Source organism: Mesorhizobium sp. M0761 (assembly GCF_040320205.1).
Classification (GTDB): Bacteria; Pseudomonadota; Alphaproteobacteria; order Rhizobiales; family Rhizobiaceae; genus Mesorhizobium.
Map to the genome: position 1 here is coordinate 1 of NZ_JAMYPF010000029.1, position 56,096 is coordinate 56,096.

Genomic DNA, 56,096 nt, shown 5'->3' on the forward strand with positions numbered 1-56,096 from the left:
GCCCCACCCCCCCCGCGTGTTGGGGTGGGTGTGGGGGGGTGGGGCGCGCGGGTCGCGCGGCGCGCCCGCCCCCCCCCCCCCCCCCCCCCCCCCCGACCATCCAGCCAATTTCGGTAGGCTCTGCTCGAAGGGTTCCGCGCTTGCCGAGACCATCGACCTCGACGGCAGGCTGCTCTACCCCGAAATCCACGGCCGCCATGCCGGCTGGGACGAGGCGCTCGATCTCGTCGCTTCGACCCTCTCGCAAACCATCGCCGAGCATGGTCCGGACTCCGTCGCCTTCTATGTCTCGGGCCAGTTGCTGACCGAAGACTATTATGTCGCCAACAAGCTGATGAAGGGCTTCATCGGCTCGGCCAACATCGACACCAATTCCCGCCTGTGCATGGCCTCGTCGGTTGCCGGCCACCGCCGCGCCTTCGGCTCCGACACCGTGCCGGGCACTTACGAGGATCTCGAGCTCGCCGACCTGATCGTGCTGGTCGGCTCCAATCTCGCCTGGTGCCATCCCGTGCTCTTCCAGCGCATCGCGACGGCCCGGGAAAAACGACCGGAGATGAAGGTCGTGCTGGTCGATCCTCGCCGCACCATGACCGCTGATATCGCCGACATGCACCTGGCGATCGCACCGGATGGCGACGTTGCTTTGTTCACCGGACTGCTCGCCTGGCTCGGCCGGCACAACGCGCTCGACCGCGGCTATGTGACCGCACACACGACCGGCTTCGGCCAAGCTCTCTTCGCCGCATCGGCGCTCGACCTTGCCGGCATTGCCGCCGCCACCGGCCTGAGCGAGGACGAGCTCACCCGCTTCTACAACCTGTTCGCCGCGACTGCGAAAACCGTCACTGTCTACAGCCAGGGAGTGAACCAGTCGTCTTCGGGCACCGACAAGGTCAACGCCATCATCAACTGCCACCTCGCCACCGGCCGCATCGGCAAACCTGGGGCAGGGCCGTTTTCGGTGACCGGCCAGCCCAACGCCATGGGCGGCCGCGAGGTCGGCGGCATGGCCAACATGCTGGCTGCCCATATGGAGATCGATAACCCCGAGCACCGCGACCGCGTGCAGCGTTTCTGGAATGCGCCGGCCGTCGCCCAAAAGCCCGGTCTGAAGGCGGTCGAGATGTTTCAGGCGATCGCCGCCGGCCGCATCAAGGCACTGTGGATCATGGCCACCAACCCGGTCGATTCGATGCCGGATGCCGATGCCGTCGAGGCAGCGATCAAGGCCTGCCCGTTTGTCGTGGTTTCGGATGTGCTGGCGAGCACGGACACCGTGCGTCACGCCCATGTGCGGCTACCCGCCGCCGCCTGGGGCGAGAAGGACGGCACCGTGACCAATTCAGAGCGCCGCATCTCGCGCCAGCGCAGCTTTCTTGCGGTGCCCGGCGAGGCGCGGCCGGATTGGCAGATCATTGCCGAGGTGGGCAAGCGGATGGGGTTTGGCGAGGCGTTTGCGCATGTGACGCCGGCGGAGGTTTTCGCCGAACACGCCGCGCTGTCGGGTTTCGAGAATGACGGCGCGCGGGATTTCGATATCGGCGCTTATGGTGCGATCGATGCCGACGCCTATGAAGAATTGGCTCCGTTCCAATGGCCGGCGCCGAGCCCAGCCATCCCCCTCTGGCCTGCCGGCCATCTCCCCCGCAAGGGGGGAGATCAGCCGTCGCCTCGGCCTTCGCCAATTACCAACGATGCAGAAGATATGCCGGCGTCAAAGCTGCCAATCTCCCCCCTTGCGGGGGAGATGTCCGGCAGGACAGAGGGGGGTGTTCAAGCGGGACTTGACCCTTCCAACACCCGCTTCTTCGCCAACGGCAATTTCTACAATCCCGACCGCAAGGCCCGCTTCATCGCCATTCGTCCCAACGTCGAGACACGCACCAGCCCGGACTATCCGCTGATCCTCAACACCGGCCGCGTTCGCGACCATTGGCACACAATGACCCGCACCGGCAAAAGCCCACGTCTCTCCCAGCACATGGCCGAGCCCTTCGTCGAGATCCACCCGGCGGATGCCACGCATCATGGCATTGGCGACGCCGACATCGTGCGCGTCTCCAGCCCGCGCGGCGATGTGCTGGTGCGCGCGCTGGTGACGGCACGCCAGCGCCAGGGGAGCGTGTTTGCGCCGATGCACTGGACTGACCAGTTTTCGGCAAAAGGCCGGCTCGACACGCTGACCGCGCCTCTGACCGATCCGGTTTCCGGTCAGCCTGCGCTGAAACATGTCGGCGCCCGCATCGAGAAGTTCGCCGCGAGAGCCTTCGGCTTCGCCGTGGTGCGCCGCAAGCCGGTGGCGGTCGCAGCAGATTACTGGGCCGTGGCCAAATGCAAGGGCGGCTGGCGGGTGGAGCTTGCCTTTGCTGACGACGACATCGACTGGGCTGGTTTTGCTGGTTCGCTTTTCGATGTTCCCGTAGCCGATACGCTCGCTTATCACGACCGCGATACCGGCCAGCATCGTATTGCTGCCTTCGACGACCAGCACCTCGCCGGGGCTTTGTTTATCGCGTCGGGACCGGTGGCGGTTTCGCGGGGTTGGGCGGCACAGCAACTCCAGGAGGTTCACACCAGCCAGCGCGAACGCTTCAGGATCGTCGCCGGTCGCGCCGGCGCCGATCGGCCCGATGCGGGCGCGACCGTCTGCTCCTGTTTCAGCGTCGGGGTCAACCAGATCGCGGCGGCAGTGGCAGCCGGGTGCGCGACAGTCGAAGCCATAGGCGGCGCCCTGAAGGCCGGCACCAATTGCGGCTCCTGCCGGTCCGAGATCCGGGCGGTCATCCAGGCCAATCGGGTTCAGGCTGCGGAGTAGATGCGGCTGGATGGGGAGGGGATCTGACTATATCCTCTTGGGCCACCACGGTCATCGATTGCGGAAGGTGTGGCGGTCCTTTTCGGGTCGCTGTGAGTGCGCCGGCAGGAGGATCACCTGGCTTGGCTGTCTAATCCAGCCGGTCGCGCAGGATGCTCCAGGGGAGCAGCATATTCGGTGCATAGCGCACGAGGTTGTGCAGCGGGATCGGCGCTGGCGGTGCGAAGGGGAGCGGCAGATATCGGGCGTCCGTTCCGCTCGCCCAGTCCGCCAGCACTTTGCCCATTACCGTGGTCATGGCGATGCCGCGGCCGTTGCAGGCGAAGCCGGCGATCAGGCCCGGGCCGAGGTCGATGAGGCGCGGCAGGAAATCCGGCACCACCGCCGCCACGCCTGTCCAGCTGTAGGCAAGCGGCGGCAGGTCAGGCAAATCGAGATGCCTGGCGAGCCGTCGCCAGATCGTTTGCGGCATGCGCGTCTCAGCGCCGGCTCCGACGACATGCATGCCGCCGCTGATCAGCCGGTTCTGGCCATCGAAGCGGCACGTGAACAGGTTGCGCCTGGTGTCGCCGACGCCCTGGCCGCCGGGCAGCAGGCGCGCGCGTATGGCCCGCGACAGCGGCGCAGTGGCGATCTGGAAGACTTTCAGCGGGATATAGGTCCGCGCCAGTGTCCGGTTCAGTGCCCCGCCATAGGCGTTGGTGGCGATCACCACCTTGCCCGCACGCACGGCGCCGGATGCGGTCGTCAAGGTCCAGCCATCCGCAGCGCGGTCGATGGAAGCGACGCGCGTCTGCTCGAAGATCCGCGCGCCGGCTTTTTCGGCGGCATCGGCCAAGCCGCGCGCATACTCGACCGGATTGAGGACGCCGCCCGAGTTATCCATCCAACCGCCGGCGTAGCCGCCGATACCGGTGAGCGTCGTGACCGCCTTGGCATCGAGCGTTACGGTCGGCCTGCCCCGCGCCGCCCATTGCTCGGCGCGCGATCGCGTCTTTTCCAGCGCGGCGGACGAATGCGCCGGCTGGATCCAACCATTCTGCACAGCGTCGCATTCGATGCCATGCCGCTTGATCAGGCCGAAGACGAGGTCAGCGCTTCCCGCGGCGAAATCGATCAGCCTCCCGCCGCGCTCGGGTCCGAGTTCGGTGATGATGTCGTCTGGATCCCGCTTGGCAAAGTTCGGAACGACGAAGCCGGCATTCCGGCCGGTCGCACCCCAGGCAATGAATTCGGCTTCGAGGACCGCGACCGAAAGCCCCTTCTCGGCGGCATGCAATGCCGTCGACAGGCCGGAAAAGCCGCCGCCAACGATTGCGAGATCGACGTCGAGCCCGCCTTGCAGCGTGCCCCGGTCGCAGCGGTTGCGGCTGACGGCATGCCAGAGTGAAACGCCATGCACGTCTTGCCGGATCATGGCATTCATGGTCCGGCCTCGTTCTCCCTGGCCGCCGCCTTTTTCTGTTTGCCGGGCTTCGGCCGGCGCGGCCGATCGCCGAACAATCCGTTCGGCCGGATCAGCAGGATGACGCACAGCATGACGCCGATGGCGACGATCTGCAGCGAGGCCGCGCGTGCTTGCTGCTCGGGCACAAACAGCACGCTGGTCAGCGTGCCCGACCCCGCCCATATCGCCCAGACCAGGATGCTGCCGGCAATGGCGCCGGCATTGCTGCCCGAGCCGCCGACGATCAGCATCACCCAGACCTGGAAGGTCAGGATCGGCAGATAGTTATCGGGCGCGATGAAGCCGGTGAAATGCGCCTGCAAAGCGCCGGCCAGCGCCATGATGGCGCCGCCGACGGCAAAGGCCTGAACGCGGTAGAAGCGCGCGCTCTTGCCCAGCGAAATCGCCGCTCGCTCGTCCTCGCGCAGCGCCTTGAGCACGCGGCCCCAGGGGCTGCGCGACAGGTGCTCCAGAGCGAGATAGGCGATCAGCGTCACAGCCGAAACGACGGCGAGGTTCGACAGGTTGAACAACAGCGGCGTTTCGGCAAGGCCGCCGAACGGGCGCGGGATGAAACCGATGCCGAACGGGCCGCCCGTGAGTTTTTGCGCGTTGAGCGCGACCAGCTGCACGACGACGGCGACGCCGAAGGTGGTGATCGCCAGGTAGTCTGATCGCAGACGCAGCGTGGCCATGCCGGTAATTGCTGCGGCGATACCGCCGACGATCATGGCGCCCGCCCAGCCGGCCAGGATCGGCAGACCGAAGCCGCCGAAGCGCGCGGCATCGTCCGGGGTCGTGAGCAGCGCCGATGTATAGGCGCCGATGGCGACGAATCCGGCAAGGCCGACATTGAAAAGGCCAGTCAGCCCCCACTGCAGATTGAGCCCCAGTGTGACCAGCGAAAAGATCAGTGCGGTGGTCAGGAAGAAGGCGCCGTAGCCGAGCAGGTCCATCAGCGTTCCCTCACACCAAACAGGCCGATCGGCCGCACGAACAGCACCGCCATCAGGATGATGAAGGAGATTGCGGCGCGCCATTCGGCGCCGATCAGCTGCACCGCACCGGCTTCGGCAAGGCCAATGATCAGGCCGCCGAGCACGGCGCCCGGTATGCTGCCGATGCCGCCCAGGATGGCGGCTGCGAACATCGGTAGCAGCATGTCGAAGCCCATGAACGGGCGGATCTGCACCAGAATGCCGATCATCACGCCGGCCACGCAGGCCAGCGCCCCGCCGATGATCCAGGTGACGCGCACCACGGAGGCAACATCGATGCCGACGATGAGGGCCAGGGCCGCATTTTGGCTCAGCGCCTGCATGGAGCGGCCGGTCTGCGTGCGTGTCATCAACAGATGCACGCCGAGCACCAGCACTGCGGTCAGCAGCAGCAGCGCGATCTGATCGGGCGTGATGCGGATGCCGAAGCCGACCGGCATGGCGATCTGGATCGCCCGGCTGAAATAGGTCGGGCGTGAGCTGAAGGTGAATTCGAGCAGGCTGCGCAGCGCCATCGAGGCGCCGAAGCTCGCCATCACCACGATGATGGCTTGCCCCTGCGAGCGCAGCCGCGAAAACAGCACCTTGTCGAGCAACAGCGCCAGCAGGGCGGTGAAAGTCATGCCGACAACCAGCGCAACCAGCAGCGGCCAGCCGAAAGACAGCGGTCCAATGGGGGCCACCTTGCCGAACATCGCGCCGATGGCGCTGACGACGGCGAGCGTCGCATAGGTGCCCCAGGCCATGAAGTCGCCATGGGCGAAGTTCGAGAAGCGCAGGATCGAGTAGGTCAGCGTCACGCCGATGGCGCCAAGGCCGATCATCGAGCCGGTCAGCAGCCCATCGACGACAAATTGCAGGCTCATGCCGCGCCTCCCTTGCCGACGGGGGACGGGCGTTGGCCGAGATAGAGTTCGGCGACGACAGGATCGTTCCACAGTTCGGAAGCAACGCCCTCGTGCCGGTCCTTGCCGTCGACCAGCACATAGGCGCGGTCGCCGATGGCAAGCGCTGCCTTGGCGTTCTGTTCGACCAGCAGGATGGTGACGCCGGACTTGCGGATGCCGGCCAGCATCTCGAACACCGTCGATACGAATTTCGGCGACAGGCCGGCCGACGGCTCGTCGAGCACCAGCACCTTGGGATGGACGATTAGGGCGCGTGCGACGGCAAGCATCTGCCGTTGTCCGCCCGACAGATTGCCGGCGGCGGTGCGGCGCTGGCGGACGAGGTCGGGGAAGGCCGCATACATTTCCTCGATGCGGGCAGGGATTTCGCGTCGCTCGAGGATGCCGCAGGCGACTTTCAGATTGTCCTCGACCGACATCAGCGGAAAGATGTTCTCCGTCTGCGGTACGAAGGCGAGGCCGAGCCGGACCATGGTGTGGGCCGGCGCGGCGGTTATGTCCTTGCCGTCCAGGAACACCGCGCCGCCGGTGATCGGGACAAGGCCGGCGATCGCCTTGATGAAGCTCGACTTGCCGGCGCCGTTGGGACCGAGCACGACGACGATCTCGCCCTTGCCGACGGTGATCGAGGCGCCGCGCACGATCGGCACGCCGGGCTCGTAGCCGGCTTCGAGGTTGCGCACGTCGAGGACCGTCTCACTCATGCTGGGCTTCCGAGATAGGCCTCGATGACGCGCGGGTCGCGGGCGACCTCTTCCGCCGTGCCTTCGCTGAGCAGTTGACCGCTCGCCATGACGAGGACGCGATGGCAGAGCCGCGTCACCATGTCGATATTGTGCTCGATCAGCAGAAAGGTGATGCCGTGCGCGTTGATGTCGCGGATGCGGTCGATGATGATCTCGAGCAGCGTCGCGTTGACGCCGGCGGCCGGTTCGTCGAGCAGGATGATCGCCGGATCGGCCATCATGACGCGGGCGAGTTCGAGCAGCTTGCGTTGACCGCCGGAAAGCACGCGCGCCGGTTCGTGCGCCAGCCGAGCGAGCGAGACGAGCTCGAGCAGCTCGAGTGCCTTTGCCCTGGCTGCTCTTTCCTGTGCCGCCACTCGCCACGGCGTGACGAAGTTGGCGAGCAATTTTTCGCCGGCTTGGCCCTGCGCCGCCAGCATGATGTTTTCGATCAGCGTCAGATTGGGCAGGGGGCGCGGGATCTGGAAGGTGCGGCCAAGACCACGGCCGATACGCAGATGAGCGGCTTCGCCGGAGACGCGCGTGCCATTGAGCAGGATATCGCCGCTGGTTGGCAATATGCTGCCCGCCAACAGATCGAACATCGTCGTCTTGCCGGCTCCATTGGGTCCGATCAGGCCGAGGATTTCGCCCGCTTTGACATCAAACGAGACATCGTTGACGGCGACAAGGCCGCCAAAACGCCTGACGACGTTTCGTGCCGTCAGAACCGGCGCACGGGTCTCCTGCCGTTGGCGCTCCGCTGCATCGCTCATCAAACCCTCTGGCCGAAGACGATCGTTGTCGCCTCCTGATTTTTGATTTGTGATCACACTTGCCTTGATCACGCTATTCGGCTTTAATTTCATTCGCAAGCCGAAAACGGGGCAAATGCGGGTAATGCAGAAGGCTGCCATCGAAAAGAACAACGAGACGATCGCAGCCCAGCTTACGCCGGTCGGCCGCGAGACGGTGCAGGATCGCGTCTATTCCGAGTTGCGCCGTGCTCTGATCGGTGGCCTTTTCGAGCCGAACCAGGTGCTGACTATCCGCGGTCTCGCCGATGCGCTGGTCACCTCGACCATGCCGGTACGCGAAGCGCTTGGACGGCTGATCACGGAAAAGGCGCTGGAGGCGCTGCCCAACCGCTCGGTGCGCGTGCCACCGATCACGCTGGAGCGCATCGACGACCTCCTGCGCGCCCGCTCACTCATCGAAGGCGAAGCGATCGCGCTTGCCGCCACGCGTATGAGCCCGCGCCAGATCGCTTCGATCGAAGCCATGCTGGGCGAGTGGGACGAGATGCGGGCCCTGAAGCACAAGAAGGATATCGACCGCGAAGCGACGCTCAACCAGAGCTTCCATTTTGAGATCTACCGCTGCTGCGGCTCGGCTGTGCTGATCCCGATGATCGAAAGCCTCTGGCTTCAATCGGGACCCTGCATCCGCGTCGCCATCTATGCCTTCTCCGAGGCCGGCGAGGTCGATACCGCGCACTATCATCGTCGAATTGTCGCGGCACTTGCCAAACAGGATGCGCAAGCGGCGCGCGAGGCGCTGGTAGCCGACATCAGCCGCCCCTTCGCCTTCCTGCGCGACAAACTTCAATCGGCGAAGGACTGACATGACCAAGCCCGCCATCGGCATCACAGAACCACGCTCGAAGCTTTCCGTGACGGCGCTGCTATTGCCCGAAAAGGCGCCGGAGAATGCCGCCTTCCTGCTGGCGTATCTGGCGCAGCCACGCATCATCCCAGGCATCCATGCGATGTGGACAGGACCGGAAATCTCGTGCCCGGTTCCGTCAGCCGATCTCCACGGCCAGGCCTATGCCCAGTCTTTGCCACCGGAGAATGCAACGCTGACGCCGCAGCCCGGCGATATCGTGCTGTCCTATGTGCCGCCACGCGTGTGGGGCGGCAATCCCAATGCCATCTTCGATATCGGCCTGTACTACGGGCAGGGGGCGCGGCTGCTGTTCCCGATCGGCTGGCTGGCCGGCAGCGTGGTCGCGCAAGTGCTTGCCGGAGAGCGCGATCAGTTTGCCGCCGCCTGCGGCGTCATCCGCCGCAACGGCGCCTGTGACATCACCTTCAGCCTGGTGGAGGCCTGAATGGCCGACGACAGTTTCGAACTCTTCGATCTGCGCGTCGAAGCGGTCATCCCCGAGGGCAAGCCGGTCTATTGCGGCGCCAGGGCCGGCGACTATTTCGAACTCAAGGGCGAAATGCTGTCGCTGCCGGCGGGGCAGGGTTTTTCGATTTACTCGATCTCCGCCGTGTTGCCGCTCCTGGCGGCAAAGCAGCGCCCGACGCATGCAAATGACTGGATGACCTCGGATGCCGAGATCGCCTGTCCCGATCCCAATTGCGCCAGCCGGCTGCGGATCGTCAGGCTGGCCAAGCGGCGGTTCAGCCATGCCCAAACCACGGCTGTGCCGCTGCCGAAGGAGACCGACAAAAGATGAGCGCCAGGACCGTCGAACTCAGCCCCGGCTATACGATCTCGCGCGTCATCCGCGGCGGCTGGCAGCTGGCCGGCGGCCATGGCGCTATCGACCGCAGGCAGGCCGTGACCGACCTCATCGCCACCTTCGATGCCGGCATCTGGACCTATGATTGCGCCGACATCTACACCGGCGTCGAGGAACTGATCGGCGCCGCGCGCCTGCGGCTGGCCGGCGAGCGCGGTCTCGATGTTGCGGCCAGGATGAAGGTGCACACCAAGCTGGTGCCGGACCTCGAACGACTGGCAAGCATCAGCCGCGACTACATCAGGGGCATCGTCAATCAGTCGCTTCGCAGGCTGAAGACGGAGCGGATCGATCTTGTGCAGTTTCACTGGTGGGATTATGACCAGCCTCGTTACGTCGAGGCGATGGGTTGGCTCGACGAGCTTCGGCTGGAAGGCAAGGTGCGCAATCTCGGCACCACCAATTTCGATACGCCGAGGCTAGCCGAAATCCTCTCCGCGGGCATCCCGCTGGTCAGCCAGCAACTGCAATATTCAGTGCTCGACCAGCGGCCGGCAAACAGCCTTGCGGACCTTGCCGCTAAGAACGGTGTCCGCTTCCTCTGCTACGGCTCGGTGGCGGGCGGCTTCCTCAGCGACAAATGGCTTGGCGTGGCCGAACCCTCCACGCCGCTCGAAAACCGCTCGCTGGTCAAATACAAGCTGATCATCGACGACTTCGGCGGCTGGGAGCTGTTCCAGTCCCTGCTCAAGGCGCTGAAAGCGGTCGGCGATCGCCACGGCGTCGACATCGCCACCATCGCCTCGGCATGGGTGCTCGAGCAGCCGCAGGTCACGGCCGTCATTGTGGGTGCGCGCAACCAGGCACATGCGCTGGCCAATACGAAAATCATGGACGTCGCGCTCGACGCCGACGATCGCGCGCGGATTGCTGCCGCCATCGCACAAGGCACCGGCCTCGCGGGCGATGTCTACGCGCTGGAGCGCGACCGTCATGGCCGCCACGGCTCGATCATGCATTACAACCTCAATGCGGGGAAGAAATGAGCGGAGAGCCTTCCCTTTTTTCGCGTGCCAGCGCTGAAATCATCGACCTGCATCGCTTCTTCGTCGACTGGTTTGTCGCCGCGCGAGCCGACGCTGTGGAGTTCGGCCGCTTCGAGGCTGTCATGGGCGAAAGCCTCACCATGGTGGCGCCGAATGGCCAGATCCTCGATCGCGACGCGGTCGTAGATCATGTCCGGACAAGCCGCGCCACTTGCGACGACGGTTTTGCCATATCGATCGAGGACATCAGGCCGGGTTGGCAGGACGCGGACACGATCGTCATCTTCTACATCGAGGCGCAACTGCGCGCCGGCAAACACAGTCGCCGGCAGTCCAGTGCGGTCTTCACCACCAGTTCATCGGCACCAAACGGCGTCGAATGGCGGCATCTGCATGAGACCTGGCTGCAGGCGCCGGAAGGCTGAACAGGCAAAAGTTCAAACAAGAAAAGGGGAACGGCAATGAAGAAGACGATACTTCAAATCACCACAGCACTGGCTCTCGTGACGATGGCCGGCGCCGCACACGCAGCGGACTGCAAGATCACCGTCGGCCTGGTCATGGAGCTCACCGGTCCGGCCGGCGAATACGGCCAGGCCGGCGCGAAGTCCGTCGAAATGGCCTTCCGCGACATCAATGAAGCCGGTGGCGTACGCGGCTGCGATCTCGCAACCGACACGCGCGACAGCCAGAGCCAGGGCAATATCGCGGTCGATGCCGCGACCCAGCTGGTACAGGTCAAGAAGGTGCCGGTGATCATCGGCGGCATCATCTCCTCGGTGTCGATCCCGATCCTGACCTCGGTCACCGGGCCGGCCAAGATCGTGCAGGTGTCGCCGGCTTCGTCCTCGCCGACGCTGACCGCCCTTGGCCGCGACGGCAAGACCAACGGCATCTTCTTCCGCACCATCACGTCGGATGCGCTGCAAGGCGTGGCCGCCGCCAAATACGCCATCGACAAGGGCTTCAAGAAACTGTCGATCATCCATGTCAACAACGACTTCGGCGTCAACATGGTGGCCGAATTCTCGCGTGCCTACAAAGCGCTCGGCGGCACCATCGTCTCCGACACGCCCTATAATGAAAAGCAGTCGAGCTATGCCTCGGAAGTGACGGCGGCGATGGGAGGCGAGCCGGACGGACTCTACCTCGTCAGCACGCCGGTCGACGGCGCAACGGTCGCCCGCACCTGGATATCGCAGGGCGGCGTGCAGAAATTCCTGCTCAATGACGGCATGAACAGCCCGGACTTCATCGAATCCGTCGGCGCCGATTATCTGAAGGATGCCTATGGTACCTCTTCCGGCACCAGCCCGACGGCATCCACCGACTATTTCCTGAAAAACTACAAGGAGTTTTCGGGCATCGAACCGTCGAACCCGGCAGCCGACCGTTCCTATGATGCCGGCGCCATTGTCGGTCTCGCCATTGCCATTGCCGGCTCCGAGGATCCAGCCAAGATCAAGGATGCCATGTACAAGGCGGTCGATCCTGCCGGCACACCGATCTATGCCGGCAAGGACGAGTTCGCCAAGGCGCTCGGCCTGATCAAGGACGGCAAGCCGATCCGCTATGAAGGCGTCATCGGTCCGGTCAGCTTCGACAAATATGGCGACATCACCGGTCCGTTCCGGCTGTGGAAGATCGTCGACGGCAAGGTGACGACCGACGGTGAAATGACAACCGACGACGTCAACGCGCTGCAGGCGAAATTGCAGTAGGCGCCGGTACATTGTCCGGCGCGATCTCCGTTCGATCTCTGGGAGATCGACGCCGGACAAGCAGTCCAACATCGGCGCTAGTTACGCGGTCAAGCGCGAAATCAGCCGGGTCAATATAACGACAGGCGGCTGGCCGGGCATGAAGACCTGCGGATTGGAGAGGGCGCCAACGATATGACCCACATAGTCTGATTTGTCGTAGCCGATTGACGATATCGGGTAGGCGTCGAAATTGGTCAGGGACACATTGTCGAAGCCATAGAGGCGGAAGCGGCTGGGCCGGTTGTCGGGGAAATCCGCCCGGCAGACATCCAGAACACCCATGGCCATCGCGTCGGACGTACAAAAGACCGCATCTGGACAGCCGCGTCCCGTCAGGCCGGCGGCTGCCGCATAGCCCGACTCGTAGGAATAGTCTCCCTGGACCGTCTGCAGCAGTTCAATTCCATGATGCCGGAACGCTCCGAGGTAGTGGCCGATGCGCAGCTGTTCGACTCGCGAGGACGAACGGCCGGTCAGCAGGCTGGCCGTGCGCGCGCGCTTGGCCGCCGCATCCGCCACGGCCTCGGCGATGCCGACGCCTTCATCGGGAATGACGGTGGGTGACTGATCGTCATGCAGTCCGTTCAGCATGATGACCAGGTCCGAGCGAAACATGCGCCGCACCGTCGCTGCATCGGCAAAGTCGGAGAACACCACGGCGGCATCGACATGATAGGCAACGCCGTTGCGCAGAAAATCCTCGACCCCTTCCGCCGAGCCGATGCGGATGAGGATGACCTGCTTGCCGATCGACTGGATCGCGTCGAGCAGCCGGTCGAACAGGTCGAGATCTGAAAGGTCGTGAATGTGGTTGACCACGACGGCAACCAGATTGACGGTCTTGGTGGTCAGGCTTTGCGCCAGGAGATTGGGTTTGTAGCCGAGCTGCGCGGCGGCCTGCACGACACGTTCGCGTTTGTCCGCCGAGACCGGTCGCGGTCCGCTCGACAGCGCACGGCTGGCCGCGGCACGCGACACGCCTGCCAGCCGCGCGACATCGGCGATCGTTGCGACGGCGCCTCGAGTGTGCGCCGATCGGTTACCGGTAGTGGGTGTCACCACAGCGGGTTGAGCGCCGGCGGGTTGGAGTCCGGCCCCCACCACTTCTTGTAGGTCGTCTCATAGGTGCCCGACTGGATGAAGTCGGACACGAACATGTCGAGCCAGCGGACGAATTCGGGATCGCCCTTGGCGACCGCGATGCCGATCGGATCGTTGGAATAGAGGCCAGGCAGCGTCACCAGGCTCGGTGTCTTGGTCGCGAGGTAATCGAGCAGCGAGGAATCCTCGATCGCCGCGTCGACGCGCTTCTGTTGCAGCTGCAGAACCCCGTCGGGCGCGAACTGGTCGACATAGACGAGCTCTGCTTCCGGCACGGCCGCCTTGAGGAAGGTTTCGCCCGTGGTGCCGCGGCCGACGACAACCTTCTTGCCGGCGAGCCCCTTGAGGTCGGTTATCCCGGCATCCTTCTGGACGATGACGCGCAGCCCGGCCCGGTTGTAGGGGATGGTGAAGTTGACGGTCTTGGCCCGCTCGAGCGTTGCCGAGGTGTTTGCGACCGCGACATCGATCTGTCCCGACACCAGCATGGAAATACGCGCATCGCCCGAGACGTCGACGAACTCGACCGGCACGCCGAGCTTTTGCGCCAGCAGCGTCGCGACATCGACATCGTAGCCGACAGGGTTGTTTTGTGCATCGCGAAAGCCGATCGGCTCGCCGCCGAGCGATACGCCGATGCGAATGGTGCCGCGTGAGCGGATGTCGTCAATCATGCCGGCAAGGGCTGGAAATGCCGAACCGGCCACGATGGCCAGCGCGGCGAAGGCACGCAGTACGGTTTTCATGGTTCCTCTCCTTATTTTCAAGTGACGCGTCTTGCCGCCCGCAATTCGGGTGCGGACATGGAATCCTTCCAGAGCCAGTAGCGGACCTCGCCCTCGCATCTGAAATTCACCACCTCGTGGTTCTGCTCGGCGTCGACGGCGTGGATGACCACTCCGGCCAGGAAGCCGGTGTCGAGTTCAGCCAGTTCCTCGACCGCCAGCGCGACCGCATCCGACAAGGATCGGCCAAGCTTCATGGCCAGCACGACGGTCCGTGCGGTGGCGCAGCGCATCGTCATCTCGCCGGTATGGGTGCACGCCGCCGCGCCATAGCGGCTGTCGGCGTAAAAGCCTGCGCCGGGAATGGGAGAATCGCCGAGCCGGCCCGGATATTTCCACGCCCAGCCCGAGGTCGAAGTCGCGGCATGGATGCCGCGCCGCGCATCCGCCGACAGGAAGACGGTGGTGTCGCGGACGCGCTCGGGATCGGTTATAGTACGGCTGAGCGGCGCCAGATCGATATTGGGGAATTTCGCCAGCTGTTGCGGTGTGAGTTCCTGTTGCAGCCGCTCCCACCAGACGCGCCTGGAGTCCTCGAACAAGACTTTGTCTTCGGCAAAGCCGATTTCGCTGGCAAAGCGCTGCGCCCCTTCGCCGGTCAGTATCACATGCGGCAGGCGCTTCATCACCTGGTGCGCCAGGGCAGCGACCGCCAAGGTCCTTGGCACAGCGCCGACTGAACCGACCTCTCTTGTATTGCCATCCATGACGCCGGCGTCGAACTCCATCTCGCCCAGCATGTTCGGCCAGCCGCCATAGCCGACGCTTCGAACCTTGACCTCTTTCTCCACCATGCCGATGCCGGCAACCATCGCGTCCAGGCTGACGGCGCCATCGCGCAGCATTTGCACCGAGGTTTCGAATCCCGGCCATGCTTCGTTGTTGGCTAACAGCAGCATTCCTAGTCCTTGCGCATCTTGGAGAGAAACTGCGCAACCCGCGGCTGCGCCCGGCCGCCGTCCGCGGCGAAGAAACGATCCGTTGGCAGATCGACCACCAGCCTGCCCTTGTCGAGGAAGACGATGCGGTTGGAAATCTCGCGCGCGAATTCGATCTCGTGGGTGACGAACAGCATCGTCGTGCCTTGCGCGGCGAGCTTTGCCAGGATGGCCAGCACCTCGGAAGTCATTTCCGGGTCGAGCGCGCTGGTCACTTCATCGAGCAGCAGATAGCGCGGCTGCATGGCGAGCGCCCGGCAGATGCCGACACGCTGGCGCTGCCCGCCCGACAACTGCGCGGGGTAGGCGTTGGCCCGATCGGCGAGGCCGACGGACTCGAGCAGCTTGCGCGCCAGCGCCTCGGCCTCAGGGCGCGGCATCTTCAGCACCTCGATCGGGGCGAGCGTAATGTTCTGAAGCGCGCTCATATGCGGATAGAGGTTGAACAGCTGGAAGACGGTGCCTGAGCGCTTGCGCGCCTCGGCCAGCTCCTTCGGCTTGCTGACATCGAAATCGTCGACCGTGATGCGGCCCGACTTCAGCTTTTCGAGGCCGTTGATGCAACGGATCAGTGTCGACTTGCCGGACCCCGACGACCCGAGGATCGAGACCACTTCGCCGGGCGCGATCGTCAGGTCGACGCCGTCCAGCACAGTGACCTCGCCGAACGCTTTGTGCACGTTTTCGATCTTGAGCATGTTAAAGCCCCCGCCAGGCGCTGTGCGCCCGCAGGCGGTTTTCAAGACGCTCGCCAAGCAGGGCGACCAGCTTTGCCGCGCCATAGTAGAGCAGCCCGACGACGGTCCAGACCACGAACGGCTTCAAGGTTCGCATGTTGAGGATGTGGCCAATCTTGGTCAGGTCGACGACGCCGATGACAGAAATCAGCGACGTCACCTGAAGCTGGTTGACCAGCAGCGCGACGAGCGGGCCGACCGCGAAGGCGGCAGCCTGGGGTGAAACGATATGGCGCAGGACCTGCCACCGGGTCAGGCCGAAGACACGCGCGGCCTCGACCTGCTCGCGTTCGATCGACTCGATCGCCGAGACCGCGATGACATAGACGAATGCCGCGGTGTTCGCCGACAGAGTGATGGTCGCTGCGGTGACCGGCGTCACCCTTATATGCAACAGCGCCGGCAGGCCGAAGAACACCAGGAACAGCTGCACCAACACCGGCGAGTTCTTCAACAGCTCCGACAGGAAGGTGACGATCTGGGCCAGAACCGGCACACGGTAGAACCGCACCAGCGCCCAGCTCAGGCCAATCAGCAGTCCGACCAGAGAGGTGACGAGAAACAGCGCGATATTGGTGCCGAGACCTTGCGCCAGCAGGATCAGGTCGTAGGAGGTGAAGTCGCTGAACCGCATCAGCCGACCGCCTCCATCATGTCCCGATTGAGATGGCGGTGGAGCAGGGTGACGCCCAGCGAAACCAGATAAGTCAGGGCCGCATAGGCACAGAGCAGCACCACATAGACCTCGAAGGGCCGATAGGTCTGCGAGACCACGATCTGGGCTGAGCCGGTGAGCTCGTTGAGCGTGATGGTCGAGAGGATCGAGGACGTAAGGATCATGTTGATGAGCACGGATCCGAGCGGTCGCACGGAGGTGCGCAGCGCAATCGGCAGCACGATGCGGGTAAAGATCTTGCGCCTGGACAGGCCGCTCACTTCAGCGGCGTCGATGATGCCCTGGTCGATGGCGAGGATGCCGGCTCGAATGATGTCGGAGGCATAGGCGCCGCCGGCAATGGAAAGCGCCACGACGCCGGTGGTGAAGGCGTCGATGTAAATGCCGAGCTCGGGCAGGCCGTAATAGAAGAAGAACAGCTGGACGATGAACGGCACATTGCGGAAGAGATCGACGTAGACGAAGGCGATCCGTCGAAGCAGTGCCGAGGCGGAGGTGCGTGCGATCGCCACCAACGCGCCCATGACGACGCTTCCCACCAGCGACAGCGCGCAAGCCGCCGCCGTAAGTTCGGCGCCGCGCGCCAGAAAACCCAGATGCGGGAGCAGAATGGACAGATCGAAATGCACCGGCGGTCCCCAGTGAAACCGGTTTCACTCTTTTGGCTTTCGCCTCGTCTGTCAAGATGCAGGGTCTGGTTGCTGGCCTGTGGCTTGCATTCGTTGCGATGATTCCGGTTCGCCTCATGCGCGCTATGTCTCAAGCGCCGGCAATTCGCCGCCGGCTTTCAGCTCGAGGACGCCGCCTATGCCAGCCGCGCGTCGCCGCAATCCCTCGGCCATGGCGGCTGGGGGCGGCGCCCTCGATTTTGCCGATCCCGGCGCCGGTGTCGGATTCGGCTACGTCACCAACCGCATGCTGGGTTTCGACGACGTCGATCCACGCCGCAAGGTGTTGATTGATGCCGTTTACGACGCGCTCTGACGTTGGGAGCCGTTATGCGCGGATGTTCCACATGGCGTCCGGCACAACCACCAGCTTGCCGACGAAATCCTTGGCGATGAAGTCGGCCTGCGCCTTGTGGAAATCGGACAGTTTGTAGACACCGCCGACCAGCGGCCGGATTTTCTTCGCTTCGATGTATCCAACGATGCGGCGGAAGTCGGCGCGCGTCCCCTGGCTCGATCCGTGCAGTTGCAGCTGCTTGAGATACATGGTCCTGAGATCGAGCTGCACGACCGGACCGGCAATCGCGCCGGCGGTGGTGTAGCGGCCTTCGGGCCTCAGGATGCGCAAGAGGTCGTTGAAGATCGCGCCGCCGACGAGATCGGCGACCACATCGATCGGCTGGCCGCCAGTGGCTTCATTCACGGCGGCGGGAAGATCGGCAACCCCACGGGTAATAACCGCTTCGGCGCCGATGTCGCGCACCGCCTGCTCCTTGCCCTTGCCGACGACGGCGTAGGGAATGGCGCCGCGCGCCCGCGCCAGCTGCACGATGCCGGAACCGACGCCGCCCGAGGCGCCGGTGACCAGCACGCGTTCGCCGGCTTTCAGCCCGGCGCGCTCCAGCATCTGTTCGCCGGTGAGGTAGGCGCAGCAGAAGGTGGCGAGTTCGACGTCGCTCATGTCAGTATCGACGAAATGCGCATTCTCGCCCGGCACCGTCTGGTACTCGGCGTACCCGCCGTCGCGACCGTGGCCCATATAGTCAATGTCGGCGAGGGAATCGTCGTCGCGGTTGTAGATCGAAAAATCGACCATTACCCGTTCGCCGACACGGCCCGGGGAAACGCCTTCGCCGACGGCAGCGATGGTGCCGACCGTGTCGGTGCCCTGGATGCGCGGGAAGGTAAGCGTGTTGCCTTGCCGCCGCCACGTCGACACGGCGGCAGCGTCCTCCTCCGTGCCATAGGCGCCCTGGCGTACCCAGACATCGGTGTTGTTCATACCGCAAGCGCTGACCCTGACCAGCACCTCGCCGGCGGCAGGCACAGGCACTTTCACATCGGTGCGATAGACGAGCTTTTCCGGTCCGCCATGCCCGGTGAGCAGCACGGCGGCCATGGTGGCGGGGAGGGTCTTGGTCATGGCATTCATCGTCGATCTCAGAGGTTGGCAAACACGCTGTTGACGGCATCGGCGGTTTTCGAAACGACGATGTCGGCTTCCTCACGCGTCAGGCAGAGCGGCGGCGCGAAGCCAAGGATGTCGCCCTGCGGCATGGCGCGGCCGATGACACCGCTGGCGGCAAGTGCTGTCGCCACCTGCGGCCCGATCTTGAGCGAAGCATCGAAGAACACCCGGTCGTCCTTGTCGGCGACGAACTCGACCGCCGCCAGCATGCCGTCGCCGCGCACGTCGCCGACGTGTCTGTGGCCGCCAACAGCCTTGGTCAGTTCGGCGCGGAAATAAGCGCCGGTCTCACCGGCGTTTGTCACCAGGTCCATCTCGTCGACCAGTTCGAGATTGGCGACGCCGGCGGCGACGCAGATCGGATGCGCCGCATAGGTCCAGCCATGGCCGAGCGAACCGAGCTTGTCGGAGCCCTGCACCAGCACCTGCCACATCTTGTCGGCGACGATAACGCCCGACAGCGGCGCATAGGCCGAGGTCAAACCTTTGGCGATGGTGATCAGGTCCGGCTTGATGCCATAGTGGTCGGAGCCGAACATGGTGCCAAGACGGCCAAAGCCCGTCACCACCTCGTCGGCGACCAGCAGCACGTCATACTTCTTCAGCACCGCCTGGATCTTCTCCCAGTAGCCGGCCGGCGGCGGCACGATGCCGCCAGTACCGAGGATCGGCTCGCCGATGAAGGCGGCGACGGTTTCGGGACCTTCGGCCAGGATCATCTCTTCAAGCTTGTCGGCGCAATGCTGCGAGAACTGCTCCTCGCTCATCGAGCGGTCGGCGCGGCGGAAATAGTAGGGCGCTTCGGTGTGCAGGACCGGCGCGCGCGGCAGGTCGAAAGCGTTGTGGAACAGGTCGAGCCCGGTCAGTGATCCCGTCATCACGCCCGAGCCGTGATAGCCGCGCCAGCGCGAGATGATCTTCTTCTTCTCCGGCCGTCCCAGCACATTGTTGTAGTACCAGATCAGCTTGATGTTGGTCTCGTTGGCATCCGAACCCGAGAGGCCGAAATAGACCCTCGACATGCCCTTCGGCGCGCGGTCGATGATCATCTTGGCCAGCGTGATCGAGGCCTCGGTCCCGTGGCCGACATAGGCGTGGTAGTAGGCGAGGTTCTTCGCCTGGGTGGCGATCGCGTCGGCGATCTTCTGGCGGCCATAGCCGACATTGACGCAATAGAGACCGGCAAAGGCATCGATGCTCTTCCTGCCATTGTTGTCCCAGACGGTGACGCCTTCGCCGCCGGCCATGATGCGGGTCGGCGATTCACCCCGCGCATGCGTGCCCATATGGGTCGAAGGATGGAAGAAGTGGTCGCGATCCCAGGCATTGAGTTCGTTGGATTGGTCGAGCATTTTTTGACTCCTTGAGAGATGGCCGGACGGACTTATGCGACGTCCAGGCAGAGGTACTTCAGATCGGCGAAAGCTTCGAGCCCATGGCGCGAGCCTTCGCGGCCGATGCCGGATTGCTTGACGCCGCCGAATGGGATCGGCGCGCCGGTGATCTTGACGCGGTTGATAGCGACCATGCCGTAGTCGAGCGCGCGGCCCAGGCGCTGCTGGCGGGCGCCGTTCTCGGTAACGATATAGGCGACCAGGCCATATTCTGTGGCGTTGGCACGGGCGATCACTTCGTCCTCACTGTCGAACGGCGTGACGGCGGCGACCGGCCCAAAGGTCTCCTCGCGCATGATCAGCGCTTCGTCGCTGACATCGGCCAGCAGCGTCGGCTGGTAGAACAGCGGCCCGGCCTGATGCCGCTTGCCGCCGGTGAGACAGCGCGCGCCACGAGCGATGGCATCGGCGACCTGCTCTTCGACCTTTGCGACGGCACGCTCATGCATCAGCGGCCCGATGTCGATCTTGTCGGTAAGGCCGTTGCCGGTGCGCAGCGCCTCGATACGCCTGGCAAAAGCGGCGCAGAAGCGATCGTAGATCGGGCGCTGGACGTAGATGCGGTTGGCGGCGAGGCAGTCCTGGCCGGAGGTGGCGAATTTGGCATCGATGGCGATGCTCACCGCCTTGTCCAGATCGGTATCGGCAAAGACGATCAGCGGCGCGTGGCCCCCAAGCTCCATCACCAGCCGCTTCATCGTCGGCGCGCTTTGCGCCGCGATCAGCCGGCCGATCTCGGTCGAGCCGGTGAAGCTTATGGCGCGAACGCGCGGGTCCTCGCACATGCGACCGACAATGGCAGCAGCCTTGCCGGTGATGACATTGAAGACGCCGGCGGGCAGGCCGGCGCGCTCGCCGAGTTCAGCCAGCGCCAGCGCCGACAGCGGCGTCTCCGAGGATGGGTGTGCGACGATGGTGCAGCCGGCGGCGAGTGCGGCGGCCGCCTTGCGGGTCAGCATCGCCGCCGGAAAATTCCAGGGCGTGACGACGCCGACAACGCCGAGCGGCTCGCGCCGCACCATCATTTCGGCATCAGGCAGATGACTGGTGACGCTCTCGGCGTTGAGGCGCTTTGCCTCTTCGGCATACCATTCGACGAAGGAGGCGGCGTAGTCGATTTCGCCAAACGATTCCTGCAGCGGCTTGCCCTGTTCCAGTGTCATCAGCAGGGCCAGATCATCCTTGGCTGCAATGATCAGCTCGAACCATTTTCGCAGAATTTTGGACCGCTCCTGCGGCAGCAACGAACGCCAAGCCGGAAAGGCACGTGCGGCGGCGTCGATTGCTTTGGTCGTCTGCCCGGCATCGAGCGCCGCGACAAATGCGACAGTGGTGCCGGTCGCCGGATCGGTAACCTCGAAACTCTTCGCCGCTCCGCTTGCCGTCCAGTGACCGTCGACATAGGCGAGCTCGCGCAGCAGCCGGCGGTCGGAGAGGCGGTCGAGCGCCTCATGGCGATGCGAGCGGGCAAAATGCGCGGACATGGTCGAGGCCTCCCGGTTCGGACGATGCGGGAAGACTATCCGTCACATACAGACAGAGAGACTGTTTCGACGCCCTGAAGGAGAGAGACTTTCTCTATTGTGCCGTCCCGACAGACATTCTCTCCGGGCTTATGCCGACGCCGGCAACAGGTCGGATATCGGTAGCACGATTTCGTCCTTCACCGTCTTGGTGACGATGTAGGTGAAGTAGCGGTCGATGCCGATCTCGCGCTCCAGCAGGTCGTCGACCAGCCGCTGATAGGCGTCGATGTCGCGCGTCATCACCTTGACCACATAGTCGACGCCGCCGCCCACCGACCAGCAGGCGACGATTTCGGGGATGTCGCGGATGACGCGTTCGAAGCGGTCGAAATCGGCCTGGCGATGGCTGGCCAGCGTCACCTCCATCAACACGGTGGCGACCGGCGCCACCACGCGCATGGCGATCCTGGCGTGGTAGCCCGAGACGATGCCTGCCTTCTCCAGCTTGCGCAGCCGCATCCAGCACGGCGTCGGCGACAGCCCGACCTGTTCGGCCAGCGCCAGCTTGGTGATGCGCCCGTCGCGCTGGATGGCGTCGAGTATCCTGAGGTCGACCGCGTCGAGTTTCGATGTCATCGGCGTCCGCTTTTTTATCGGCATCACCATGACGGCGCATTATTTCGATTGTCAATTGCACTGATTTCGATCTCTATTAAGTCATGACATTATGGCAACCCGACCCTGCGCTCCTCCGCCGGCCAGCCTATCAATCGCTGGCCGACCAGTTCGCCCGCGCCATTCATGACGGGCGGCTGGCCAATGGCGCGCGGCTGCCAACGCATCGCCGGCTGGCAGACGATTTAAAACTGTCGGTGCAGACGGTCAGCCGCGCTTACGAAGAACTGATCCGGCGCGGCCTGATTTCGGGCGAGATCGGCCGTGGCAGCTTTGTCCAGACGCAGCGCCGCGAACCGGAGCCGCCCTATCTGCCGGAGCGCCTCGGCGAGGTCATCGACCTATCGATCCTGAAGCCGGTCTGCGAGCCGATGCATCTAGAGCGGCTGAAGCAGGCGCTGGGCTGGCTGGCCGAAAACCTGCCATCGAGTTCGGCGCTGTCGTTTCGGCCCAACATGGTGTTTCCGCGCCACCGCGCGGTGGCGGTCGAATGGCTGAAACTGTGCGGGCTTGACGTCTCCGCGCAGAACATCAGCCTGACCAACGGCGCCACTGCTGGGATGACCGTAGCGCTGATGAGCGTGGCGCCGCCGGGCTCGACCGTCGCCACCGAGGCCATCGGCCACCACACGCTGGTGCCGCTGGCGCGCTATCTCGGCTTCAACCTCGAAGGGCTGCCGATCGACGGCAATGGCTTGATCCCCGAGGCGCTGGACGAGGCCTGCCGGCTCACCGACATTCGCGCGGTATTCGTGCAGCCCTCGGTGATCAACCCGACGGCGACGCTGATGGACGCCAGACGGCGCGAAGAGATCGCCGCGGTCGCGCGCAAGCACGACATCGCCATCATCGAGAACGATGTGCTGGGTCCCTTGGTGGAGGACCGGCCGCCGCCTGTCGCGGCCTTTGCACCGGAGCGCACGCTCTACGTCACGTCCTTCACCAAGATCACCGTACCTGGCCTGCGCATCGGCTATCTCGCGGCGCCCGACCGCTATGTCGCCGCCGTTGCCAACCGGCATCTGGTGTCGAACTGGATGGCGACGCCGCTGGTGGCCGAGATCGCCACCAAATGGGTGACCGACGGCACGGCGATGGAACTCGTTCGCTGGCAGCGCGCGGCATTGCGCCGCCGCCAGGACATCGCAGCCGAGGTGCTGGGCGGGGTTGGTTATCGCGCCAGGCGCGACGGGCTGCATGTCTGGTTGCAACTGCCCGCGGACCGTGCCGAGGAAAGCTTCGTCGCCCAGGCCCGCCTGCAAGGCGTGGCGATCGCGCCCGGCACCTCCTTCCGCATCTCGGATGCGCCCTGGCATCCGGCGGTGCGCATCTCGCTCGGCTCGACCACCGAGGGGGAACTGCGCGCCGGCCTCGGCGTTGTCACCAAGTTGCTGCTTGGCGATCCGGAGCATCTGCTGCTCGCAATCTAAGCGGGAATTGCTCTGGAATCATGCAGTGCCGGAAATATTGTCATGATTTTATTTTCCCAATTGACATGATTTGGCGCGTTCCGCATCGTTAAGGCACAGGCTTCTCCAGCAGGGGAAATTCATTTGTCCTCACCCATCATCAAGGTCGACGCCATTTCGAAGAGCTTCGGCTCGTTCAAGGTACTGGACGGCCTGTCGATGCAGGTCATGCCCGGCGAGAAGCTGGCGCTGATCGGCCCGTCCGGCTCGGGCAAGACGACGATCCTGCGCATCCTGATGACGCTGGAGAAGATCGACGGCGGCCATATCCAGATCGATGGCGAGCAGCTCTACCACATGGAGCGCAACGGCCAGCTGCTGCCCGCCGACGAGCGGCACCTGACCAAGATGCGGCAGAAGATCGGCATGGTCTTCCAGCTGTTCAATCTGTTTCCGCACAAATGCGTCATGGATAACGTCACGCTGGCGCCGATGCTGACCAAGGGCACGCCTGGCGCCGCCGCTGAAAAGCGGGCCATGGAACTGCTCGACATGGTCGGCATGGCTGACAAGGCGAAGTCGATGCCGGCGCAGCTGTCCGGCGGCCAGAAGCAGCGCGTGGCGATTGCCCGTGCGCTGGCATTGTCGCCGAAGATCATGCTGTTCGACGAGGTGACGTCGGCCCTCGATCCGGAGCTGGTCGAGGAGGTGATGAATGTCATGCGCAAGCTCGCCGCAGAGACCGACATGACCATGCTGCTGGTCACCCACGAGATGGGCTTTGCCCACGACTTCGCCGACCGCGTGCTGTTCTTCGACCGCGGCAAGATCGTCGAAGAGGGCAAACCAGACGAGATTTTCCGCCATCCAAAGCAGGAGCGCACGCAAGGCTTCCTGAAGAAGATCATCGCGGCCGGACATCGTGTCTGACCGCTTTGCGGGGCGGAAGACCGCCCCAGACAAAACCAAGAAGACAACAAAGGAGTTGGGAACAATGAAGAAACTTGGCATTCTGGCCGGCGTCGCCGGTCTCGCACTGACGGCGGTGCTCGCCGCGTCGAGCACCGGTTCGGCCGATGACAGCAAGCTCGAGCAATTGAAGGCGCAGGGCTTTGCCCGCGTCGCGATCGCCAACGAGCCGCCCTATACGGCGGTCGCCGCCGACGGCAAAGTTTCGGGTGCGGCGCCCGACGTGGCGCGCGAGGTCTTCAAGCGTCTCGGTGTTGCCGACATCGTCGCTTCGATCTCCGAATATGGCGCGATGATCCCCGGCCTGCAGGCCGGCCGCTTCGACGTCGTCACCGCCGGCCTGTTCATGAAGCCGGAGCGTTGCGCGGCGGTCGTCTATTCCGAGCCGGTGCTGTGCGACGCCGAGGCGATGCTGGTGAAGAAGGGCAATCCGAAGGGCTTCAAGAGCTACGAGGACGTCGCCAAGGACACGTCAGCCACCATCGGCGCGCCCGGTGGCGGCACCGAGGAGAAGCTGGCGCTCAACGCCGGCGTGCCGCGCGAGCGCGTCATCGTCGTGCCGGACGGCCAGAGCGGCCTGAAGATGCTGCAGGACGGCCGCATCGACGCCTATTCGCTGCCCGTCCTGTCGATAAACGACCTCGTCAAGAAAGCCAACGATCCGAACCTCGAAGTCATCGCCCCGGTGGTCGGCGCGCCGGTCTATTGCGACGGCGCCGCCTTCAAGAAAGGCGATGAGGCCCTGCGCGACGCCTTCGATGTCGAGCTCGCCAAGCTGAAGAAATCCGGCGAGTTCGCCAAGATCATCGAGCCCTACGGCTTCTCGGCCGCAGCCGCGATGTCGACCACGCGGGACAAGCTCTGCGCGGCGAAATAGCGCCGTTTTGCCTTCTCCCTGTTCACGGGGAGAAGGTGGCCCGAAGGGCCGGATGAGGGGCGGCGCCAGGTTCTGAGAATTTAGCGCTGCCCCTCATCTGCCTGCCCGTCCTCCGCAGCAGCTGCGCTGCAGCTTCGGAGGGTGGACTGGCATCTTCTCTCCGTGAACGGGGAGAAGGAAGCTAACCGCCAACGTTGGAACCCGAATGACCCAGTGGTCCGGCTACCTCGGCCTGATATTGCAGGGAGCGCTTGTCACCATCGAGCTGACGCTGATGGGGTCGGTGCTCGCCCTGATCATGGCCTTCCTCGCCGGCATGGGCCGCGTGTCGCGCTTCTTCGCGCTGCGTTGGCTTGCAACCGCCTATATAGAATTCTTCCGCGGCACCTCGATCTTCGTGCAGCTGTTCTTTGCCTATTTCGTGTTGCCGTTGATCGGCCTCGAACTGACCCCGCTGCAGGCGGGTGTGCTGGCGCTGGGCCTCAATGTCGGCGCCTATGCGGCCGAGGTGGTACGCGGCGCCATCCAGTCGGTCGGCCGCGAACAATATGAAGCCTGCATCGCGCTCAACCTCGGCCGCTGGCAAGGTATGCGCCATGTCATCCTGCCGCAGGCGCTGCTGGTCATGCTGCCGACCTTCGGCAACAACGCCATCGAGCTGCTCAAGGCGACCTCCGTGGTGTCGCTGATCTCGCTCGCCGATCTCACCTTTCAGGCGCAGGTCGTGCGCTCGCAGACCGGCAACACGCTGGCGCCGTTCACCACCATCCTGATCATCTATTTCGCCCTGGCGCTGATCATCTCCTGGGGCGTGCGTTCATTGGAACGCCGCATGGCGCGCGGCCTCGACGGGGTGCGCGTCTGATGGATTGGGACTGGAACTTCGTCTGGGAGATCCTGCCGACGCTGATCCAGGGCGTGAAGATCACCATCCTGGCAACGCTGCTCGGCTCCGTGCTGGCCGCTATCGTGGGTCTGGGCATCGCGCTGGCGCGACGCTCGCCCAACAAGGTCCTGTCGCGCACCGTCGGCTGGGCGGCCGAATTCATCCGCGGCACGCCACTTCTGGTGCAACTTTATTTCATCTTCTATGTCCTGCCGGATTTCGGCATCCTGTTGCCGCCGCTGGTCGCCGGCGTCATCGGGCTCGGCCTGCACTACGGCACCTACACGGCGGAAGTCTATCGCGCCGGCATCGACAACGTGCCGCGCGGCCAGTGGGAGGCGGCCAAGGCCTGCAATCTGAGCGCCACGCAGACCTGGACCAACATCATCATTCCGCAAGCGATCCCACCGATGATCCCGGCGCTGGCCAATTATTTCATCGCCATGTTCAAGGAGACACCGCTGCTATCGGCAATCACCGTGCTGGAGCTGATGAACCAGGCAAAGAGCGTCGCCAACACCTACTATCGCTACATTGAGCCGATCACGCTGGTCGGCGCTTTCTTCCTCGTCATCAGCCTCTTCTCGGTCGTGCTGCTGCGCTGGCTGGAACATCGCTACGGCAAGATCGAAAGGTAATTCTGAGATGAAACCGCTGCCCGAGATCAGGCTGATGCCGACAAGGCCGGCGCTCGATGCGCGCCCGCTGGAAAAGCGCGTCGGCCTGATCATCCTTGCCACCGACCACACCAGCGAACCGGATTTCCGCCGCATGGTGGCGAGCGAGCGGGTCGGCGTCTATGTCGCGCGCATTCCCTACAAGAATCCGACCACACCCGAGAATCTCCGCAAGATGCAGCCCGAGCTGGCGGCGGGTGCTGCCCTCATCCTGCCCGATGAGCCGCTCGACGCGATCTGCTACTCCTGCACCTCGGCCTCGGTGGTGATTGGCGACGCTGAAATCGAGGCCGCGATCCAGTCTGCCAAGCCGGGTGTTCCCGTCGTCACGCCGCCGATGGCCGGCGTGCGCGGGCTGCAGGCGCTGGGCGCGAAAAAGATCAGCATCCTCACCCCTTACACCGTCGAAACCTCCAGGCCGATGGCGACGTATTTCGGCGAGCGCGGCTTTGAGATCGTCAGCTTCACCTGCCTCGGCTTCGAGGACGATCGCGAGATGGCGCGCATTGCGCCGGCAGCGATCGTCGACCTAGCTCGTGAGGCGACGCATGCGCAGGCCGATGCACTGTTCGTGTCCTGCACCGCATTGCGCGGAGCGCTCGCGGTTCCCGGCATGGAACAGGCGATCGACCGCCCGGTCGTCACCAGCAATCAGGCCAGCGCCTGGAATTGTTTGCGGTTGTGTGGCGACGGGACGTCGCATCCCGAATTTGGCCGTCTGATGACGCTGCCTTTGCCGCGCGATTGACGATCATGACGACAGTCACCCTTAACGATATTCGTGCCGCCCGGGAGCGAATTGCCGGCAAAATCGAACGCACGCCGACAGGGTTATCTCACAGCCTTTCCGAACGACTGGGCATCCCCGTCCACCTCAAGCTTGAACACCGCCAGACCACCGGCAGCTTCAAGCTGCGCGGCGCCTCGAATGCCGTTGCTTCGCTGAGCGCCGAGGAGAAGGCGCGCGGCGTGGTCGCGGCGTCGACCGGCAATCATGGCCGTGCGCTGGCCCATGCCGCGAAGCTCGAAGGCATGCGTGCGGTGATCTGCATGTCGCGACTGGTGCCGGGCAACAAGCTCGACGAAATCCGTCGGCTTGGCGCGGATGTCCGCATCATCGGCAACAGTCAGGACGAGGCGCAGCAGGAGGTCGAACGGCTGGTGGCGCAGGAGGGACTGGTGATGCTGCCGCCCTTCGACCACCCGGCCATCATCGCCGGGCAAGGCACGCTCGGACTGGAGATGATCGAGCAGGTCCCGGATGCCGCTCTCGTCCTGGTGCAACTCTCCGGTGGTGGACTCGCCTCGGGCATCGCCGCCGCCGTCAAGGGCGTCAGCCCCGGGACAAAAATCATCGGCGTTTCGATGGCGCGTGGTGCTGCGATGAAGGCGAGCCTGGATGCCGGTCGCCCGGTCAAGGTGGAAGAACTGCCGACGCTGGCGGATTCGCTCGGCGGCGGCATCGGTCTCGACAACCGGCTGACCTTCGCCATGTGCCGCGATCTGCTCGACGACGTCATCCTGCTCCGCGAGGACGAGATCGCCGCCGGCATCCGCCATGCCTATGAACAGGAGCGCGAGATCGTCGAAGGCGCCGGCGCGGTCGGCATCGCCGCGCTGCTTGCCGGGAAGGTCAAGGCGACCGGGCCGGTGGTCGTTCTTCTCTCGGGCCGCAATATCGACATGAACACGCATCGCAAGATCGTCTGCGGTGACGCAATCGCGGAGCGCGCGGCATGAAAACTCTCCCACGCCGAATTCCCGCCCACCCCCCTCTGTCCTGCCGGACATCTCCCCCGCAAGGGGGGAGATCGGCAGCTTCGATGCGGTCGCTGTTCTTGCTGCGCTGGAGATTGGCGAAGGCAGGAGTGCAGTCCAATCTCCCCCCTTGCGGGGGAGATGGCCGGCAGGCCAGAGGGGGGTGTGACGGACCACTATCCTTCGCAGTGCGCGCCTTCGCGGAGCACATCGCATGAGCCGGATGACGATCCTCACCGAGAAGGAACTGCGCACAATCGTGACGCTCGATCTCGACGCGGTCGCCTGCGTCGAAAACGCTTTCCGCGCGCTCGCCACATTGCCGGTGGCGATGCCGCCGATCCTGCGGTTGGACATTCACGAGCAGCGCGGCGAGGTGGATGTGAAGTCCGCCTATGTGCCAGGAATAGACGGTTTCGCCGTTAAGATAAGCTCGGGCTTCTTCGACAATCCGAAGCTCGGTCTGCCCAGCGGGGGCGGCATGATGGTGTTGCTCTCGGCAAGAACCGGTGTGGTCGAGGCGCTGCTGCTCGACAATGGCTATCTCACAGATGTCCGCACCGCTGCTGCCGGCGCCGTCGCGGCGAAGCATCTGTCGCGGCCGGATTCGTCCGTCGCCGCAATCTTCGGCGCCGGCGTGCAAGCCGGGCTGCAACTCGAAGCGCTCATGTTGGTGCGGCCGATCGCCGAGGCACGTATCTGGGCGCGCGATGCGGTCAAGGCGGAGACGGCCGCAGGCGCGCTGCGCGAAAAGCTCGGCATTCTCGTGCGCGCCGAGCCGGATGCAGCCAAAGCAACCATCGGCGCCGACATCATCGTCACCACCACGCCGTCGACCGAGCCGCTGATCAAGGCCGGCTTTGTCGTTGCCGGGCAGCACATCACCGCCATGGGCTCGGATGCCGAACACAAGAACGAGATCGCGCCGGCGATCCTGCGCATGGCCGATCTCTATGTCGCCGACAGCGCCAAGCAGACACGGCGTCTGGGAGAACTGCATCACGCCATCGCATCGGGCGTGATGGGAGCCGATGCCGCGGTCACCGAACTCGGCCAGATCATCGCCGGCGAACGGCACGGAAGGCGCTCACCCAGCGACATCACCATCGCCGACCTCACCGGCACCGGCGTGCAGGATACGGCGATCGCCACGCTCGCTCGCAACCGGGCGCGGGCGGCCAATGCCGGAACCATTTTTGAAAGCTGATGCTGGCCAAAGCGTGATCCGGAAGTGGAACCCGGTTTTTCCCAGAGATCACGTTCAAACAAGAACGACGAGCCTGTTTCCAACAAAGTTGAAACAGGCTCCAGGCCCAACAAACGAGGACCAAGAACAATGCAGCCGAACCTAAAATTCTCGCGTGGCGAATTTGCGGATCGCCTCGCCAAGACGCGAAAAGCCATGGAGGGGAAAGGCGTCGATCTGCTTGTTATCAGCGACCCATCCAACATGGCCTGGCTGACCGGCTATGATGGCTGGTCGTTCTATGTGCATCAGGCGGTGATCGTGCCACCATCGGGCGAGCCGGTCTGGTACGGTCGCGGCCAGGATGCCAATGGCGCCAAGCGCACCGCCTATCTCGCGCATGACAACATCGTCGGCTATGCCGACCACTACGTGCAGTCGACCGAGCGCCACCCGATGGATTTTTTGGCAAGCGTGCTTAGTGATCGCGGCTGGGGCAAGCTGACCGTCGGCGTCGAGATGGACAATTACTGGTTCTCGGCTGCCGCCTTCGCCGCGTTGCAGAAGCACCTGCCCAACGCCCGCTTCGTCGACGCGACAGCGCTGGTCAACTGGCAGCGCGCCGTGAAGAGTTCAACCGAGATCGACTATATGCGCAAGGCGGCTCGGATCGTCGAAGCCATGCACCAGCGCATCGTCGACAAGATCCAGGTCGGCATGCGCAAATGCGATCTGGTCGCCGAGATCTACGATGCCGGCACGCGCGGTGTCGATGGCGTCGGCGGCGACTATCCGGCGATCGTGCCGCTGCTGCCGTCGGGCGCCGACGCCTCGGCGCCGCATCTCACCTGGGACGACCAGCCGATGAAGTCGGGCGAGGGCACCTTCTTCGAGATCGCCGGCTGCTACAACCGCTACCATTGCCCGCTGTCGCGCACCGTCTTTCTCGGCAAGCCGACACAGGAATTCCTCGATGCCGAGAAGGCGACACTGGAAGGCATGGAGGCGGGGCTGGCGGCGGCAAAGCCCGGCAATGCCTGTGAGGACATCGCCAACGCCTTTTTCGCCGTGTTGAAGAAATATGGCATCGTCAAGGACAACCGCACCGGCTACTCCATCGGCCTGTCCTATCCGCCGGACTGGGGCGAACGCACCATGAGCCTGCGCCCCGGCGACCGCACCGAACTCAAGCCCGGCATGACCTTCCATTTCATGACCGGCCTGTGGCTGGAGACCATGGGACTGGAAATCACCGAATCCATCCTGATCACCGAAACCGGTGTAGAGTGCCTCGCCAATGTACCGCGCAAACTGGTGGTGAAGAATTGAGCCCGATGCCTAGCCTCCGCCCATCCCCGATCGCGCCGACCGTCGATTTCGACAAGGACGGCGTGCAACATGGTTTCCTGCGCCTGCCCTACAGCCGCGACGACTCGGCCTGGGGCTCGGTGATGATCCCGATCTGCGTCATCCGCAACGGCAAGGGGCCGACTGCCCTGCTCACCGGCGGCAACCATGGCGACGAGTATGAGGGGCCGCTGGCGCTCTACGATCTCGCCCGCACGCTCGATCCCAAACAGGTCAGCGGCACGGTGATCATCGTGCCGGCGATGAACTATCCGGCCTTCCGCGCCGGCACGCGGACGTCGCCGATCGACAAGGGCAATATGAACCGCAGCTTTCCCGGCCGTCCCGACGGCACGGTGACGGAAAAGATCGCCGACTATTTCCAGCGCGAATTGCTGCCCCGCGCCGACCTCGTCTTCGACTTCCACTCCGGTGGCAAGACACTGGATTTCGTGCCCTTCTGTGCCGCCCACACGGTGCCCGACAAGGCGCTGGAGCAGAAAGCCTTCGATGCGGTCGCGGCGTTCTCTGCCCCGTTCTCGATGCGCATGATCGAGATCGACTCCGTCGGCATGTACGACACGGCGGCGGAGGAAATGGGCAAGGTCTTCGTCAGCACCGAGCTTGGCGGCGGCGGCACCTCGCGCGCACAGACTGTGCGGATCGCGCGGCGCGGCATCAGCAATGTGCTGCGCCATGCCGGCATTGTTGATGGTGCGGTCGAGAAGGGCAGAACTCAGTGGCTCGACATGCCGTCAGGCGATTGTTTCTCCTTCGCCGAGGAGGACGGCATGATCGAAACCATGGTCGATCTCGGCGAGCCTGTGAAAGAAGGCTCGGTGCTGGCGCGCATCCATTCCACCGGCCGCACCGGCATCGCTCCGCAGGAAATCCGGGCAAAAATGTCCGGCATTCTGGCGGCGCGGCATTTCCCCGGCCTGGTCAAAGCCGGTGACTGCGCCGCCGTCCTGGCCCTTGTGGTTTCATCGTGATTTCGCAGAGTACGCCGCGCGAATATCAGTCGGTCTGGATCCAGACCGACTTGGTCTCCAGATACTCGTGCAGATGCTCGATGCCGCCCTCGCGGCCATAACCCGACATCTTCATGCCGCCGAACGGCACCGCCGGGTCGATGGCATGGTACATGTTGACCCAGACCGAGCCGGCCTTGACCCGGCGCGCAAGCTTGTGCGCGGTGCCCAGATGCGTGGTGAAGATGCCGGCGGCCAGGCCATAGGGCGTCGCATTGGCACGCGCCACCGCTTCGTCGAGCGTGTCGAAGGGCATCGCCGAAATGACCGGGCCGAAAATCTCCTCGCGCGCGATGGTCATCTGGTCCGACACGGCGCCGAAGACCGTCGGCGCAATGAAGTTGCCGCCATCGTAGAGCTCGCCGGTCAGCCGCGAGCCACCGGCGACCAGTTCGGCGCCTTCGTCGCTGCCGGCCCTGATATAGCCCTCCACCTTGCCTGCCTGCCTGGCATTGATGAGCGGTCCGATTTCCGTCTCTGCCTCGATGCCATGGCCGATCCGCAGTCTGCCCGCGAAATCGGCGAGCCGGCGGACGAACTCGTCATGGATTTCGCGCGCCACGAACAGCCGCGAGCCGGCAATGCAGATCTGGCCCGAATGCACGAACACCGCCATCGCCGCGATCGGAACAGCCTTGTCGATGTCGGCGTCGCGGCAGACGATTATCGGCGACTTGCCGCCGAGCTCCAGTGAAACGCGTTTGAGGTTGGCCACGGCTGCCCGCGCGATGGCCTGGCCGGTCAGCGTCGAACCGGTGAAAACGATCTTGTTGACGTCTGGATGTTCGGCGAGCCGCGCACCGGCTTCCGCCCCGGTGCCGGTGACGACGTTGACGACGCCGTCAGGCACGCCGGCTTCCTGCATCAGTTGCGCGATCAGCAGCGGCGTCAGCGACGCATCCTCGGACGGTTTCAGCACGATGGTGCAGCCTGTCGCCAGCGCCGGCGCGATCTTCCAGATCGAGGCGGCGGTCGGCGCGTTCCAGGGAATGATCGCACCAACGACGCCCACCGGCTCGCGCCGGGTGAAGGTGACGATCTCGCCGGGAATCGAATTGTCGATCGTCTCGCCATGCAGCGCCGTCGCCATGCCGGCATAGAAGCGCAGCATGCCGATGACGCGGCGCCGGTTGGCGAGCGTGCGCGTGATCGGCAGTCCCATATCGAGCGTGTCGGAAACGCTGAGCTCTTCCCAATGCGTCTCGAACAGATCGGCGATCCTGAGCAGCACGCACTGCCGCTCGTAGGGTGAGAATTTGGACCATGGGCCTTCGAAGGCCGCGCGCGCGGCGGCCACCGCCACGTCGATATCGGCAGCCCCGCCCCGCGGCACTGTCGCGAGCACCTCGCCTGTTGCCGGATTGAGTGCCTGCATCTCCTGGCCGGACTGCGCCGCGACCCACTTGCCGCCAATGAACATCGGTCGGAATTCGCCATGGTACAACGCCGTGGCCTTCGCCTTCGGGTCGAAGTTCAGCGTCATCTTTTCCTCCTCGCAATTCCGTGGCGACTATTACTCCCGCTGCCGACCTCAAACAAGGAAAGCCGAAGGGCGCTCGGACAATCAGATTGCGCGGACTTCTCGATCACGCCAGCCGCGAGAGCATGATCCCGAAAAGTGGGAACCGGTTTTCGGAAAAGATCGTGCTTCGATAAACAGCATCTAGAAAAATCATCCGGCATCTAGAAAAATCATCGCGAGTTGTCGGAGCGCGTCGCTGAAAGCTCAACGAGGCAAGCCGATCATTGCCCACGGCTACCGCGATGCCGGCATTGCAGACGAGAGCGCAACAGGCAGTCGCCAGCCGCCGCCCAGCGCTCACCCGTGGCCGGATCGATCGTGGCCGTTCCAGCCGGCTTCACCGTGACAGAGGTTTCGCGCGCCGCTTCGCTGCATCGCTGTTGGATGACTGCACGCGGAAGCAAGATCGGTCGAGCGGCCTCGCGACTTGCAAACATTGGCAGGATTGATCCGCAACCGACGGTGCCTGGCATCGATCGAGCACGCCGGTCCGTCACTCCGGAAGGCCGGCCTTTCGGAAGCCATCGACGAAATGGTCGAGCGTGGCAGTGTCGCGGAACGGCTCCGTCTCGACCCAGTGGCGGGTGGTGAAATGTGGGTTCGCGACAAGGAACAGGTCGACCTCGGCGCGCGCCTCGTCGATCCGGCCGAGTTGCGCAAGGCTTGCCGCAAGGAAACGGCGCGAGCTTGTCCGATACGTCTCGTCCCGGCGCGTCGTCTCGACGGCGGCTTCATAGTCGCGCGCCGCATATTGCGCCTGGCCGAGCGTCAGGTAGTACCAGCTTGCCGGAAACGGGTTCAGCCGGAACGCCTTGCCGATATAGTCGAGGCCGTCGTCGACGCGCCCGGCCAGGACCGCGATGTCGGACAATGTCGCCCAGGCATCGGCCTCGTTCGGGTCGAGTTCGAACGCCTTGGCAAATCCCACATCCGCTTCGTCGAATCTGCGCTCATAGGCAAGCAGGTTAGCAAGCACCCAGTGGCAGCCGGCATCGTTGGGATCGATCGCCACAGCCTTGCGCGCCAGTTCCAGGGCAAGGCCGCGGGCAGGCTCAATGGGCTCTCCCCAATGCACCCATCCCATCCAGTGGTTCATGGCAAGCCAGCGATAGGCTTCGGCATAGTCAGGATCGAGCGCAAGCGCGCGCGTCAGCAACAGATGCGCTTCGCGCGCCGTCTCCGGCGAGACGTCGATCAGGTTGCGGGCTCGCACGCACAGATCGTAGGCCTCGAGATTTCGGGGCCGGTTGCGCGGCAGCGGCGCGCGCAGCCGGCCAAGCAGCGCCTCGACGATCTTGGCCGTCACCTCGTCCTGAACGGCAAAAATATCTTCCAGGCCGCGATCGAAGCGGTCTGCCCACAAATGCTCGCCGCTCAGCGCGTCGACCAGCTGGGCGTTGATGCGCACGCGCCCGGCGGCGCGTCTGGCGCTGCCCTCCAAGAGATAGCGCACGCCAAGTTCTCTGGCGACCTCGCGCACATCCACCGCCTTGCCCTTGTAGGCAAAGGTCGAGTTGCGCGCGATGACGAACAGGCCGCCGATCCTCGACAGGTCGGTGATCAGGTCTTCGGTCAACCCGTCGGCGAAGGCTTCCTGCTCGGGGTCGTTGCTGAAATTGGCAAAGGGCAGCACGGCTATCGACGGTTTGGCGGGCAGCGGCAAAGCCTGTCGCTTCTCGTCGCCGAGCTGTTCGATGGCGCCGGCGAAGCGATAGCCGACGCGCGGAACGGTCGATATCCATTCTCCGCCGTTCGTGGCCGGACCCAGCAGCTTGCGCAATTGCGCAATCTGGACGGTGAGGTTGCCTTCCTCAACGGCGGTGCCTGGCCATGCCGCATCCATCAACTCGGCCTTGGCCACAATCTCGCCGGGCCGGGCGACGAGCGCCGCCAGCAGCTGCAGTCCGCGGTGGCCGGCGGCGACGGGAACTTGGTCCCGAAGGAGTGTTCCCGCACCCGGATCAAGCACGAACGGACCAAAGGCAAAGCGCGATCCCTGCATAACGCGCATCTATAGAGCAATTCCAGGGAAGGTGTGAAGGCGGTTTTCCCACGGGAAAGCGCGGCGGAGCGCTTCACGGACGTATGGCGTGAAAACAAAGAGTTGAGCACCTCGCCGTTTCCATGAAACGGCGAGGTGCTCTAGCCAGTTTGGAACTTTTGAGAACTATTTGGCCGGGCTTAATTACGGCGCCGTCCGCATGCGGCAGAGTTCAACCTCTTGCAAGCCGAGGGCTGTCGCCCGTTAAACCGAATGGAGGTTGCCATGAACGATACCCTTGCTTCTGCTCGTGCAGCCTGGCCGGAAAAGGCGGTGTCGCCTCGCCCGCATCTGACGAGCCCGCGGGGCATGATCGCGGCCTGGCGCGAGCGGATACGCTTTCGCTGGGACCTCAAGCAGATGGCGGAGGCCAATCCGCACCTGATCGACGATATCGGTCTGACCAGACGCCAGGTCGAGGCCGAAATCGTAAAACGCTTCTGGCAAGTGTGAGTTGATGTCGCGGATAAGACCCGACCGCCTGTTTGGGCGTGCCGCGGCACTTTGCCGGCATTTGCCCTTGCCGGAACGTGCCGATCCTGCTTCGAAGTCGGCATGAGCGCCGAAGACGCGACGTCACCGCCGGAGAACCACATCGCATGGGCCGCGATGGCCGGCATCATCGCGACAGTTACGGTGTTCGCCATAGCACAGGGGCTGACGTATCCGCTGCTCAGCTTCATCCTGGAACGGCAAGGGACGACACCGGGCCTTATCGGCCTCTCGGCCGCGATGACGCCTCTGGGTTTCATTATATCGTCGCTCTTCACGCCGGCGCTGGTCCGGCGGGTGGGCGCGGCGCGCTTTGCGGTTGTGTGTTCGATCCTGGCAGCAACCGTCCTGATCGCGATTGCCTGGACGCAGGATGTATGGGCCTGGATGCCGTTGCGCTTCCTGCTCGGCTTCTTTGCCAATCCGCTTTACGTGATCAGTGAAACCTGGCTGGTCTCGATCACACCCGCCGCACGCCGAGGCCGCATCATGGGCCTATACTCCTCCATCGTTTCCGCCGGCTTTGGCCTCGGCCCGCTGTCGCTAGGCTTGGTCGGCACGCAAGGATGGCCACCCTTCATCATCGGCAGCGCGGCCTTCCTTGTCTGCGGTCTGATCGTGCTTGCCGTCGCGCCGCGCCTGCCCGACATGCCGCGTGAGGGCGAAGCGGTGTCGGTCGGCGGCTTCTTCGCGCTGGCGCCGCTGCTCTTGTTCGCAGTCCTCACGGCTGCCGCCTTCGAGCAAGTCCTGCTTTCGCTGTTCGCGGTCTATGGTGCCGCGCTCGGCAGCACTGAGCAGCGCATCGCTTCGCTCATCACCTGTTTCATCGCCGGCAATGCCGTGCTGCAGGTCGTGCTTGGGCGCGCCGCCGAACGGTTTGGCTCGAAGCCGATGATGCTGTTCTGTGTCCTGGCTTGCCTGGCCGGTTGCCTGCTGTTGCCATTGCTCTTCGCTACATGGCTTATCTGGCCGCTCTTCTTCGTTTGGGGCGGTGTCTCGTTCGGGATCTACACGCTGTCGCTGATCCAGCTCGGCGAGCGTTTCACCGGTCAAGCCTTGATCGCCGGCAATGCCGCCTTTGCGTTCGTATGGGGCGTAGGCGGCATCGTCGGCTCCCCGGTGGCCGGGCTGGCGATGCAACTGACCGGACATCAGGGACTGCCATCGTCGCTTGGCATCCTGTGCTGCGTGCTGGTGCTGTTTCTGCTGGCGGAACTACGGCGGGTTGACCGCGTTCAGGCGTAAGGCGTGCCTGCCATTGCCGCCTTCGGGCCGATGCTGCCCTTGTCGACAAGAGCGAGAAAGGCCGACCTCGCCTGGTCGCCGTGCTGCGTTTCTCGAAAAGTCCGACGCCTGGATGAACGACACGGCCGCCAGGTGGGTGTCAGGGTCTGCAGCATTGCGCCCGGCGCCTTCGGATAGTGCACCATTAGGACATCCCAGCTCGTCGCGTTTGCTCTCGCTCGCGCCGAGGCCGGGCCAGTGTTTCCGGACCAGCAATGTCTTCAGCTGCCATGTCTTCAAACCTCGAGGTCAGGCGAAAACGCGGCCGCCGTAGAAACTCGGCGGCCGCCAATGGCGACGCTATATTCGCCCGAGAACAACCAGAATGATCACGATGATCAGCACCAGCCCGAGGCCACCGCCGCCATAGTAACCAGTGCCGTAGAACGGGCCGCCGCCGAGGCCGCTGAAGCCGCCGAGCAACGCGATGATCAGGATGATAATAAGAATGGTACCCAGGCCCATATGCCGTCTCCTTCGCTGCCGCGCCGTTCACGGCGCGGCTCGGAGAACTAAACTCCCAGCAAGCCTTCCTGTTCCCCGGCGATTTTCATCCGACGGCTAAGGAACGAAAGCCATCATGACGGCGTTTGCTGAGGTTCAGGCGCAAGCTGCGCGTGCATCGCGCGCCAGGCGGCGCGTAGAATTCAGAATTTACGCGGGATTGCCCTTTAGGCGGCCGGCCGCTCCTCCACCTGAACGCGCGGCAGGCGTGACGCCGGGCTTACGCTGGAAGGCGAGCTGAAAGGTGTCGTCATCTGAAGCCGAATTGGTCGACGACGAGTTTTGGCCCCGCACCATTTCCAGTCGAGCTGAACCGGCAGCAGCTCACGTCGCCTTGCCGGCCGGCGCGCCTATGTCTTCCTCGGCAATATCGTCGAACGATGCGTAGTTCATGTTGTAGAGCCTGGCATAGAGGCCCTTGGCCGCCATCAGCTGCTCGTGATTTCCGCTCTCGACGATCTCGCCGTTCTGTAAGACGATGATGCGGTCGGCGCCGCGTATGGTCGCCAGCCGGTGCGCGATGACCAGCCCGGTGCGGCCTTCCAGCAGCGTGACCAGTGCCTTCTGGATCAGCATCTCGGTGTAGGAATCGATGCTCGCCGTCGCCTCGTCCAGCACCAGGATTTTCGCATCCGCCACCAGTGCGCGTGCAAAGCTGATCAGCTGGCGCTGGCCGAGGGACAGATTGCCGCCGCGCTGTTCGAGCTCGGTGTCGTAGCCGTCAGGCAAATGCTCGATGAAGTCGTGCGCGCCAACGGCTTGCGCGGCGCGCACAACCTCTTCGCGGGTAGCCGATGTCTTGTGGTAGCGGATGTTCTCCAGCACCGTGCCGGAAAACAGGAATGGCTCCTGCAACACCATCGCCACCTGGTCGCCGAGCGAATCCTGCGTCACGTCGCGCACGTCGTGGCCGCCGACCCGCACCTCGCCCGACCAGACATCATAGAAGCGGTGCACCAGCGCCATGCAGCTCGACTTGCCCGAACCGGTCGGGCCGACAAGCGCAACCGTCTCGCCCGGATTGACGCGGAAGGAGATGTTTTTCAGCACCGGCTGGTTCTGCCGGTAGCCGAAGGTGACGTTCCTGAACTCGACCGAACCGTCCATGTCGCGCGTCAGCGCCACCGCGCCTTGTCTGTCGCTGACATCCACCGGCACGTCGAGCACTTCGGAAATTCGCTGGCCCGACGCCATGGCACGCTGCATGACCGAGTACTGCATGGTGAGCGAGCGGATCGGGTCGAAGAAGCGCTGGATGTAGAACAGGAACGCCACCATGACGCCGATGTCGAGGCTGTGCGACAGCACCATCGAACCGCCGACGACGATGACCGTCGCCATCGCAATGCCGGTCAGCGTGTCGACGATCGGCACCATCACCTGCGCATATTTGGCCGAGGTCAGGTGAGCCCTGAGATTGGCCAGCACCTTCTCGTCATAGAGGTCGAAATTGACGTGCTGGCGTTCGAGACTCTGCACAGTGCGCACGCCATGGATGCCTTCCGCCAGCGCGCCATTGGCGATCGAGTTGGTCTCATGCGCGGCCATGAAGGCGACCTTGGCGCGCGGCAGCCAGAACAGGCGCACGATGAACAACGCCGGCATGGTCGATAGCGTCAGCAGACCGAGCCGGAAATCGAGCCACAAAAGCACGCTGACGATGCCGAACAGAAGCACGATGTCGCCCACCGACATCACCGACGTCTCAAGGAATTCCTGCATCGAATTGACGTCGCCCTGCAGGCGCGACATCAGCCGTCCCACCTCGGTCTTGTCCATGAAGCTCAGCGACACACGCTGCAGATGGCTGAACATGGCGCGGCGCAAATCCGACAGCACATTCTCGGCCACCTTGCCGACGACGCTTTCCTGGATATAGCTGGCGGCATAGTTGATCAGGATGATCAGGGCGAAGGCACCGATCGCCCAGTTCATGACGGAGCTGTCGGCCTTGCCCGCCGCCATGCCGTGGTCGATGGCGTAACGGATGACCAGCGGGATCGCCAATTGCGTCAGAGTGAACACCAAAACGGCGGCGACCGAGATGAAGATCCGGCCCTGATACGGTCTCACGAAGCTCTTGATGCGGCGCACGATGCGCGGATCGTAGACCTTGCCGAAGACCTCTTCCTCGTCGCGGTGCGAACCGACGACGGCCCTGGTGGGCCGCCCGCTGGTGTCTTCTTTTTCGTCGTGATCCGGTGTCGACATTATGCGGCTCCTACCGCCACCGGCAAATCGTCGTCCGGCCGCAGCTGCAGGTCGTAAAGCGCGCGGTAGCGTCCGCCCAGCGCCAGCAATTCCTGGTGCGTGCCGCGCTCGGCGATGCGGCCGTTCTCGACGAACAGGATCTGGTCGGCGTGCATCAGCGAGCTCAGCCGGTGCGAGATGATCAGCGTCACGCGGTCCTTGGCGAAGCGCTTCATCGCGGTGCGGATCCGCTGCTCGGTGCCGGCGTCGACAGCCGCGGTGGAATCGTCGAAGACCAGCACCGAAGGCCGCAGCATCAGGGTGCGGGCGATGGTCAGGCGCTGCCGCTGGCCGCCGGAAAGCGATGAGCCGCGCTCGCCCACGACCGTGGTGTAGCCGGCCGGAAGCCCGATGATGTAATTGTGCAACTGGGCGTATTCAGCCGCCTGCCCGATGCGGGTCTCGCGCGCCCACGGATTGCCATAGGCGATGTTGTTTTCGATCGAGGTGGTGAACAGGAAGGCGTCCTGCTGCACGACGCCGACCGCCTTGCGCAACGATTGCAGCGTGACCTCGCGTATATCCTGCCCGTCGATGGTGATCGCGCCTGACCTCACATCGTAGAAGCGCGGGATCAGATGCGCGATGGTCGACTTGCCGCTGCCCGGCGGGCCGACAATGCCGACGGTCTCGCCGGACCTGGCCTCGAAGGAAATGCCCGACAGCGCCGGCCGGCCGCCGGCGCCCGCGTAGCGGAAGCCGACATTGTCGAAGCGCAGCAAGCCTTCGGTGACCACGAGATCCTTGGCATCAGGCGCATCCTCGATGTCAAGTTCGGCGTCAAGCAGTTCGAACAGCCTTGTGCCGCAGGTCGAGGCGCGGGCGAACGAGTTGACCATCAGCCCGAGCTGGCGCACCGGCATCTGCAGGATGGTCATGAAGGTGAGGAACTGCGCCAGCGTGCCGACGCTGATCTGGCCCGCGATCACCTTCTGGCCACCGAACCACAGCACCAGGCCCATGGCCGCCAGGAAGGAAAAATTCATGGCGCTGGTGTTAGAGACGCGGATGTCGACGCGCTGGTCGGCAAGCTCCAGCGCCGACTTCTTGGCGCGGTCGAATTTTTCCAGCTCATGCCGCTGCGCCGCAAAGGCGCGCACGACGCGGATTCCGCCGAGGTTCTCGTCCATCACCCGGCTCAGCACTGACAGCCGCTCCTGCAGCGTCAGCCAGGTGCTGCGCAGCCTGAGCTGTGTGACCGAGGAGCGCCAGGCGACGAACGGCACGAAACTCAGACTGAGCAGCCCGAGCTCGAGATCGGTGCTGATCAGGAGATAGGAGCCGACGCCGATCAGCACGCCGAGCAGCACCACGCGCAATATGCCGGTGGAAAAGAACATGCGCACGCCGTCGAGGTCGAGCAGGCCAAGCGTAATCAGGTCGCCGGTATGCACCCGGTCATGGAAGGAGAAGCTCAGCCGCTGGATCTTCTCGTAGAAGGCCAGGCGCAGCTCATAGCCGGTGCGGTGGCCAACGGCCTCGCCATAATAATTCTGCGCCATGGTGAAGAGGCCGCGCAGAATGCTGACGACGAGCAAGGTGATCGCCGTCGTCCACAGCGCCTGCTCAGCCGCCGCGCCGCCGCCTCCAGCCATCACGCCTTGCGCCTGGTCGATGGCGTGGCCGAGCAGGCGCGGGATGAACAGCTGCAGCGTCGCGGCAATGAAGGTCGAGGCGATGGTGATCGCAACTTGCCAAGGATGGCGCAGCGTCATGCGCACGATGCGCAGCAGCGTGCTGAGGCCCTTGCCCCAGGACGCCTCCGCCACATGGGCAAACGATTTGCCGCGCTTCGCCGCGCCGCTGGTTGCGTCCCTTGCCAAGGAATATCCAATCCGGTCCGGACATTAGCCCAGACGAATGAAGAAGACTCAGTTTCAGATGCCGCGATGGTACGCCTCCATTTTGACCGTTCAAGGGCCAATGGCGGCATCGCACTGTGCCTGAAAGGGGCTGATCGTCCGCGACCGCTTAAGCCCGTGTCGGCGTTAGAGGCGGCAGGCTCGTCACTTTAGGCCGATTGAAAAGATGCGAGCATGTGGGTTGCGCCAACCGCCATCATGCGTGACCTCGGCCAATATGATCGGCTGCGGGACCGAGCGCAGTGAGCAGCGCCTTGCCGCTTTCCAGCGTCGCATTCTCGTGCGGCGCGCGCAGGTTGAGCCAGCGTTTGTCGCCGGAGCGCACCGCCAGCACGGCCTTCATTGCCGGGATCAGGCCTGCATCCTGGATCACCTTGCGGAACGCCCTGATCGCGGCGTCCGCTTCCGTGACGTCTTGGCCAGCGATCGTCGCGTCGTAGAGGGCGCGGATGGCCGCAGCGTTGAGATTGACGGTCCCGGAGATACAGCCCGCAGCACCACTGGCGAGCCCCTTGGTCAGTTGCGCCTCCGAGCTGGGGAACACCGCGACGTCGGGTGCGGCGGCAATCACCGCCGCCGTGTTGTTCCAGTCGCCGGCGCTATCCTTGTAGGCGACGACCGTCTCTGGAAACGCCGCGCTCAACCGGGCGGTCAGGGCAGGGCTTACCGGCACGCCGGAGTTCTGCGGGATGTGGTAGAGAATCATCTTCAGCGCCGGGTTGGCCACCCGTTCGATCAGCTCGCTGTAGTAGCGCGCCTGGCCTTCATCCCCGGCGGCCGTGTAGAAGAATGATGGCAGCACCATCACGCCGGCGCAGCCGAGGCCGACCGCGTGCTTCGAAAGTTCGACGGTTTCGGGGAGTGCGGTGACGCCGGTGCCGGGCATCATCCGGCCCGGCGAAATGCCTGATGCAACCAGCCATTCCAGCGCCTGCATGCGCTCGTCGAGCGAGAGCGACAGTGCCTCGCCCGTGGTGCCGAACGGCGACAGCAAATGGGCGCCCTGGCCCAGCACCCATTTGGCATGTGAGATCCACAGGTCACGGGCAATGCGGCCATCGTTCTCGAACGGCGTCAGGATCGGGGCGATGGTTCCTTGCGGGCGGGGCATGTCGGTCCTTCCATCGGTGCTGGAAATCAGCTTGGCATAGAGCATACGTGCGATGCGATCTGCCAGAGGCGATCTCTTGGGCCACCGCGCCGGCCGTGGGAAAACTTGCGGGTCATTGCCGCGAAATTCTGGCCCTTCGGTCTGCCGCAACCAGATGACGCCGGCGTCAATGGGTTGCAAATGGACCGGGGTTGCAAATGGACCAGGGTTGCAAGTGGACCAGCCAAGCCCGAAATGTCGAACAGAGACAGATCCGGAAACGGCATGCACCCACGATTGCTCAAGACCTTCCTCGCCGTGGCGCGGCACCGTAATATCACCCGTGCAGCGCGGGAGGTTCATCTGGCGCAGTCGAGCGTCAGCGACCAGATCCAGTCGCTGGAAAGCGAACTTGGCGTCGTCCTCTTCATCCGCTCGCGCCACGGCCTCGACCTGACGACGGCCGGCGACGCGCTGAAACCTTATGCGGAAGAGATTCTGCAACTGGCGGAGGAGGCGCGTATTGCGGTCGAGGCAACGACGGGAATGACCGCCGGAACGGTTACGGTCGGCGCGCTGGAGACGATTGCCACCGTCAGACTTCCGCAATGGCTGGCGGCCTTTCGAGGCGACCACCCGGAGATCGGTCTGCGGCTCAAAATCGCCGGCAGCGATGCCCTGCTGCGGCAGCTCGAAGAAGGCGAGATCGACGTCGCCTTCTGTTTCGACAAAGGCGGTCTGGATGAACGCCTGGCCCGGCGCACGATATCGGCCGAGCCGCTGGTCCTTGTCGCCTCACCCGAACATGCGCCCGCATCGGGGCAGAGCGACCTGGCCACGCTCGCCGCGATGCGTTTCGTGGTGACGGAAACCGGATGCGTCTACCGGCATCTGTTCGACACTGCCTTTGCCGAGATTGCAGCGCCAGAACTTGCCGCCGAAGTCGGCAGCATCGGCGCCATTGCGGGCCTGGTGGCGACTGGTGTCGGCATGGGCCTGGTGCCGCGGCTGGCCGTTGCCGACGCGCTCGATCGCGGCGAGATCGTCGAATTGCCATGGCCGGGTTCGGCCCGCACGGCGTCGCTGGTCATGATCTGGCGCCGCCGGCGGGTGCAACCGCCGGCGCTGAAACTGCTGCTGGCTGCCGCGGCCAGGAATTTCGCTGCGCTCAGATCAGCCGGTGACCGCCCTCGACATGCAGAACCGTCCCTGTCGTAAAACCGTTGCCCATCAGAAAGGCGATGGCATCGGCAATGTCGTCCGGCTGTCCGACGCGGCCGACCGGCAGGCGCCTGGCCATTGCATCGATCGTCTCGTCCTTCTTGTCGCCGGCCACAAAACTCCAGATCGGCGTGTCGACCCAGCCCGGCGAGACGGCGTTGACACGGACCGGCGCCAGCTCGACCGCCAGCGCCCGCACCAACCCTTCCAGCGCAGCGTTGACGGCGGCAACGACCGAGCCGCGCGCCGCCGGCCGGTAGGCGGCAATGCCTGAGGTAAAGGTGATGGAGCCGTTGGCCGAAAGCTGCGGCGCGCCATGCTTGGCGAGCAGCAGCGGCCCGTAGAATTTGCTTTCGACGACTCTCTGCGCCGCCTTCAGGTCGATCGCAGGCAATAACTCATAGGCGCCTTCGATATCGGCGGCGGTGCTGACGATATGGTCGAGCCGGCCAATTCGCTTGAACAGGTCAGCGACCTGATCCTCCCTGGCGATATCGGCCGCGACGGCGCTCAAAGCGGAAGGGTTCTGCAGCGCCTCGCCGGCACGCTTGAGCCTGGCTTCACTGCGGCTGACGATGATGACTTCGGCGCCTGACACTAGGCACCGCCTTGCCAACGCGAGCCCCATTCCGGAGCTGCCGCCAATGATAGCGATTTTCGATTTTTCGATGTCTGCCATGTTTCCGTTCCTGTCCTGAACCGCTCCGGCGAGAGTCGCAGACCGGCGGCAGGAGTGGAAACGGAAGAAAGCGATAGTGCCATCGGAGGCTCCGATGGCACTATCGTCGATAGCAACGGACGCGGGCCGCTCCGTCGAGTGCCCGCCTGTCAATGAAGTGCGCTCAGTAGCCGACCGTGAAGCGCTGCTTGATATGCGCCGGCTTTTCGATCTCGTCGGCCATGACGATGGCGTAGTCCTCGAAGGAAATGCTGCTGCCCTTGTCGGACGTCAGCAGCGTGTCCTTGCCGATGCGGTATTTGCCGGTCCGCTCGCCGGCGACGAACAGCGCCGAAGGCGACAGCAAGGTCCAGTCGAGATCGTCGACCGTCCGCAGCGTGTCGAGGAAGTCGGCGCCCTTCTGCGCCTCGGCCTTGTAGATATCAGGGAAGGTCGGCGTGTCGACCAGGCGCTTGCCGGGCGCAACCTCAAGGCTGCCGGCGCCGCCGACGACGAGGTAGCGTTTGACGCCGGAAGCACGCACGGCTGCGATAAGCGTATCGGGATCGCTGTCGAGGAAATGAACCGAGGAGATCACCGCGTCATGACCCTTGATCAGGGCGGCAAGGCCATCCTTGTCGAAGACGTCGCCCTTCTTGGCAGTCACGCCCGGAAGTGCCGCGATCTTGTCTGGATGCCGGGCAATGGCGGTGATGCTGTGCCCGCGATCGGAGAGTTCCTTAAGCAGGCGGGAGCCGACCTGGCCGGACGCGCCGATAAGTGCGATTTTCATGGGGATTTTCCTTTCGTCTGGGGAGAATTTCATCTGGGGAGAATTTCTGGGACTACGCCGCCTCGATGTGAGCGACCAGATTGTCGTAGCTGCCGAACAGCGCGTTGGCGCCGATCAGGCGCGGCGCCGTTTGGCCGATCACCGCCAGCGCGGGAACGCCATTGGCATGCAGCCGTTGGAACAACATCCGCCCGCGGCTGACCAGGTCGTGATGCTTCGCCAGAAACGGCTGCGTCGGCGCTTTCAAGAGCTTTGCCGCGTCGCTCACGCCGGCGTCGGTCAGTACCGCGGCGACGCCGTCAACCGTCACAATATCGCGACCGTCGACATAGCGGGCATGCTGGATCGCCTTCAGTGCCGCAAGTTCCTGGCGCCAGTCGTCCAGCCCGGCGGCGTTGATGCCCATGGTGGCAGCGGAAGAATCGAGCAAGGTGCCGCTGACATTGAGCACATTGTCGAGATAGGCCTGGCTGAAGCGCTGTCCGCTCAGCCGCGCGATGCGCTGGTCATTGTCCCAGGCGTGGGCGGCAAAACCTGCATCCAGCGGCCGCGCGCCGGCACCGGAGAAAAGCCCCACCGGCAGCAGTTGGAGCGCGGTCCCGCCGGCGGCCAGTCGATCCAGCATCGGCGTGGCGCCATAGCACCAGCCGCAGAGCGGGTCGAAAAGATAGGTTAGGGTTGCATTGGTCATGGCGGCCTCATTCTGTTGCCCGATAGATGACAGCTGGACCGCTTGCGAAAAATAGCGATCAATCATACAAACTGTCTGATAAAATCAGACAATGAGCGGCCTGTGACCGAACTCCTCAATCTCAACCGGCTCGTTTACTTCGCCACCGTGGTGGAGACCGGCTCGTTCACGGCCGCTGCCGACCGTCTCGATGTTGCCAAGGCTGTGGTCAGCCATCAGGTCGGCAAGCTCGAAGAAGAGCTTGGCGCTACGCTGTTGCGGCGCACGACCCGGCGCGTGACGGCGACCGAAGAGGGTCGTCTGTTCTATGACCGGACCGCGATCATCCTGCGCGAGGCGGAGGCAGCCTATGGCGACATTTCGCAGCGCGCGGCGCAGCCGACGGGGACGCTGCGGCTGACGGCGCCGCTCGACTATGGCGAGAAGGTCGTGGCGCCGACCATCGCCGCCTACATCAGAAAATACCCGAAAATGCGGGTCGAGACGATCTTCGACGATGCGGTCAGCAATCTGGTCGACGAGCAGATCGATCTTGGCATCCGCGTCGGCTGGCTTGCCGATTCCAGCAATCTGGCGCGGCGGCTGGGCAGCCTGCAGCAATTCGTCGTCGCCAGCCCGGAACTGGCCGCCAGGCTGCCTGGGGAAGCCAGCCCCAGGCAGGCGAAGTCGCTGCCCTGGGTCGGCAACGCCCAGTTGCGCGGGGTCGGCCAATGGCTGTTCTCGAGGGGCACGGAAACGGTGCTGGCCGAACTCAACCCCGTCGTCAGCTGCGACAAGACACCAGGCGTGCTGTCCTGCGTGCTGGCCGGCATCGGCCTCGGCATCTTTCCGGATTACAGCGTCGCCGACGACATTGCGCGCGGCCGGCTGGTGCGGGTGTTCGCGGACTGGACCTTGCCGTCCGGTGGCATCCATGCCGTCTTCCCGCCGGCGCGCTTCAGGCCGGCCAAGGTGCGCGCTTTCGTCGACCTCCTGGTTGCAGCCGAACGGCGGCGCGCGCGCAGTGCGGGCTGATTTCGGCACCGGCCGGCAATGCCGGCGAGGGAACCTTTGTTCGGCAGGCGCTTTTGGATATGCTGCGATTCCGAACCGTCAGAAGGGGTACTGCCGATGATCACCAAGATCTTTGCGACCTGCATGCTCGCTCTCGCTGTCGGCTGCAGCCTGTCCACAGCGGCTGTCGCCAAAGACAAGCATCGCCATCGTCAGCCAGAACCCGAACGCTACGTCCCCGCCCATCGCGACCTCATCTACGCCCTGTTCGGCGGCCCGCGCTACTATGACAAAATGCTGATCACCACGGCGGCCGGCCCGTGCTCTTACGACCGGGTCGGGCCGGACGCGAATGCGCTGAACAAGGTCAACGATCACCATTGCGGAAAGTAGATTGGTCCCAAAGGCGGGGTCCTGCGTCCCAGGGTTACCGGATGACGGCCGCCGCGAACACGATAGAGACAGTCGATGACCGCTGATGAGAAATGGTCTCCGTCCGAAAAGAAAGTCGCCCGCACTGCCTATGACGCAGCGCTGAAGGTGGCGCTCGACAAGACGTTGGCTGAACTCAAGAGCAGGGCCCACGTTGCGGCAACGCCTTCCGAAATGTGGGATGTCGAAGACTTTCTGCGGCAGCAGCGACGGAAGATCGACCAGATGTTCGACTATCGCTATTCACAGCTAATACAGGTCTTCGCCAATCTCATCCGGCAAGGCTATCTCGAGGAGAGTCTCCTTGTTGGCTTGTCGGAAGACAAGCGGCAAACGATCCGAAAATACGCCAGCTGGAATCGCGAAGGGTAGGGGTCCTCTTCGGGGACCTGGCGCTGCATTCAAAACTGGACCATTCACCATCTTCGCGCGCGCCGCGCAGCTCGAGTTCAGCCATGGCGTGCCTCCGTGGCATCGGGGGTCGCGCCTCTGTCCTTGTCGTCCTGCGCCATCGCCAGCGGCGCACCCGGTTCGCCTTCCCACAGGATCAGGCTCGCGGCGCCGATCAGCCCGGCGCGGTCGCCGAGTTCAGCCTGCACGACCGGCACGTCGCGATAGGCCGGCATCGCTCGCTGCTGGATGACCGCTCTGATCGACGGTGCCAGAAGGTCGAACCCGTTGGAAAGGCCGCCACCCATGACAATCAGATCGGGCGAATAGAGATGCAAGAGATTGGTGAAGCCGATGCCCAGCCATTTTGCTTCCGCCTCGATCAGGTCGAGAGCGTTGGCGTCGCCGGCCTTGGCAGCCTCTACGACATGCCTGGCCGAGACGTCACCGTCATTTGACAGCCGTCGTAAGAGCGAGCCGTCGCCCGGCGCGGTCAGTCGCGTGGCGCGGCGGCCGAGCGCGGTTCCGGAGGCAACGGCCTCGAAGCAGCCGATGGCGCCGCAAAAGCAGCGGTCGCCTTCACCGGTGATGGTCATGTGGCCGATCTCAGCCGCCAGTCCGCGCCTGCCGTGATAGACGTGGCCATCGGCGACGACGCCGCCGCCAATGCCGGTCGATACGGTCACGAACACCAGCGATCCGCTGCCGCGTCCGGCGCCAAAACGCCATTCGCCGAGCGCCGCCGCATTGGCGTCGTTTTCCAGCCGCACCGGCAGGCCGAAATGCTGCCCCAGAATGTCGATCAGCGGCACGTCGTGCCAGCCGGCCAGCGTCGGCGGCGCGATCACGATGCCCGCCTTGGGGTCGAGCGGTCCCGGCGCGCCGACGCCGATGCCGGCGACGTTTGCCTGCGGGTGTTCCCTAAGCAGCGTGCCTGCCAGAGCGACGATCTGGCCGATCACCGCCTCGGATCCCGCACCGGCAAGCGTCGGCGCTGAAGCATGAGCGACGATGCGGCCATCGCTTTCGACCAGCGCACCGCGCAGCGCCGTGCCGCCGAGATCGAAGGCCAGCGCAAGCTTGGTCATCAGGCGGCGACCTCCAGCCCGTGCAGCCAGGCCATGCGCCGGGCAAGGTCGGGATCGCCGAAGGCCAGCGAGCCCAGCACCACGGTCTCCGCACCTGCGGCGCGCAGTAAGGGCACGGTCTCGTGGCGGATGCCGCCATCGGCGGCGAGCACGATGTCGGCCTCGCGGCCGGCTTTGCGCATCAGCACGCGCGCCTCGATCAGGCGCGGACACGCCTGCTCCGACAGGCTTTGGCCCTTGACGCCGATGGAAGTGCCGAGCAGCGTCACGAACGCCACTTCCGGCAGGAAGGGCGTGACGGCCGCGACCGGTGTTTCCAGCCGCAGCACCACGCCGGCCTCGGCCCCGAGTTCACGCGCCAGCCGCACGGCCCGCAGACCGGTCTCGCCGTTTTCGGCATGCACGCTGATCAGGTCGGCGCCGGCCTCGATGAACTGGCGCGTCTGTTCCTCGACGATCTCGGCTTCGACCATCAAATGGACATGGATAGGCTTCGCGGTGAGCTTGGCGATGCGCGCCACCAGGTCCGGGAAGAACAGAAAGCCAGGGGTGAATCGGGCGTCGGCGACGTCGATATGATGAACATCGGCATGGGTCTCGATGCGCTTCAAATCGCGCTCCATATTGGCGAGGTCGGCCGACCACAGCGAAAACTCGCCGATAAGCCGGTTGCGCGGCAGGGCGGCAAATGCGGCGGGGCCGGACAGGGGCTTGTTCGTCGTCATCGTCTCAGGCTCCGTAGCCGCGCATTGTCTGGCGGTTGGTTTTGACGGCGCCGGCAGGGTCGGCGGCGGCCGTTTCGGACTCTTCCTCCAGCACCAGCCAGCCGTTAAAATTGGGTGCAGCACCAGCGATCTCGATCACCTTCGCCGTGTCACAGACGCCCTGGCCGAGCATCGCCCAGGTTCCATTCGCGTCGACATCCTTCAGATGCACATAGCGGATGCGGTCGCGATAAGTGGTGAGCGTATCCGCCATGTCCTGGCCGCCGCGCAAGATGTGGCCGGTGTCCGGCACCCAGCCGACCAGCGAGGCGTCGACCAGCCCGAAGATGCGATCATAGTCGGCGCGGTCGAACAGCAGCGTGTTGTGATGCGAGCTTGGATGCACCGCGACCTGGACGCCGGCCTCGCGCCCGAGCTCGCCGGCTTTGTTGTAGACCTCGGCGGCGATGGCAAACTTGTCGTCGCGCGGCCCGTCGGAAACGATCGTGGCCGAGCCCATCGACACCAGCGCGCCGGGAAAGGCGGCGGCGAAGTCGATCCAGCGTTTGGCGGTCTCCAGGTCGGCGCCGATCTCATCCCTGAGCGTGAAACCGCTCTTGGAGCCGAAGGCGAAGGAGACGAGCGTCAGCCCGGATGACTTCAGCGCGGCGGCGAACTCCGTTGGCTTGCCGGCATAGCGGCCGATCATCGTGTCGGTGATCTCGATGCCGGCATAGCCGCCATCGGCGATCGCCTTGAGCAGATCGTCCGGGCTGCCGGCAAAACGGTCGCCGAGCATTTCCCAGGTAAAGGTCTGGCAACCGACTTTCAGGTCTTTCACGGTCATCCTTTCGTTTCTTGATTCCACTCTCCGTTGGAGGGACATCCTATTTGACCGACCCTGCGGTCATGCCGGCGAGGAAGAACCTCTGGGCAACCAGGTAGATGACCAGGAGCGGCAGCGAGCCGAGCACGCTCATCGCCATCATCTGGTTCCATTCGAAGGCGTGTTGTCCCATCAACAGCTGGATGCCGATCGGGACGGTGCGCATGGACGTTGACTTCGTCAGCGTCAGCGCAAAGAGAAATTCGTTCCAGCACAACAGGAAGGTGTAGACCGACGTCGCCACGATACCGGGCAGTGAAATCGGCACGATCACCCGCCACAGCGCGGTCCAACTGGTGCCGCCGTCGACAGCCACCGCTTCATCGAGGTCGCGGGGTAAGGTGTTCAGATATCCCGTCATCAGCAGGATCGCATAGGGCAGCGTAAACACCAGATAGGTCAGGATCAGCGCGACATAGGTGTCGAAGATGCCATACGAGACGACAAGCCCGAAAAAGGGGATCAAAAGCGTGATCGGCGGGATCGTCTGCGTGCTGATGATGAGAGTGTTGAGGCTGCCCTTGCCGCGGAAATTGAAACGGCTGAACCCATAGGCCGCCAGCAAGGCGATCAGCACCGTCAGCACGGTCACCGCTCCGGCCACGAAGTAGCTGTTGAAGAAGAAGCGCAGCTTTACCGGGTCGCCCAGGATGGCCGCATACGCTTCCAGCGTGAAGGCCTTCGGCAGGACGGTTGGTGGCAGGGCGAAGATTTCGGTGTTCGACTTGAACGAGCTGCTCAGCATCCAGTAGATCGGGAAGGCCGCGAAAAAGAGCCCTGCGGCAAGCGCGACATGGAGCGCGGCGGTGATCAGCCTGTCTTTCGGCGTGTGCATTTTCCTCATGTGACTACCGAGCCTTTTGATAGCGGATGTAGAACAGCGTCAGGCCGAGAGAGATCAGCAGGATGACCACGGCGCTCGCCGAGGCCTGCGACAGGTTGTAGCTCGAAAACGCCAGCTTGTACGTGTAGGTGCTGAGGACCTCGGTCGAGTAGATCGGACCGCCACCCGTCGTTATCCAGATCAATGGAAAGACCTGCATGGTCCAGATGAAGTCGAGCAGCGAGATGCTGATGATGATCGGCATCAGCTGCGGTATGGTGATGAAGATCAGCTTCTGGTAGGCCTTCGCGCCGTCGATATCGGCGGCCTCGTAGAAATCCTTGGGAATGCCCTGCAAGCCTGCGAGCAGGCTGACCATGAAAAGCGGGTAGCCCGCCCAGATATTGGCGAAGGTGACGGCGTGCAGCGCGGTCGCGGGCGAGGAAAACCACTCGACCTTGGAACCGATGATGCCCATCTGCATGAGAACACTGTTCACGACACCATTCGGCTCAAGCAGAAGGCGCCAGATCACCGCGATAATCACCGCGGTGAACAGCCAGGGCAGTATGTACAGCACGCGCAGGATGTTGCGCAGCGTCGGATTGATGCGGTCGCTGTTCAGCATGAGTGCGAAGAGCATGCCGATGGTCATATGGAAGACGACACTCATGCAGGTGAAGTAGAGCGTGTGCCACAGCGAGGCCCAGAACACCGGATCGGCAAAGATCGCCTGGTAGTGTTTCAGTCCGGCAAAGGACGGGTCGCGACGCAGCACCGCGCTGTTCTGGAACGAATAGCCAATCACCGTCACCATCGGCAGCAGCATCAGAAGGCCGATTATGAGGAGCGATGGTGACAGATAGAGATAGGGTGCGACCGCTCGTTTCAGTCGATGGTGGGAGCGCTTCTGCCCGGTCATGTGCGACCTCTGGGATGTGCCTTCAGGAGGAAGGTGCGCTTCAAAAACAGGTCCATCTCAAATTGCCGATCCGTTGTTGACGGGTGGCCTGGCCGAGGCCGGGCCACCCGGTGGAAGATAGCAAACGGGCAATGGGCCGCTCAGAATTTCGCCGTCCAGCCCTTTTGAGCGTTGGTTGCGGCTTGTTCCGGAGACTGCTCGCCGGCAAGCATCTTCTGAGCCTCCACGTCGAACTGGGTCATCAGGTCTTCAGCCACCGGCAGGCCCGTGAACTCGTTGGCGAGATAGCCGGTCTTGAAGATTTCGAAAGCCTTGGCGAAAGCCTTGTCCGAGGTCACGAAATCGGGCTTGGCGTTGACGTTGCCCGGGAAGGCGTTTGCAAGCGACACGAGCTTGGCATTCACCTTCTCGCTCATCAGATATTGGACGAGCTTCCAGGCTTCATCCTGATGTTTCGAGGCGGCAGAGATGCCGATGCCCCAGGAGGCATAGGGAAGGCCGCGCTTGCCGCTGTAGTCCGCCACGACCGGGACCGGGATGAGGTCGAAGTTCAGCTTGGGATTGCGTTTGCGGATGAGATTCACATGGGCGAGCGAGTCGATCATCATTCCGACCCGATCGTTGACGAATTCCTCGACCTTCTCCTGCTCGGTCTTGGTGGCAATGCCGGGCGAGATGACGCCGGCGTCGTTCAGCGATTTGACGAAAGTGAGCATATCGACGACCGGCTTGCCCTCGAGAGCCGGCTTGCCTTCAGCCATCATCGATTGACCCGAGGCCCAGACCCACGACATCAGGTCGTTCTGGACACCGGACGGCGTTTGCAGCGACAGGGGCAGCACCCAGCCATACTGGTTCTTGTCGGCATGGGTCATCTTCTTGGCGGCTTCGAGAAACTCCGCGCGGGTCGACGGCAGCTTGGTGACGCCTGCCTGGGCGGCGAGGTCCAGATTGACGAAGACCGGATAGACGAACGAAGCCACGGGAAACATCACCGCCTTGCCGTCCACCTTGATGATATCCGCGACCTGGGTCTTGTCGAACCCGCTCGCATCCATCATCGGGTTCATGTCGGCCAGCGCACCCTGCGCGTTCAGATTGTTCACCCAGGCGCCGTCGAGACCGACGACGTCGCTGAGCGTTCCGGTTGCGGCGCCGACCGAGATCTGGTCTCGCGTGGTCGCATAGGGACCGCTGACCAGCGTCACCTTGATGCCGGGGTTTGCAGCCTCGAAGTCGTTCATGATTGCCCTGAGCGATCCCGCCGGCAATTCGGGCTCCCACCATTGGGTGAATTCCAGCGTCGTGTCCGCCATGGCGCCGGTTGCACCAAGCAACCATGCGGCCGCGGCTATTTTCAGCATCGCGGGTCGTATCCGAAACATCATTTTCTCCTCCTTCTTCAAGGTCGGCCGCACAATGCGGACGATCGTCTGTTCATTCAGAAGCCTTCTTGTATCTTCCGCAGGCACCTCGCTCCCGCCCGCGGTCTTCCGCAGATCTTCAGATCGCCAGATGCGTTTCGGGATCGAAGAAATGGAACTTGGCATCATCCACGGCCAACCGGATTTCCGAGCCGGAGCGGACGGCGCTGATCGGCTCGAACCTCGCCACCGCGTTCGACGCCAGGCCGAAATCGTCCACCGCATCCGGATCGCCGGAGTCCACCCGGACCGCGTCGATGTTCATGTGGACGATCTGTTCGGAGCCGAGTTCCTCGATCGAGGTCACCCTGGCCGGTATCGTCTGATACTTGCGACCGGATTCAAGGCTGCTGTCATAAAGATCCTCCGGTCTGATCCCGAACACGACCTTGCGCCCCGCATACGACCTCAAGGCCGGCCTGCGCACGAAGGCTGCATCCTGCAGCCGGACGGCGAAGTCGCGAAAAGCGAGCTCGCCGCCCTTCAGGGTCGCCTCGAAAAGGTTCATCGAAGGAGAGCCGATGAAGCCGGCAACGAAGGCGTTAACCGGCGATTCATAGAGCCTCTTGGGTGTGTCGACCTGCTGCAGCACACCGCCTTTCAACACCGCGACTCTGTCGCCCATCGTCATCGCTTCGATCTGATCGTGGGTCACGTAAATGGTCGTGACGCCGAGCTGCTTTTGCAGGCTGGTGATTTCGGCGCGCATTTGCACACGCAGTTTCGCATCCAGATTGGAAAGCGGCTCGTCCATGAGAAAGGCGGCCGGCTCGCGCACCATGGCGCGGCCCATGGCAACCCGTTGACGCTGCCCGCCTGACAGGTTCGCGGGTTTGCTGTCCAGCAAAGACGTCAGCTGAAGAGTTTTGGCGATCTCGTCCACGCGCTTCTTGCGCTCGGCCTTCGGCTTGCCTGCCAGCCGCATCGAAAAGGCGATGTTTTCGGATACCGTCATATGCGGGTAGAGCGCGTAGCTCTGGAACACCATCGCGATGTCGCGGTCCTTGGGCGGCATGTCGACGACGTCGACCCCGCCGATCCGAAGGCTGCCGCTGGTGATGTCTTCCAACCCCGCGATCATTCGCAACGCCGTGGATTTGCCGCAGCCGGAAGGCCCGACGAGGATCAAGAACTCGCCGTCCTTGACCGACAGGTTCAACTGGTCGATTGCGCGAAAACTGTTCCCGTAGGTTTTGCAGATCTTCTCAAGAATGACTTCTGCCATATTCCTGCCTCCACAAGTATAAGCCCTGATTTTTATGATTCTCCTGGGCTTGTGTTCGCCTGCGAAATGTTTCGTCGGATCGTTTCAGGTCATACTCCAGCATCCACATGCGCATTTTTCAGGTCGACTGCTGACGGCGCGTTCGCCGATGCCAGGAGTTGCGTGACCTGCTCCTCGGTCGGAAGCGCCTCGCGCCCGCCACGCCCCGTTATCGAAACGGCCGCCGCCGCGGCCGCGAATGCGATCCGGCCCGCGGTGTCGGCTCCGCGCGTCAACGCATGGGCATAGGCGCCATGAAAGCAGTCACCCGCGCCTGTGGAGTCGACGACCGCAACCCGGTGCGGGGGCAGGTGCCAGAGACCTGTCTCTTCACGGCCGCGATAGTACACACCCCTGCCGCCATCGGTCAGAACCACCGCGGACCGCGACGGCAACCACAAGGCATCGAGCATCTCGGCAGGCGATCGGCGCCCCGTGGCAGTCCGTGCAAAGCTAAGTGGAAGAATGAGATGGTCGCAGAGCGCGATCAGCCGCTCCGTGGCGGGGCCGCTGCTCCATTCGATATCGCCGAGGAT

At 63.9% G+C, this 56,096-nt stretch carries 56 protein-coding genes (1 of these 56 running past the window's edge); 24 read left to right on the forward strand and 32 right to left on the reverse strand.

Features of this window, described 5'->3' with window-relative positions:
• Positions 1–28: 28 nt before the first annotated feature.
• A complete protein-coding gene (locus tag NKI32_RS29560; protein ID WP_353004927.1) occupies positions 29–2,818 on the forward strand; it encodes a molybdopterin-dependent oxidoreductase in 2,790 nt (929 codons plus the stop codon).
• Positions 2,819–2,948: 130 nt separating this feature from the next.
• Here NKI32_RS29560 and NKI32_RS29565 read toward each other — a convergent pair whose 3' ends face one another.
• The 5 genes from NKI32_RS29565 to NKI32_RS29585 are packed head-to-tail and all read right to left on the reverse strand — an operon-like array spanning position 2,949 to position 7,672.
• Positions 2,949–4,244, reverse strand: a complete 1,296-nt coding sequence (locus tag NKI32_RS29565; RefSeq protein ID WP_353004876.1) for an NAD(P)/FAD-dependent oxidoreductase — start codon at positions 4,242–4,244, stop codon at positions 2,949–2,951.
• Positions 4,241–5,224: a branched-chain amino acid ABC transporter permease gene (locus NKI32_RS29570; protein WP_353004929.1), complete on the reverse strand. Its 984-nt coding sequence runs from the start codon at positions 5,222–5,224 to the stop codon at positions 4,241–4,243. Before NKI32_RS29570 ends, NKI32_RS29565 begins: the two co-directional genes overlap by 4 nt.
• Positions 5,221–6,129 carry a branched-chain amino acid ABC transporter permease gene (locus NKI32_RS29575; RefSeq protein WP_352886421.1) on the reverse strand — a complete coding sequence of 303 codons (909 nt, stop codon included), beginning with the start codon at positions 6,127–6,129 and terminating at the stop codon, positions 5,221–5,223. The genes NKI32_RS29570 and NKI32_RS29575 overlap by 4 nt, the downstream gene beginning before the upstream one ends.
• The gene (locus NKI32_RS29580; RefSeq protein ID WP_353004878.1) at positions 6,126–6,875 is read right to left on the reverse strand and encodes a branched-chain amino acid ABC transporter ATP-binding protein; all 750 of its coding nucleotides are present in this window, start codon (positions 6,873–6,875) and stop codon (positions 6,126–6,128) included. The genes NKI32_RS29575 and NKI32_RS29580 overlap by 4 nt, the downstream gene beginning before the upstream one ends.
• The gene (locus NKI32_RS29585) at positions 6,872–7,672 is read right to left on the reverse strand and encodes an ABC transporter ATP-binding protein (protein ID WP_353004880.1); all 801 of its coding nucleotides are present in this window, start codon (positions 7,670–7,672) and stop codon (positions 6,872–6,874) included. Before NKI32_RS29585 ends, NKI32_RS29580 begins: the two co-directional genes overlap by 4 nt.
• A gap of 124 nt (positions 7,673–7,796) precedes the next feature.
• On the opposite strand from NKI32_RS29585, the gene NKI32_RS29590 reads away from it, so the two are divergent.
• The 6 genes from NKI32_RS29590 to NKI32_RS29615 are packed head-to-tail and all read left to right on the forward strand — an operon-like array spanning position 7,797 to position 12,136.
• Positions 7,797–8,519, forward strand: coding sequence for a GntR family transcriptional regulator (locus NKI32_RS29590; RefSeq protein WP_023753980.1), 723 nt, complete (start codon positions 7,797–7,799; stop codon positions 8,517–8,519).
• Between the two features lies 1 nt (position 8,520).
• Positions 8,521–9,009, forward strand: coding sequence for a DUF3830 family protein (locus NKI32_RS29595; RefSeq protein ID WP_352652789.1), 489 nt, complete (start codon positions 8,521–8,523; stop codon positions 9,007–9,009).
• A complete protein-coding gene (locus NKI32_RS29600) occupies positions 9,010–9,363 on the forward strand; it encodes a TIGR04076 family protein (protein ID WP_023682686.1) in 354 nt (117 codons plus the stop codon). It begins immediately after the preceding gene.
• On the forward strand, positions 9,360–10,415 hold the full coding sequence (locus tag NKI32_RS29605; protein ID WP_353004882.1) for an aldo/keto reductase: 1,056 nt from the start codon (positions 9,360–9,362) through the stop codon (positions 10,413–10,415). The genes NKI32_RS29600 and NKI32_RS29605 overlap by 4 nt, the downstream gene beginning before the upstream one ends.
• Positions 10,412–10,840 (forward strand): DUF4440 domain-containing protein, encoded by a 429-nt coding sequence (locus tag NKI32_RS29610; RefSeq protein ID WP_023818578.1) that lies wholly within the window; start codon positions 10,412–10,414, stop codon positions 10,838–10,840. Before NKI32_RS29605 ends, NKI32_RS29610 begins: the two co-directional genes overlap by 4 nt.
• A 36-nt stretch (positions 10,841–10,876) precedes the next feature.
• Complete coding sequence (locus NKI32_RS29615; protein ID WP_023692246.1) at positions 10,877–12,136, forward strand: ABC transporter substrate-binding protein; 1,260 nt, start codon at positions 10,877–10,879, stop codon at positions 12,134–12,136.
• A gap of 81 nt (positions 12,137–12,217) precedes the next feature.
• On the opposite strand, the gene NKI32_RS29620 is transcribed toward NKI32_RS29615, so the two are convergent.
• Genes NKI32_RS29620 through NKI32_RS29645 form a run of 6 tightly spaced genes read right to left on the reverse strand, consistent with a single transcriptional unit; the run spans position 12,218 to position 17,044 of the window.
• Positions 12,218–13,240, reverse strand: coding sequence for a LacI family DNA-binding transcriptional regulator (locus NKI32_RS29620; RefSeq protein ID WP_023804426.1), 1,023 nt, complete (start codon positions 13,238–13,240; stop codon positions 12,218–12,220).
• The gene (locus tag NKI32_RS29625; protein WP_023695228.1) at positions 13,234–14,025 is read right to left on the reverse strand and encodes a transporter substrate-binding domain-containing protein; all 792 of its coding nucleotides are present in this window, start codon (positions 14,023–14,025) and stop codon (positions 13,234–13,236) included. The genes NKI32_RS29620 and NKI32_RS29625 overlap by 7 nt, the downstream gene beginning before the upstream one ends.
• A 17-nt stretch (positions 14,026–14,042) precedes the next feature.
• Positions 14,043–14,963, reverse strand: a complete 921-nt coding sequence (locus NKI32_RS29630) for an isoaspartyl peptidase/L-asparaginase (protein WP_023807550.1) — start codon at positions 14,961–14,963, stop codon at positions 14,043–14,045.
• Between the two features lie 2 nt (positions 14,964–14,965).
• Entirely contained in the window at positions 14,966–15,700 is a 735-nt protein-coding gene (locus NKI32_RS29635; RefSeq protein ID WP_023699816.1) for an amino acid ABC transporter ATP-binding protein, read from the reverse strand.
• 1 nt (position 15,701) lies between these two features.
• Entirely contained in the window at positions 15,702–16,373 is a 672-nt protein-coding gene (locus NKI32_RS29640) for an amino acid ABC transporter permease (protein WP_353004885.1), read from the reverse strand.
• Positions 16,373–17,044, reverse strand: coding sequence for an amino acid ABC transporter permease (locus tag NKI32_RS29645; protein ID WP_023695231.1), 672 nt, complete (start codon positions 17,042–17,044; stop codon positions 16,373–16,375). The genes NKI32_RS29640 and NKI32_RS29645 overlap by 1 nt, the downstream gene beginning before the upstream one ends.
• A gap of 178 nt (positions 17,045–17,222) precedes the next feature.
• Between NKI32_RS29645 and NKI32_RS29650 the strand changes: the two genes are divergently transcribed.
• Complete coding sequence (locus NKI32_RS29650; protein ID WP_023692240.1) at positions 17,223–17,399, forward strand: hypothetical protein; 177 nt, start codon at positions 17,223–17,225, stop codon at positions 17,397–17,399.
• A 12-nt stretch (positions 17,400–17,411) separates the two neighbouring features.
• Here NKI32_RS29650 and NKI32_RS29655 read toward each other — a convergent pair whose 3' ends face one another.
• The 4 genes from NKI32_RS29655 to NKI32_RS29670 form a co-directional block, all read right to left on the reverse strand.
• Positions 17,412–18,515 carry an alcohol dehydrogenase family protein gene (locus tag NKI32_RS29655; protein WP_023695232.1) on the reverse strand — a complete coding sequence of 368 codons (1,104 nt, stop codon included), beginning with the start codon at positions 18,513–18,515 and terminating at the stop codon, positions 17,412–17,414.
• 8 nt (positions 18,516–18,523) lie between these two features.
• A complete protein-coding gene (locus NKI32_RS29660) occupies positions 18,524–19,903 on the reverse strand; it encodes an aspartate aminotransferase family protein (RefSeq protein ID WP_023695233.1) in 1,380 nt (459 codons plus the stop codon).
• A 32-nt stretch (positions 19,904–19,935) separates the two neighbouring features.
• The gene (locus NKI32_RS29665) at positions 19,936–21,429 is read right to left on the reverse strand and encodes an NAD-dependent succinate-semialdehyde dehydrogenase (RefSeq protein ID WP_023732238.1); all 1,494 of its coding nucleotides are present in this window, start codon (positions 21,427–21,429) and stop codon (positions 19,936–19,938) included.
• 129 nt (positions 21,430–21,558) lie between these two features.
• Positions 21,559–22,047, reverse strand: coding sequence for an Lrp/AsnC family transcriptional regulator (locus NKI32_RS29670; protein ID WP_023818575.1), 489 nt, complete (start codon positions 22,045–22,047; stop codon positions 21,559–21,561).
• 83 nt (positions 22,048–22,130) lie between these two features.
• On the opposite strand from NKI32_RS29670, the gene ehuR reads away from it, so the two are divergent.
• The 10 genes from ehuR (at position 22,131) to doeB (ending at position 32,187) form a co-directional block, all read left to right on the forward strand.
• Entirely contained in the window at positions 22,131–23,516 is a 1,386-nt protein-coding gene (gene ehuR / locus NKI32_RS29675; protein WP_353004889.1) for a MocR-like ectoine utilization transcription factor EhuR, read from the forward strand.
• Between the two features lie 123 nt (positions 23,517–23,639).
• Positions 23,640–24,425 (forward strand): ectoine/hydroxyectoine ABC transporter ATP-binding protein EhuA, encoded by a 786-nt coding sequence (gene ehuA / locus NKI32_RS29680; protein WP_353004891.1) that lies wholly within the window; start codon positions 23,640–23,642, stop codon positions 24,423–24,425.
• Positions 24,426–24,489: 64 nt separating this feature from the next.
• Complete coding sequence (gene ehuB, locus NKI32_RS29685; protein WP_023682674.1) at positions 24,490–25,341, forward strand: ectoine/hydroxyectoine ABC transporter substrate-binding protein EhuB; 852 nt, start codon at positions 24,490–24,492, stop codon at positions 25,339–25,341.
• Positions 25,342–25,546: 205 nt separating this feature from the next.
• Entirely contained in the window at positions 25,547–26,206 is a 660-nt protein-coding gene (gene ehuC, locus NKI32_RS29690; protein WP_023667875.1) for an ectoine/hydroxyectoine ABC transporter permease subunit EhuC, read from the forward strand.
• Entirely contained in the window at positions 26,206–26,865 is a 660-nt protein-coding gene (ehuD, locus tag NKI32_RS29695) for an ectoine/hydroxyectoine ABC transporter permease subunit EhuD (RefSeq protein ID WP_023686970.1), read from the forward strand. The genes ehuC and ehuD overlap by 1 nt, the downstream gene beginning before the upstream one ends.
• Positions 26,866–26,872: 7 nt before the next feature.
• On the forward strand, positions 26,873–27,652 hold the full coding sequence (gene eutA, locus NKI32_RS29700; RefSeq protein ID WP_023686971.1) for an ectoine utilization protein EutA: 780 nt from the start codon (positions 26,873–26,875) through the stop codon (positions 27,650–27,652).
• 5 nt (positions 27,653–27,657) lie between these two features.
• Positions 27,658–28,644 carry a hydroxyectoine utilization dehydratase EutB gene (gene eutB, locus NKI32_RS29705; protein WP_353004894.1) on the forward strand — a complete coding sequence of 329 codons (987 nt, stop codon included), beginning with the start codon at positions 27,658–27,660 and terminating at the stop codon, positions 28,642–28,644.
• 232 nt (positions 28,645–28,876) lie between these two features.
• Positions 28,877–29,869 carry a cyclodeaminase gene (locus NKI32_RS29710; RefSeq protein ID WP_353004896.1) on the forward strand — a complete coding sequence of 331 codons (993 nt, stop codon included), beginning with the start codon at positions 28,877–28,879 and terminating at the stop codon, positions 29,867–29,869.
• A gap of 129 nt (positions 29,870–29,998) precedes the next feature.
• Complete coding sequence (gene doeA / locus NKI32_RS29715; RefSeq protein ID WP_353004898.1) at positions 29,999–31,177, forward strand: ectoine hydrolase DoeA; 1,179 nt, start codon at positions 29,999–30,001, stop codon at positions 31,175–31,177.
• Between the two features lie 5 nt (positions 31,178–31,182).
• Complete coding sequence (gene doeB, locus NKI32_RS29720; RefSeq protein WP_353004900.1) at positions 31,183–32,187, forward strand: N(2)-acetyl-L-2,4-diaminobutanoate deacetylase DoeB; 1,005 nt, start codon at positions 31,183–31,185, stop codon at positions 32,185–32,187.
• A gap of 25 nt (positions 32,188–32,212) precedes the next feature.
• Here doeB and NKI32_RS29725 read toward each other — a convergent pair whose 3' ends face one another.
• Positions 32,213–33,709 carry an aldehyde dehydrogenase family protein gene (locus NKI32_RS29725; RefSeq protein ID WP_023686975.1) on the reverse strand — a complete coding sequence of 499 codons (1,497 nt, stop codon included), beginning with the start codon at positions 33,707–33,709 and terminating at the stop codon, positions 32,213–32,215.
• 532 nt (positions 33,710–34,241) lie between these two features.
• Positions 34,242–35,759, reverse strand: coding sequence for a winged helix-turn-helix domain-containing tetratricopeptide repeat protein (locus NKI32_RS29730; RefSeq protein ID WP_031202454.1), 1,518 nt, complete (start codon positions 35,757–35,759; stop codon positions 34,242–34,244).
• A 255-nt stretch (positions 35,760–36,014) separates the two neighbouring features.
• Between NKI32_RS29730 and NKI32_RS29735 the strand changes: the two genes are divergently transcribed.
• A complete protein-coding gene (locus NKI32_RS29735) occupies positions 36,015–36,242 on the forward strand; it encodes a DUF1127 domain-containing protein (protein ID WP_023686977.1) in 228 nt (75 codons plus the stop codon).
• Between the two features lie 102 nt (positions 36,243–36,344).
• A complete protein-coding gene (locus tag NKI32_RS29740; protein WP_023820933.1) occupies positions 36,345–37,526 on the forward strand; it encodes an MFS transporter in 1,182 nt (393 codons plus the stop codon).
• Positions 37,527–37,865: 339 nt separating this feature from the next.
• Here the strand turns inward: NKI32_RS29740 and NKI32_RS29745 are convergent, their stop codons facing one another.
• From NKI32_RS29745 to NKI32_RS29760, 4 genes are all read right to left on the reverse strand, one after another.
• Positions 37,866–38,030: a DUF3309 family protein gene (locus tag NKI32_RS29745; RefSeq protein ID WP_023667887.1), complete on the reverse strand. Its 165-nt coding sequence runs from the start codon at positions 38,028–38,030 to the stop codon at positions 37,866–37,868.
• 363 nt (positions 38,031–38,393) lie between these two features.
• The gene (locus NKI32_RS29750) at positions 38,394–40,280 is read right to left on the reverse strand and encodes an ABC transporter ATP-binding protein (RefSeq protein ID WP_353004903.1); all 1,887 of its coding nucleotides are present in this window, start codon (positions 40,278–40,280) and stop codon (positions 38,394–38,396) included.
• Positions 40,280–42,142: an ABC transporter ATP-binding protein gene (locus tag NKI32_RS29755; RefSeq protein WP_353004904.1), complete on the reverse strand. Its 1,863-nt coding sequence runs from the start codon at positions 42,140–42,142 to the stop codon at positions 40,280–40,282. Before NKI32_RS29755 ends, NKI32_RS29750 begins: the two co-directional genes overlap by 1 nt.
• Before the next feature lie 235 nt (positions 42,143–42,377).
• Positions 42,378–43,292, reverse strand: a complete 915-nt coding sequence (locus NKI32_RS29760) for a dihydrodipicolinate synthase family protein (RefSeq protein WP_353004906.1) — start codon at positions 43,290–43,292, stop codon at positions 42,378–42,380.
• 264 nt (positions 43,293–43,556) lie between these two features.
• On the opposite strand from NKI32_RS29760, the gene NKI32_RS29765 reads away from it, so the two are divergent.
• Positions 43,557–44,489 (forward strand): LysR family transcriptional regulator, encoded by a 933-nt coding sequence (locus NKI32_RS29765; RefSeq protein WP_353004908.1) that lies wholly within the window; start codon positions 43,557–43,559, stop codon positions 44,487–44,489.
• Here the strand turns inward: NKI32_RS29765 and NKI32_RS29770 are convergent.
• The 3 genes from NKI32_RS29770 to NKI32_RS29780 form a co-directional block, all read right to left on the reverse strand.
• Positions 44,440–45,171, reverse strand: coding sequence for an SDR family oxidoreductase (locus NKI32_RS29770; RefSeq protein ID WP_353004910.1), 732 nt, complete (start codon positions 45,169–45,171; stop codon positions 44,440–44,442). The two genes, NKI32_RS29765 and NKI32_RS29770, sit on opposite strands and share 50 nt — an antisense overlap.
• Before the next feature lie 163 nt (positions 45,172–45,334).
• Positions 45,335–45,943, reverse strand: coding sequence for an NAD(P)-dependent oxidoreductase (locus NKI32_RS29775; RefSeq protein WP_023667893.1), 609 nt, complete (start codon positions 45,941–45,943; stop codon positions 45,335–45,337).
• 52 nt (positions 45,944–45,995) lie between these two features.
• Positions 45,996–46,634: a DsbA family protein gene (locus NKI32_RS29780; RefSeq protein ID WP_353004912.1), complete on the reverse strand. Its 639-nt coding sequence runs from the start codon at positions 46,632–46,634 to the stop codon at positions 45,996–45,998.
• Between the two features lie 102 nt (positions 46,635–46,736).
• On the opposite strand from NKI32_RS29780, the gene NKI32_RS29785 reads away from it, so the two are divergent.
• The 3 genes from NKI32_RS29785 to frp all read left to right on the forward strand — a co-directional run bounded on the left by NKI32_RS29785 (position 46,737) and on the right by frp (position 48,431).
• The gene (locus NKI32_RS29785; RefSeq protein ID WP_023699792.1) at positions 46,737–47,648 is read left to right on the forward strand and encodes a LysR substrate-binding domain-containing protein; all 912 of its coding nucleotides are present in this window, start codon (positions 46,737–46,739) and stop codon (positions 47,646–47,648) included.
• Between the two features lie 96 nt (positions 47,649–47,744).
• Positions 47,745–48,020, forward strand: coding sequence for a hypothetical protein (locus NKI32_RS29790; RefSeq protein ID WP_353004914.1), 276 nt, complete (start codon positions 47,745–47,747; stop codon positions 48,018–48,020).
• Positions 48,021–48,095: 75 nt separating this feature from the next.
• Positions 48,096–48,431, forward strand: coding sequence for a fluorescence recovery protein (gene frp, locus NKI32_RS29795; RefSeq protein ID WP_352787641.1), 336 nt, complete (start codon positions 48,096–48,098; stop codon positions 48,429–48,431).
• 77 nt (positions 48,432–48,508) lie between these two features.
• On the opposite strand, the gene NKI32_RS29800 is transcribed toward frp, so the two are convergent.
• The 8 genes from NKI32_RS29800 to NKI32_RS29835 form a co-directional block, all read right to left on the reverse strand.
• Positions 48,509–49,537, reverse strand: coding sequence for an ROK family protein (locus tag NKI32_RS29800; protein WP_353004916.1), 1,029 nt, complete (start codon positions 49,535–49,537; stop codon positions 48,509–48,511).
• Positions 49,537–50,262, reverse strand: a complete 726-nt coding sequence (locus NKI32_RS29805) for a ribulose-phosphate 3-epimerase (protein ID WP_031244068.1) — start codon at positions 50,260–50,262, stop codon at positions 49,537–49,539. The genes NKI32_RS29800 and NKI32_RS29805 overlap by 1 nt, the downstream gene beginning before the upstream one ends.
• Before the next feature lie 4 nt (positions 50,263–50,266).
• Positions 50,267–51,088 (reverse strand): sugar phosphate isomerase/epimerase family protein, encoded by an 822-nt coding sequence (locus tag NKI32_RS29810; RefSeq protein WP_353004918.1) that lies wholly within the window; start codon positions 51,086–51,088, stop codon positions 50,267–50,269.
• Positions 51,089–51,128: 40 nt separating this feature from the next.
• Positions 51,129–51,971, reverse strand: coding sequence for a carbohydrate ABC transporter permease (locus NKI32_RS29815; RefSeq protein WP_023686993.1), 843 nt, complete (start codon positions 51,969–51,971; stop codon positions 51,129–51,131).
• Between the two features lie 4 nt (positions 51,972–51,975).
• Complete coding sequence (locus NKI32_RS29820; RefSeq protein WP_023682645.1) at positions 51,976–52,872, reverse strand: carbohydrate ABC transporter permease; 897 nt, start codon at positions 52,870–52,872, stop codon at positions 51,976–51,978.
• A gap of 140 nt (positions 52,873–53,012) precedes the next feature.
• On the reverse strand, positions 53,013–54,260 hold the full coding sequence (locus NKI32_RS29825) for an ABC transporter substrate-binding protein (RefSeq protein ID WP_023740601.1): 1,248 nt from the start codon (positions 54,258–54,260) through the stop codon (positions 53,013–53,015).
• A 115-nt stretch (positions 54,261–54,375) separates the two neighbouring features.
• Complete coding sequence (locus NKI32_RS29830) at positions 54,376–55,521, reverse strand: ABC transporter ATP-binding protein (RefSeq protein WP_023686996.1); 1,146 nt, start codon at positions 55,519–55,521, stop codon at positions 54,376–54,378.
• An 89-nt stretch (positions 55,522–55,610) separates the two neighbouring features.
• A protein-coding gene (locus NKI32_RS29835; protein ID WP_353004920.1) for a PfkB family carbohydrate kinase crosses the window boundary here: on the reverse strand, positions 55,611–56,096 show its 3' portion. 465 nt of this gene lie beyond the right edge of the window; only the last 486 of its 951 coding nucleotides appear in the window; the start codon falls outside the window, past its right edge; its stop codon occupies positions 55,611–55,613.

Bases quoted from the DNA above. Each gene is read 5' to 3' on its own strand.
- NKI32_RS29565 (WP_353004876.1), bottom strand. From the start codon at position 4,244: ATGAATGCCATGATCCGGCAAGACGTGCATGGCGTTTCACTCTGGCAT.
- NKI32_RS29575 (WP_352886421.1), bottom strand. From the start codon at position 6,129: ATGAGCCTGCAATTTGTCGTCGATGGGCTGCTGACCGGCTCGATGATC.
- NKI32_RS29580 (WP_353004878.1), bottom strand. From the start codon at position 6,875: ATGAGTGAGACGGTCCTCGACGTGCGCAACCTCGAAGCCGGCTACGAG.
- NKI32_RS29585 (WP_353004880.1), bottom strand. From the start codon at position 7,672: ATGAGCGATGCAGCGGAGCGCCAACGGCAGGAGACCCGTGCGCCGGTT.
- NKI32_RS29590 (WP_023753980.1), top strand. From the start codon at position 7,797: ATGCAGAAGGCTGCCATCGAAAAGAACAACGAGACGATCGCAGCCCAG.
- NKI32_RS29595 (WP_352652789.1), top strand. From the start codon at position 8,521: ATGACCAAGCCCGCCATCGGCATCACAGAACCACGCTCGAAGCTTTCC.
- NKI32_RS29600 (WP_023682686.1), top strand. From the start codon at position 9,010: ATGGCCGACGACAGTTTCGAACTCTTCGATCTGCGCGTCGAAGCGGTC.
- NKI32_RS29605 (WP_353004882.1), top strand. From the start codon at position 9,360: ATGAGCGCCAGGACCGTCGAACTCAGCCCCGGCTATACGATCTCGCGC.
- NKI32_RS29610 (WP_023818578.1), top strand. From the start codon at position 10,412: ATGAGCGGAGAGCCTTCCCTTTTTTCGCGTGCCAGCGCTGAAATCATC.
- NKI32_RS29615 (WP_023692246.1), top strand. From the start codon at position 10,877: ATGAAGAAGACGATACTTCAAATCACCACAGCACTGGCTCTCGTGACG.
- NKI32_RS29625 (WP_023695228.1), bottom strand. From the start codon at position 14,025: ATGAAAACCGTACTGCGTGCCTTCGCCGCGCTGGCCATCGTGGCCGGT.
- NKI32_RS29630 (WP_023807550.1), bottom strand. From the start codon at position 14,963: ATGCTGCTGTTAGCCAACAACGAAGCATGGCCGGGATTCGAAACCTCG.
- NKI32_RS29635 (WP_023699816.1), bottom strand. From the start codon at position 15,700: ATGCTCAAGATCGAAAACGTGCACAAAGCGTTCGGCGAGGTCACTGTG.
- NKI32_RS29640 (WP_353004885.1), bottom strand. From the start codon at position 16,373: ATGCGGTTCAGCGACTTCACCTCCTACGACCTGATCCTGCTGGCGCAA.
- NKI32_RS29650 (WP_023692240.1), top strand. From the start codon at position 17,223: ATGCCAGCCGCGCGTCGCCGCAATCCCTCGGCCATGGCGGCTGGGGGC.
- NKI32_RS29655 (WP_023695232.1), bottom strand. From the start codon at position 18,515: ATGAATGCCATGACCAAGACCCTCCCCGCCACCATGGCCGCCGTGCTG.
- NKI32_RS29660 (WP_023695233.1), bottom strand. From the start codon at position 19,903: ATGCTCGACCAATCCAACGAACTCAATGCCTGGGATCGCGACCACTTC.
- NKI32_RS29665 (WP_023732238.1), bottom strand. From the start codon at position 21,429: ATGTCCGCGCATTTTGCCCGCTCGCATCGCCATGAGGCGCTCGACCGC.
- NKI32_RS29670 (WP_023818575.1), bottom strand. From the start codon at position 22,047: ATGACATCGAAACTCGACGCGGTCGACCTCAGGATACTCGACGCCATC.
- ehuR (WP_353004889.1), top strand. From the start codon at position 22,131: ATGACATTATGGCAACCCGACCCTGCGCTCCTCCGCCGGCCAGCCTAT.
- ehuB (WP_023682674.1), top strand. From the start codon at position 24,490: ATGAAGAAACTTGGCATTCTGGCCGGCGTCGCCGGTCTCGCACTGACG.
- ehuC (WP_023667875.1), top strand. From the start codon at position 25,547: ATGACCCAGTGGTCCGGCTACCTCGGCCTGATATTGCAGGGAGCGCTT.
- ehuD (WP_023686970.1), top strand. From the start codon at position 26,206: ATGGATTGGGACTGGAACTTCGTCTGGGAGATCCTGCCGACGCTGATC.
- eutA (WP_023686971.1), top strand. From the start codon at position 26,873: ATGAAACCGCTGCCCGAGATCAGGCTGATGCCGACAAGGCCGGCGCTC.
- eutB (WP_353004894.1), top strand. From the start codon at position 27,658: ATGACGACAGTCACCCTTAACGATATTCGTGCCGCCCGGGAGCGAATT.
- NKI32_RS29710 (WP_353004896.1), top strand. From the start codon at position 28,877: ATGAGCCGGATGACGATCCTCACCGAGAAGGAACTGCGCACAATCGTG.
- doeA (WP_353004898.1), top strand. From the start codon at position 29,999: ATGCAGCCGAACCTAAAATTCTCGCGTGGCGAATTTGCGGATCGCCTC.
- doeB (WP_353004900.1), top strand. From the start codon at position 31,183: ATGCCTAGCCTCCGCCCATCCCCGATCGCGCCGACCGTCGATTTCGAC.
- NKI32_RS29725 (WP_023686975.1), bottom strand. From the start codon at position 33,709: ATGACGCTGAACTTCGACCCGAAGGCGAAGGCCACGGCGTTGTACCAT.
- NKI32_RS29730 (WP_031202454.1), bottom strand. From the start codon at position 35,759: ATGCGCGTTATGCAGGGATCGCGCTTTGCCTTTGGTCCGTTCGTGCTT.
- NKI32_RS29735 (WP_023686977.1), top strand. From the start codon at position 36,015: ATGAACGATACCCTTGCTTCTGCTCGTGCAGCCTGGCCGGAAAAGGCG.
- NKI32_RS29740 (WP_023820933.1), top strand. From the start codon at position 36,345: ATGAGCGCCGAAGACGCGACGTCACCGCCGGAGAACCACATCGCATGG.
- NKI32_RS29745 (WP_023667887.1), bottom strand. From the start codon at position 38,030: ATGGGCCTGGGTACCATTCTTATTATCATCCTGATCATCGCGTTGCTC.
- NKI32_RS29750 (WP_353004903.1), bottom strand. From the start codon at position 40,280: ATGTCGACACCGGATCACGACGAAAAAGAAGACACCAGCGGGCGGCCC.
- NKI32_RS29760 (WP_353004906.1), bottom strand. From the start codon at position 43,292: ATGCCCCGCCCGCAAGGAACCATCGCCCCGATCCTGACGCCGTTCGAG.
- NKI32_RS29765 (WP_353004908.1), top strand. From the start codon at position 43,557: ATGCACCCACGATTGCTCAAGACCTTCCTCGCCGTGGCGCGGCACCGT.
- NKI32_RS29770 (WP_353004910.1), bottom strand. From the start codon at position 45,171: ATGGCAGACATCGAAAAATCGAAAATCGCTATCATTGGCGGCAGCTCC.
- NKI32_RS29775 (WP_023667893.1), bottom strand. From the start codon at position 45,943: ATGAAAATCGCACTTATCGGCGCGTCCGGCCAGGTCGGCTCCCGCCTG.
- NKI32_RS29780 (WP_353004912.1), bottom strand. From the start codon at position 46,634: ATGACCAATGCAACCCTAACCTATCTTTTCGACCCGCTCTGCGGCTGG.
- NKI32_RS29790 (WP_353004914.1), top strand. From the start codon at position 47,745: ATGATCACCAAGATCTTTGCGACCTGCATGCTCGCTCTCGCTGTCGGC.
- frp (WP_352787641.1), top strand. From the start codon at position 48,096: ATGACCGCTGATGAGAAATGGTCTCCGTCCGAAAAGAAAGTCGCCCGC.
- NKI32_RS29800 (WP_353004916.1), bottom strand. From the start codon at position 49,537: ATGACCAAGCTTGCGCTGGCCTTCGATCTCGGCGGCACGGCGCTGCGC.
- NKI32_RS29805 (WP_031244068.1), bottom strand. From the start codon at position 50,262: ATGACGACGAACAAGCCCCTGTCCGGCCCCGCCGCATTTGCCGCCCTG.
- NKI32_RS29810 (WP_353004918.1), bottom strand. From the start codon at position 51,088: ATGACCGTGAAAGACCTGAAAGTCGGTTGCCAGACCTTTACCTGGGAA.
- NKI32_RS29815 (WP_023686993.1), bottom strand. From the start codon at position 51,971: ATGAGGAAAATGCACACGCCGAAAGACAGGCTGATCACCGCCGCGCTC.
- NKI32_RS29820 (WP_023682645.1), bottom strand. From the start codon at position 52,872: ATGACCGGGCAGAAGCGCTCCCACCATCGACTGAAACGAGCGGTCGCA.
- NKI32_RS29825 (WP_023740601.1), bottom strand. From the start codon at position 54,260: ATGATGTTTCGGATACGACCCGCGATGCTGAAAATAGCCGCGGCCGCA.
- NKI32_RS29830 (WP_023686996.1), bottom strand. From the start codon at position 55,521: ATGGCAGAAGTCATTCTTGAGAAGATCTGCAAAACCTACGGGAACAGT.